This window comes from Paucibacter sp. XJ19-41 (assembly GCF_028462495.1).
Classification (GTDB): Bacteria; Pseudomonadota; Gammaproteobacteria; order Burkholderiales; family Burkholderiaceae_C; genus Roseateles_E.
The window spans coordinates 20,621-74,872 of the sequence record NZ_JAQOWX010000001.1 but is presented as its reverse complement, the minus strand read 5'-3'; the positions used below and the strand labels follow the sequence as shown (position 1 = coordinate 74,872).

General features: G+C 68.7%; 57 protein-coding genes and 1 riboswitch (1 of these 58 running past the window's edge). Of the genes, 22 read left to right on the top strand and 35 right to left on the bottom strand.

Going from position 1 to position 54,252, the window contains the following annotated elements; translation table 11 throughout:
* The 5 genes from PO768_RS00380 to PO768_RS00360 form a co-directional block, all read right to left on the bottom strand.
* On the bottom strand, positions 1-125 hold the start of the coding sequence (locus PO768_RS00380) for a sigma-54-dependent Fis family transcriptional regulator (protein ID WP_272644425.1). The gene continues 1,030 nt to the left of window position 1, outside the view; the window shows 125 of its 1,155 coding nt (coding positions 1-125); it begins with the start codon at positions 123-125; its stop codon lies beyond the left edge, outside the window.
* Positions 126-214: 89 nt separating this feature from the next.
* The gene (locus tag PO768_RS00375) at positions 215-2,746 is read right to left on the bottom strand and encodes an ATPase, T2SS/T4P/T4SS family (RefSeq protein WP_442953157.1); all 2,532 of its coding nucleotides are present in this window, start codon (positions 2,744-2,746) and stop codon (positions 215-217) included.
* Positions 2,747-2,847: 101 nt separating this feature from the next.
* Complete coding sequence (locus tag PO768_RS00370; protein ID WP_272644424.1) at positions 2,848-4,155, bottom strand: TRAP transporter large permease; 1,308 nt, start codon at positions 4,153-4,155, stop codon at positions 2,848-2,850.
* Positions 4,152-4,664, bottom strand: a complete 513-nt coding sequence (locus tag PO768_RS00365) for a TRAP transporter small permease (protein WP_272644423.1) — start codon at positions 4,662-4,664, stop codon at positions 4,152-4,154. Before PO768_RS00365 ends, PO768_RS00370 begins: the two co-directional genes overlap by 4 nt.
* 19 nt (positions 4,665-4,683) lie before the next feature.
* Positions 4,684-5,652, bottom strand: coding sequence for a TRAP transporter substrate-binding protein (locus PO768_RS00360; RefSeq protein WP_269841801.1), 969 nt, complete (start codon positions 5,650-5,652; stop codon positions 4,684-4,686).
* Between the two features lie 125 nt (positions 5,653-5,777).
* On the opposite strand from PO768_RS00360, the gene pcp reads away from it, so the two are divergent.
* Positions 5,778-6,416: a pyroglutamyl-peptidase I gene (pcp, locus tag PO768_RS00355; protein ID WP_272644422.1), complete on the top strand. Its 639-nt coding sequence runs from the start codon at positions 5,778-5,780 to the stop codon at positions 6,414-6,416.
* 13 nt (positions 6,417-6,429) lie between these two features.
* On the opposite strand, the gene PO768_RS00350 is transcribed toward pcp, so the two are convergent.
* Both PO768_RS00350 and PO768_RS00345 read right to left on the bottom strand, forming a co-directional pair.
* Positions 6,430-6,630 carry a zf-HC2 domain-containing protein gene (locus PO768_RS00350; RefSeq protein ID WP_269841440.1) on the bottom strand — a complete coding sequence of 67 codons (201 nt, stop codon included), beginning with the start codon at positions 6,628-6,630 and terminating at the stop codon, positions 6,430-6,432.
* The gene (locus PO768_RS00345; RefSeq protein ID WP_272644421.1) at positions 6,627-7,190 is read right to left on the bottom strand and encodes a sigma-70 family RNA polymerase sigma factor; all 564 of its coding nucleotides are present in this window, start codon (positions 7,188-7,190) and stop codon (positions 6,627-6,629) included. Before PO768_RS00345 ends, PO768_RS00350 begins: the two co-directional genes overlap by 4 nt.
* Before the next feature lie 133 nt (positions 7,191-7,323).
* Here PO768_RS00345 and PO768_RS00340 point away from each other — a divergent pair, with 133 nt between their 5' ends.
* The 4 genes from PO768_RS00340 to PO768_RS00325 are packed head-to-tail and all read left to right on the top strand — an operon-like array spanning position 7,324 to position 9,728.
* Positions 7,324-7,602, top strand: coding sequence for a BufA1 family periplasmic bufferin-type metallophore (locus tag PO768_RS00340; protein ID WP_272644420.1), 279 nt, complete (start codon positions 7,324-7,326; stop codon positions 7,600-7,602).
* A gap of 19 nt (positions 7,603-7,621) precedes the next feature.
* On the top strand, positions 7,622-8,491 hold the full coding sequence (locus PO768_RS00335; protein WP_272644419.1) for a DUF692 domain-containing protein: 870 nt from the start codon (positions 7,622-7,624) through the stop codon (positions 8,489-8,491).
* Positions 8,488-9,252, top strand: a complete 765-nt coding sequence (locus tag PO768_RS00330) for an HvfC/BufC family peptide modification chaperone (RefSeq protein ID WP_272644418.1) — start codon at positions 8,488-8,490, stop codon at positions 9,250-9,252. Before PO768_RS00335 ends, PO768_RS00330 begins: the two co-directional genes overlap by 4 nt.
* Positions 9,252-9,728, top strand: a complete 477-nt coding sequence (locus PO768_RS00325) for a DoxX family protein (protein ID WP_336297735.1) — start codon at positions 9,252-9,254, stop codon at positions 9,726-9,728. The genes PO768_RS00330 and PO768_RS00325 overlap by 1 nt, the downstream gene beginning before the upstream one ends.
* 9 nt (positions 9,729-9,737) lie before the next feature.
* Here PO768_RS00325 and tolA read toward each other — a convergent pair whose 3' ends face one another.
* The 18 genes from tolA to PO768_RS00235 form a co-directional block, all read right to left on the bottom strand.
* Positions 9,738-10,640 carry a cell envelope integrity protein TolA gene (tolA, locus tag PO768_RS00320; RefSeq protein WP_272644417.1) on the bottom strand — a complete coding sequence of 301 codons (903 nt, stop codon included), beginning with the start codon at positions 10,638-10,640 and terminating at the stop codon, positions 9,738-9,740.
* 13 nt (positions 10,641-10,653) lie between these two features.
* Positions 10,654-11,088 (bottom strand): protein TolR, encoded by a 435-nt coding sequence (tolR, locus tag PO768_RS00315; protein WP_137943494.1) that lies wholly within the window; start codon positions 11,086-11,088, stop codon positions 10,654-10,656.
* Between the two features lie 83 nt (positions 11,089-11,171).
* Entirely contained in the window at positions 11,172-11,867 is a 696-nt protein-coding gene (gene tolQ, locus PO768_RS00310; RefSeq protein ID WP_272644416.1) for a protein TolQ, read from the bottom strand.
* On the bottom strand, positions 11,864-12,274 hold the full coding sequence (gene ybgC / locus PO768_RS00305) for a tol-pal system-associated acyl-CoA thioesterase (protein ID WP_272644415.1): 411 nt from the start codon (positions 12,272-12,274) through the stop codon (positions 11,864-11,866). Before ybgC ends, tolQ begins: the two co-directional genes overlap by 4 nt.
* Complete coding sequence (locus tag PO768_RS00300; RefSeq protein WP_272644414.1) at positions 12,274-13,470, bottom strand: pyridoxal phosphate-dependent aminotransferase; 1,197 nt, start codon at positions 13,468-13,470, stop codon at positions 12,274-12,276. Before PO768_RS00300 ends, ybgC begins: the two co-directional genes overlap by 1 nt.
* Positions 13,471-13,488: 18 nt before the next feature.
* The gene (nusB, locus tag PO768_RS00295; RefSeq protein WP_137943491.1) at positions 13,489-13,986 is read right to left on the bottom strand and encodes a transcription antitermination factor NusB; all 498 of its coding nucleotides are present in this window, start codon (positions 13,984-13,986) and stop codon (positions 13,489-13,491) included.
* Positions 13,986-14,450 (bottom strand): 6,7-dimethyl-8-ribityllumazine synthase, encoded by a 465-nt coding sequence (gene ribH / locus PO768_RS00290; RefSeq protein ID WP_272644413.1) that lies wholly within the window; start codon positions 14,448-14,450, stop codon positions 13,986-13,988. The genes nusB and ribH overlap by 1 nt, the downstream gene beginning before the upstream one ends.
* A 22-nt stretch (positions 14,451-14,472) precedes the next feature.
* Positions 14,473-15,564 (bottom strand): bifunctional 3,4-dihydroxy-2-butanone-4-phosphate synthase/GTP cyclohydrolase II, encoded by a 1,092-nt coding sequence (ribBA, locus tag PO768_RS00285; protein ID WP_272644412.1) that lies wholly within the window; start codon positions 15,562-15,564, stop codon positions 14,473-14,475.
* Positions 15,565-15,612: 48 nt separating this feature from the next.
* Positions 15,613-16,728: a bifunctional diaminohydroxyphosphoribosylaminopyrimidine deaminase/5-amino-6-(5-phosphoribosylamino)uracil reductase RibD gene (gene ribD / locus PO768_RS00280; RefSeq protein WP_272644411.1), complete on the bottom strand. Its 1,116-nt coding sequence runs from the start codon at positions 16,726-16,728 to the stop codon at positions 15,613-15,615.
* 44 nt (positions 16,729-16,772) lie between these two features.
* Complete coding sequence (locus tag PO768_RS00275) at positions 16,773-17,987, bottom strand: type IV pilus modification PilV family protein (RefSeq protein WP_272644410.1); 1,215 nt, start codon at positions 17,985-17,987, stop codon at positions 16,773-16,775.
* The gene (locus PO768_RS00270) at positions 17,984-19,303 is read right to left on the bottom strand and encodes a pilus assembly PilX family protein (RefSeq protein ID WP_272644409.1); all 1,320 of its coding nucleotides are present in this window, start codon (positions 19,301-19,303) and stop codon (positions 17,984-17,986) included. The genes PO768_RS00275 and PO768_RS00270 overlap by 4 nt, the downstream gene beginning before the upstream one ends.
* 2 nt (positions 19,304-19,305) lie before the next feature.
* A complete protein-coding gene (locus tag PO768_RS00265) occupies positions 19,306-19,983 on the bottom strand; it encodes a prepilin-type N-terminal cleavage/methylation domain-containing protein (RefSeq protein ID WP_272644408.1) in 678 nt (225 codons plus the stop codon).
* On the bottom strand, positions 19,977-20,528 hold the full coding sequence (locus tag PO768_RS00260) for a pilus assembly FimT family protein (RefSeq protein WP_272644407.1): 552 nt from the start codon (positions 20,526-20,528) through the stop codon (positions 19,977-19,979). The genes PO768_RS00265 and PO768_RS00260 overlap by 7 nt, the downstream gene beginning before the upstream one ends.
* Entirely contained in the window at positions 20,525-20,977 is a 453-nt protein-coding gene (locus PO768_RS00255) for a type IV pilin protein (RefSeq protein ID WP_272644406.1), read from the bottom strand. Before PO768_RS00255 ends, PO768_RS00260 begins: the two co-directional genes overlap by 4 nt.
* A gap of 109 nt (positions 20,978-21,086) precedes the next feature.
* Positions 21,087-21,638: a GspH/FimT family pseudopilin gene (locus PO768_RS00250; RefSeq protein WP_171018298.1), complete on the bottom strand. Its 552-nt coding sequence runs from the start codon at positions 21,636-21,638 to the stop codon at positions 21,087-21,089.
* Between the two features lie 108 nt (positions 21,639-21,746).
* Entirely contained in the window at positions 21,747-22,190 is a 444-nt protein-coding gene (gene nrdR / locus PO768_RS00245; RefSeq protein ID WP_272644405.1) for a transcriptional regulator NrdR, read from the bottom strand.
* Between the two features lie 14 nt (positions 22,191-22,204).
* A complete protein-coding gene (gene glyA, locus PO768_RS00240; protein ID WP_272644404.1) occupies positions 22,205-23,455 on the bottom strand; it encodes a serine hydroxymethyltransferase in 1,251 nt (416 codons plus the stop codon).
* A gap of 63 nt (positions 23,456-23,518) precedes the next feature.
* A riboswitch (ZMP/ZTP riboswitch) is annotated at positions 23,519-23,641 on the bottom strand.
* A 44-nt stretch (positions 23,642-23,685) separates the two neighbouring features.
* The gene (locus PO768_RS00235) at positions 23,686-24,534 is read right to left on the bottom strand and encodes a lytic transglycosylase domain-containing protein (RefSeq protein WP_272644403.1); all 849 of its coding nucleotides are present in this window, start codon (positions 24,532-24,534) and stop codon (positions 23,686-23,688) included.
* Positions 24,535-24,802: 268 nt separating this feature from the next.
* Here PO768_RS00235 and PO768_RS00230 point away from each other — a divergent pair, with 268 nt between their 5' ends.
* On the top strand, positions 24,803-26,356 hold the full coding sequence (locus PO768_RS00230; protein WP_272644402.1) for a UbiD family decarboxylase: 1,554 nt from the start codon (positions 24,803-24,805) through the stop codon (positions 26,354-26,356).
* Positions 26,357-26,585: 229 nt separating this feature from the next.
* On the opposite strand, the gene PO768_RS00225 is transcribed toward PO768_RS00230, so the two are convergent.
* On the bottom strand, positions 26,586-27,386 hold the full coding sequence (locus PO768_RS00225) for a YdcF family protein (RefSeq protein WP_272644401.1): 801 nt from the start codon (positions 27,384-27,386) through the stop codon (positions 26,586-26,588).
* Positions 27,387-27,449: 63 nt separating this feature from the next.
* Here PO768_RS00225 and PO768_RS00220 point away from each other — a divergent pair, with 63 nt between their 5' ends.
* Genes PO768_RS00220 through PO768_RS00195 form a run of 6 tightly spaced genes read left to right on the top strand, consistent with a single transcriptional unit; the run spans position 27,450 to position 34,365 of the window.
* On the top strand, positions 27,450-31,085 hold the full coding sequence (locus PO768_RS00220; protein WP_272644400.1) for a DUF748 domain-containing protein: 3,636 nt from the start codon (positions 27,450-27,452) through the stop codon (positions 31,083-31,085).
* A 53-nt stretch (positions 31,086-31,138) separates the two neighbouring features.
* A complete protein-coding gene (gene msrA, locus PO768_RS00215; protein WP_272644399.1) occupies positions 31,139-31,672 on the top strand; it encodes a peptide-methionine (S)-S-oxide reductase MsrA in 534 nt (177 codons plus the stop codon).
* Between the two features lie 10 nt (positions 31,673-31,682).
* Positions 31,683-32,351 (top strand): ABC transporter ATP-binding protein, encoded by a 669-nt coding sequence (locus tag PO768_RS00210; RefSeq protein WP_272644398.1) that lies wholly within the window; start codon positions 31,683-31,685, stop codon positions 32,349-32,351.
* Complete coding sequence (locus tag PO768_RS00205; RefSeq protein WP_272644397.1) at positions 32,348-33,556, top strand: ABC transporter permease; 1,209 nt, start codon at positions 32,348-32,350, stop codon at positions 33,554-33,556. The genes PO768_RS00210 and PO768_RS00205 overlap by 4 nt, the downstream gene beginning before the upstream one ends.
* Positions 33,557-33,578: 22 nt before the next feature.
* Positions 33,579-33,854, top strand: coding sequence for a hypothetical protein (locus PO768_RS00200; protein ID WP_272644396.1), 276 nt, complete (start codon positions 33,579-33,581; stop codon positions 33,852-33,854).
* Positions 33,844-34,365: a DUF3299 domain-containing protein gene (locus PO768_RS00195; RefSeq protein ID WP_272644395.1), complete on the top strand. Its 522-nt coding sequence runs from the start codon at positions 33,844-33,846 to the stop codon at positions 34,363-34,365. Before PO768_RS00200 ends, PO768_RS00195 begins: the two co-directional genes overlap by 11 nt.
* Before the next feature lie 27 nt (positions 34,366-34,392).
* Here the strand turns inward: PO768_RS00195 and pdxH are convergent, their stop codons facing one another.
* Complete coding sequence (pdxH, locus tag PO768_RS00190) at positions 34,393-35,031, bottom strand: pyridoxamine 5'-phosphate oxidase (protein ID WP_137943471.1); 639 nt, start codon at positions 35,029-35,031, stop codon at positions 34,393-34,395.
* Positions 35,032-35,176: 145 nt separating this feature from the next.
* Between pdxH and PO768_RS00185 the strand changes: the two genes are divergently transcribed.
* Positions 35,177-35,797, top strand: coding sequence for a nucleotidyltransferase family protein (locus tag PO768_RS00185; protein ID WP_272644394.1), 621 nt, complete (start codon positions 35,177-35,179; stop codon positions 35,795-35,797).
* Here PO768_RS00185 and PO768_RS00180 read toward each other — a convergent pair.
* Positions 35,774-36,424: a gamma-glutamylcyclotransferase gene (locus PO768_RS00180; protein WP_272644393.1), complete on the bottom strand. Its 651-nt coding sequence runs from the start codon at positions 36,422-36,424 to the stop codon at positions 35,774-35,776. The genes PO768_RS00185 and PO768_RS00180 overlap by 24 nt on opposite strands.
* Positions 36,425-36,476: 52 nt before the next feature.
* Here PO768_RS00180 and PO768_RS00175 point away from each other — a divergent pair, with 52 nt between their 5' ends.
* The gene (locus PO768_RS00175) at positions 36,477-37,397 is read left to right on the top strand and encodes an acyltransferase (protein WP_137943469.1); all 921 of its coding nucleotides are present in this window, start codon (positions 36,477-36,479) and stop codon (positions 37,395-37,397) included.
* A gap of 6 nt (positions 37,398-37,403) precedes the next feature.
* On the opposite strand, the gene PO768_RS00170 is transcribed toward PO768_RS00175, so the two are convergent.
* Entirely contained in the window at positions 37,404-38,966 is a 1,563-nt protein-coding gene (locus PO768_RS00170) for a methyl-accepting chemotaxis protein (protein WP_272644392.1), read from the bottom strand.
* 211 nt (positions 38,967-39,177) lie between these two features.
* On the opposite strand from PO768_RS00170, the gene edd reads away from it, so the two are divergent.
* The gene (gene edd / locus PO768_RS00165) at positions 39,178-40,998 is read left to right on the top strand and encodes a phosphogluconate dehydratase (protein ID WP_269841462.1); all 1,821 of its coding nucleotides are present in this window, start codon (positions 39,178-39,180) and stop codon (positions 40,996-40,998) included.
* 11 nt (positions 40,999-41,009) lie between these two features.
* Positions 41,010-41,636 (top strand): bifunctional 4-hydroxy-2-oxoglutarate aldolase/2-dehydro-3-deoxy-phosphogluconate aldolase, encoded by a 627-nt coding sequence (gene eda / locus PO768_RS00160; RefSeq protein ID WP_442953156.1) that lies wholly within the window; start codon positions 41,010-41,012, stop codon positions 41,634-41,636.
* On the opposite strand, the gene PO768_RS00155 is transcribed toward eda, so the two are convergent.
* Positions 41,625-42,167: a PaaI family thioesterase gene (locus PO768_RS00155; RefSeq protein ID WP_262972852.1), complete on the bottom strand. Its 543-nt coding sequence runs from the start codon at positions 42,165-42,167 to the stop codon at positions 41,625-41,627. The genes eda and PO768_RS00155 overlap by 12 nt on opposite strands.
* Positions 42,168-42,239: 72 nt before the next feature.
* The gene (locus PO768_RS00150) at positions 42,240-43,850 is read right to left on the bottom strand and encodes a methyl-accepting chemotaxis protein (protein ID WP_272644391.1); all 1,611 of its coding nucleotides are present in this window, start codon (positions 43,848-43,850) and stop codon (positions 42,240-42,242) included.
* Between the two features lie 137 nt (positions 43,851-43,987).
* On the opposite strand from PO768_RS00150, the gene PO768_RS00145 reads away from it, so the two are divergent.
* Positions 43,988-44,614 carry a chloramphenicol acetyltransferase gene (locus PO768_RS00145; RefSeq protein WP_272644390.1) on the top strand — a complete coding sequence of 209 codons (627 nt, stop codon included), beginning with the start codon at positions 43,988-43,990 and terminating at the stop codon, positions 44,612-44,614.
* On the opposite strand, the gene xth is transcribed toward PO768_RS00145, so the two are convergent.
* A complete protein-coding gene (gene xth, locus PO768_RS00140; RefSeq protein ID WP_272644389.1) occupies positions 44,615-45,391 on the bottom strand; it encodes an exodeoxyribonuclease III in 777 nt (258 codons plus the stop codon).
* Between the two features lie 134 nt (positions 45,392-45,525).
* Here xth and PO768_RS00135 point away from each other — a divergent pair, with 134 nt between their 5' ends.
* From PO768_RS00135 to PO768_RS00115, 5 genes are all read left to right on the top strand, one after another.
* Complete coding sequence (locus PO768_RS00135) at positions 45,526-46,575, top strand: ligase-associated DNA damage response exonuclease (protein ID WP_272644388.1); 1,050 nt, start codon at positions 45,526-45,528, stop codon at positions 46,573-46,575.
* A 1-nt stretch (position 46,576) separates the two neighbouring features.
* The gene (locus PO768_RS00130) at positions 46,577-48,238 is read left to right on the top strand and encodes an ATP-dependent DNA ligase (RefSeq protein WP_272644387.1); all 1,662 of its coding nucleotides are present in this window, start codon (positions 46,577-46,579) and stop codon (positions 48,236-48,238) included.
* Positions 48,239-48,240: 2 nt separating this feature from the next.
* Positions 48,241-50,838 (top strand): ligase-associated DNA damage response DEXH box helicase, encoded by a 2,598-nt coding sequence (locus tag PO768_RS00125; protein WP_272644386.1) that lies wholly within the window; start codon positions 48,241-48,243, stop codon positions 50,836-50,838.
* Complete coding sequence (pdeM, locus tag PO768_RS00120) at positions 50,835-51,527, top strand: ligase-associated DNA damage response endonuclease PdeM (protein WP_272644385.1); 693 nt, start codon at positions 50,835-50,837, stop codon at positions 51,525-51,527. Before PO768_RS00125 ends, pdeM begins: the two co-directional genes overlap by 4 nt.
* Positions 51,528-51,604: 77 nt before the next feature.
* On the top strand, positions 51,605-52,093 hold the full coding sequence (locus tag PO768_RS00115; RefSeq protein ID WP_272644384.1) for a LapA family protein: 489 nt from the start codon (positions 51,605-51,607) through the stop codon (positions 52,091-52,093).
* A 4-nt stretch (positions 52,094-52,097) separates the two neighbouring features.
* Here the strand turns inward: PO768_RS00115 and PO768_RS00110 are convergent, their stop codons facing one another.
* The 3 genes from PO768_RS00110 to PO768_RS00100 form a co-directional block, all read right to left on the bottom strand.
* Positions 52,098-52,631: an OmpA family protein gene (locus PO768_RS00110; protein ID WP_272644383.1), complete on the bottom strand. Its 534-nt coding sequence runs from the start codon at positions 52,629-52,631 to the stop codon at positions 52,098-52,100.
* Between the two features lie 5 nt (positions 52,632-52,636).
* Positions 52,637-53,875: a sensor domain-containing diguanylate cyclase gene (locus tag PO768_RS00105; RefSeq protein WP_262972859.1), complete on the bottom strand. Its 1,239-nt coding sequence runs from the start codon at positions 53,873-53,875 to the stop codon at positions 52,637-52,639.
* Positions 53,872-54,252 (bottom strand): YfiR family protein (locus PO768_RS00100; RefSeq protein ID WP_272644382.1); only part of this gene is annotated, 381 nt, incomplete at its 5' end. The genes PO768_RS00105 and PO768_RS00100, both read right to left, overlap by 4 nt.

The window sequence follows — 54,252 nt, the reverse complement described above, 5'->3', positions numbered from 1 at the left end:
CCGAACGCCAGGCAGCGCTCGTGCGAGCTGGCGATGGCCTGTGAATGGCGGGCATCGACCAGCATGCGCGGATGGCTGGCGAACGCGGGGCTCGCGAGGCTGGGGCTGAGCGGCGGCTGGGCCATGACGGGACTCCGGACCTGGGGTGGCCCAATATGAATCACTTTGCCCGCCGCTGACAAGCGGGCTTGTCTGGAGTCGACGCCGGTGGGGGTCAGGTATTGCTGGTAGCCCGCACCTCGGCCAGGGTCGTGACGCCGGCCAGCACCTTGACGATGCCGTCTTGGCGCAGGGTGCGCATGCCCTCGGCCAGCGCGCAATGCTGGATCTCCTCGGCCCGGGCCCCGGTCTGTATCAGGCGGCGCACCGTCTTGCTCACCGTCAGCAGCTCATGCAGGCCGGCGCGGCCCTTGAAGCCGGTGTTCTCGCACTTGGCGCAGCCGGGGCTGCTGTAGCGCAGCAGCCGGCCGTTCTCGCCATAGCTGGTCTGCCATTCGCCCAACAGGGCCTGGCGCTCGGGGCGCTGGTCTACGGGGAAGCTGTGCAGATAGTCGTCCAGCCATTCCTGCAGCTCGGCCTCGGGCAGGGGCTCGCTCTTGCGGCAATGCGGGCACAGGCGCTTGACCAGGCGCTGTGCCAGCACGGCCAAGAGCGAATCGGCAAAGTTGAAGGGGTCCATGCCCATGTCCAGCAGCCGGGTCACGGTCTCGGGTGCGCTGTTGGTGTGCAGGGTGGAGAGCACCAGGTGACCGGTCAGCGAAGCCTCGACCGCGATCTGGGCGGTCTCCTCGTCGCGGATCTCGCCCACCATGATGACGTCCGGATCGGCGCGCAAAAAGGCGCGCAAGGCCTTGGCAAAGGTCCAGTCGATCTTGGGGTTGACCTGGACCTGGCGCAGACCGTTCTGGGTGATTTCGATCGGGTCCTCGGCGGTCCAGATCTTGCGCTCGGGCTGGTTGATATGGCTGAGCGCCGAGTGCAAGGTGGTGGTCTTGCCCGAGCCAGTCGGGCCCACGCACAGCACCATGCCGTAGGGCCGGCTGACCGCCGCCTTCAGCTCGCTCAGATTGTGGGCCGACAGGCCCAGCTTCTCCAGCGGGATGGGCTTGGCCGAGGACAGGATGCGCATCACCACATCTTCCAGGCCGTTATTGGTCGGGATTGTCGCGACGCGCAGCTCCAGCTTGTGCTGCGGCGAGAAGCGCGAGAAGTTGATCTTGCCGTCCTGCGGCTTGCGGCGCTCGGAGATGTCCAGATCGCACATGATCTTGATGCGCGCGATCATCGCGTTGCGATAGGTGTAGGGCAGTTCCAGATAGGGATGCAGCGAGCCATCGCGGCGAAAGCGTATCTTCAGCTTCTCGCGCCCCGGGTAGGTCTCGATATGGATGTCGGAGACGCCCTGGCTGTGGGCCTCGATGATCATGCTGTTGATCAGGCGCACCAGCGAGTTGTCCGACTGCTCGATCGGCGTGTCGTCCTCGCGGATGGATTTTTCCTGACTGTCGCGCTCCAGGGTTTCGATCAGCTTGCCGGCGGTATCGGGCTCGAAATCGAGGTTCAGCGCCGGCATGCGCAGTTCGCTGGCCGAGGCCCCGCTGTCCTTGCCGAAGCGCTCGTACACGGTGGGCAGCGCAAACACCAGCGTGCCGCCCTTGGTCAGGGTCGGCACGACCTTGAGCTGCGAGATGAACTCGACCTCGTCGATCGCGTCACGCCGGGTCGGGTCTTCCATCGCGACGATCAGCTTGCCGTCACGCAGCACCAGCGGCAGCACCTCCAGACGCTTGGCCACCGAGTGCGGCAGCTTGCGCACCGCGTCCGCCTCGATCGGGAAGTTCTCCACATCGACCAGCGGATAGCCCATCTTGCGCGCCAGCGCCGACTGCAGCTGCTGGCGCGTCACCACGCCCTTGCGCACCAGCAACTGGCCCAGCGGCACCGAGCGGTCGGAGCGCTGCTGCTCCAGCGCCTGATCGAGCTGCTCCTGCGTGATCAGCTCGAGCGCGAGCAAGGCCTCGCCGATGCGCACCATGGGCATCTTGGCCTGCTGCTCGATGGCCTGCATCAGCTGCTCGGCCGAGACCACCTGCTTGGCGACCAGGATGTCGCCGACGCGGCGCGAACGCAGATCGTTCTGCTCCTGGACCACCGCCTCGACCTGCTCCGGGCTGACGCTCTGGTCGCGCAGCAGCAAGGCGCCGATGCGCTCGCCGATCTCGAAGCCGGCCAGCACCTCGCGCGGCACGAAGACGCGCAGCACCGAGTCGTCGCTGGCCGAGACCGGCGGAAACAGATACAGGCCCAGATCGTCCTGGTAGTGGCCGATGGTCGTGCCCTTGAGTTCGCCACCGCCATGAAAAGCCAGCTTGAACTCGCTGCGCGGGCGCTGATCCATCGCCAGCGGGTCGTCGATGGCGATGGCCTCGCGCGGCGCGGCCGGGATCGGGCGCAAGAGCTTGAGCGCGCGGAACTGGGCGAACTTCAGCGGCATCGCGCTGCGCGCCGGCGGCACCGTGACCTGGGCCACCCGCTCCTGCGAGGCGATCAGGATCACATGGCCGGTGGTGCGGCTGTTGTTCAGGCCCAGGATCTCGCAGGGCTCGGGGGCACTTTGCGGCTGCGGCTGGGGGTAGGCCGCATAGGGCGGCGTCGGCCACTGGAAGTGGTGCTCATCGGCGGACTCACGCGCGGTGTCCTGGGCCTTGGCATAAGGCCAGTCGAGCGGCGCGGAAGGATCGGGCATCGGGGTCTCCGGGTTGGGTGTCTGGGGCTGGTGCCCGAGGAGCATATGCGATTGTGCCCGGCCTTGCGGGCGGAACAGGGCGCACAGCGCCGGCCAGTTCCTCAGCCGCCACGCATGCGCTGGGGCAGGTAGGTGACGATGCTGGGCATCAGGTAGATCAGGGCCAGCGCGGCGGCCATCAGCAGGAAGAAGGGCAGCGTGACCCGCGCGATATAGCCGATCTCCCGCCTTGTCATGCCCTGCAGCACGAAGAGGTTGAAGCCCACCGGCGGCGTGATCTGGGCCATCTCGACCACCAGCACGATGAAGATGCCGAACCACAGCGGGTCGATGCCGGCCTTCAGCACCGTTGGCAGTATCACGCCCATGGTCAGCACCACCATCGAGATGCCGTCCAGGAAACAGCCCAGCACGATGTAGAACAGGGTCAGCGCCATCAGCAGCCCCCAGGCCGGCAGGCCCAGGCCGGCGATCCATTCGGCCAGATGGCGCGGCAGGCCGATGTAGCCCATCGCCAGAGTCAGAAAGGAGGCGCCGGCGAGTATCAAGGCGATCATGCAGTACAGCCGCGTGCCGCCCAGCAGCGCGTCCCGGAAGCTGGCCCAGCTCAGCGAACCCTGGGCCGCCGACAGCAGCAGCGCGCCCAGCACGCCCACGGCAGCCGCCTCGGTGGCGGTGGCGATGCCGGCATAAATAGAGCCCAGCACCGCGCCGATCAGCAGCAGCACCGGGATCAGGCTGCCCGAGGCCTTCAGCTTCGCAGCCAGGCTCATCGGCACATCGGCCGGCGGCACCAGATCCGGGTGGCGCCAGGCCCAGAACACCAGATAACCGGAGAACAGCAGCGCCAGCATCACACCCGGCAGCACACCGGCGATGAAGAGCTCGGCGATCGAGACATCGGCGCTGACGCCGTAGACGATCATGATGATGGACGGCGGGATCAAGAGGCCCAGGGTGCCGGCCCCGGCCAGCGAACCGATCGCGATATCGTCCGGGTAGCCGCGGCGCTGCAGCTCGGGCAGTGTCATCTTGCCGATGGTGGCGCAGGTGGCGGCGCTGGAGCCGGAGACGGCGGCGAAGATCGCGCAACCGACCACATGGGTGTGCAGCAGCCGGCCCGGCAGGGCCTGCACCCAGGGCGACAGGCCCTTGAACATATCGCTGGACAGCCGGGTGCGGAACAGGATCTCGCCCATCCAGATGAACAGCGGCAGCGCGGTCAGGGTCCAGCTGGAGGCCGAGCCCCAGATCGTCACGGCCATCGCGTCGCCGGCCGGCCGGCTGCTGAAGAGCTGCATCGCCAGCCAGGCCGCGCCCGACAGCGCCAGGCCGATCCAGACCCCGCTGGCCAGGATGGCGAACAGGGCCAGTATCAGCAGTGCGGTGATGGTGAGGTCGTGGTTCATTCGTTGTGCAGCGCTTCGCCGGCGTCGGCCGGGCCGGTGCGCCGGCCGCGCCATTCGAGCAGCAGCTCGTCGAGCAGGGCGATGGCCAGCACCGCGTTGCCGATCGCCATCGACAGCTGCGGCAGCCACAGCGGGGTGGCATCGTTGAGCGTGGAGATGTCCTGGAAGCTCCAGGACTGCCAGACCAGGCGGGCGCTGTAGAAGGCCGCGATCAGCGCGAGCAGGCTGGCCACCATCAGCGCGAACCGCTCCAGCGCACGGCGCGGGCCGCCTTGCAGCGCGTTGATCAGCAGGGTCACGCGGATGTGCTCGCCGCGCTTGAGCGTGTGGGCCAGGGCCAGGAAGCCGCAGGCCGCCATCAGATAGCCGGCATAGGCATCGCTGCCGGGCAGATAAAAACCCAGCTGCCGCCCGGCGACGCCGCCCAGCACGATCAGCAGCAGGCCCACCATGCACAGCGCGGCCAGCGCGGCCGCAGCGTCATAGAGGGCGTCGAGCAGGCGTCGCAAGAGGCTGCTGCCGGTGGACTCAGGGCTTGCGGAAGGCTGCCAGCAAGGCCTGACCCTCGGCGCCAGCCTTCTTCTCCCAGTCGGCCAGCATGCTGGCGCCGACCTGGCTCATGTCCTGCATCAGCTTGGGCGAGGGCGGCATGATCTTCATGCCTTTCTCGGTCAGCGCCTTCTTGTACCAGTCGTTCTTCTCCTGGCTGATCTTCCAGCCGCGCACCTCGGCCTCGGCAGCGGCCTTGAGTACCGCCTCCTGGCTGGGCTTGTCCAGCGCATCGAAGGCCTTTTTATTGACGATCAGCGCATTCTTCGGCAACCAGGCCTGGGTGTCGTAGAAGTACTTGATGCTCTCGTAGGTCTTGCTGTCGTAGCCGGTGGCACCGGAGGACATATAGGACTCGACCACGCCGGTGGCCAGGGCCTGGCTCAGCTCGGCGGCCTGTATCGTGACCGGCTGGGCGCCGATCAGCTCGGCGATCTTGGCGGTGGCCGGGCTGTAGGCGCGCCACTTGATGCCGCGCATATCGGCCACCGAGCCGATCTCCTTCTTGACGTAGATGCCTTGCGGCGGCCAGGCCACCGTGTAGAGCAGCTGCATGCCCTGGGCACCGAGCACCTTGTTCAGATGCGGTTTCTGGGCCTCGGCCAGCTTGCGCGACTGGGCATAGCCGGTGGCCAGCATCGGCACGCCATCGGCGCCGAAGATCGGGTTCTCGTTCTCGAAGATGCCCAAGAGGATCTCGCCCATCTGGGCCTGGCCGCCCTGCACCGCGCGCTTGATCTCATTGGCCTTGAACAGCGAGGCATTGGCGTGCACGGTGATCTTGAGCTTGCCGGCCGTGGCCTTGTCGACATCGGCGGCGAACTGCATCAGGTTCTCGGTGTGGAAGTTGCTCGCCGGGTAGGCCGAGGGCAGGTCCCACTTGGTCTGGGCCGAGGCCGCAGTCGCCAGGGTCAGCAGGCCGGCGGCCAGCATCGATCGAGTCGTCATCATGCGAACACTCCTTCAGCGGGGCAATGGTGCGAGCATGGGGCGTGCCGGCGCGCTTGCCGATTGGTAGTCACCCCGAGTCGGCGGGTTAGCATCGGGCCGATTCGACAGCCAGCCATGACGCCATGAACATTCTGCTGACCGGTTTCGAGCCCTTCGGGGGCGAGGCCATCAACCCCGCCTGGGAAATCGCCCGTGCGCTGGACGGCGAGGCGCTGGGCCCGGCACGCATCGTGGCGCGCCAGCTGCCCTGCGTGTTCGGGCAGTCGCTGCGCGTGCTGGACCAGGCGCTGGCCGAGCTGCGGCCGGGCCTGGTGCTGGCCCTGGGCCAGGCGGGCGGGCGCAGCGATCTGTCGTTGGAGCGGGTCGCGATCAATGTCGACGACGCCCGCATCGCCGACAACACCGGGGCCCAGCCCATCGATATGCCGGTGCTGGAGAACGGGCCGGCGGCCTATTTCTCGACCCTGCCGATCAAGGCCATCGTCCACGGCCTGCGCGCGGCCGGCCTGCCGGCCTCGGTGTCGCAGAGCGCAGGCACCTTTGTCTGCAACCACCTGTTCTACGGCCTGCAGCATCGGCTGGCCGGCAGCGGCGTGCGCAGCGGCTTTCTGCACATTCCCTATCTGCCCGAGCAGGCCGCCCGCAGCAGCGGCCAGCCCAGCATGGCGCTGGCCAGCATGATCGAGGGCGTGCGCATGACATTGGCGCTGGCCTTGCAGAACGAGCGTGACCTGCGCGAGACGGGCGGGGCGATTGCCTAGGCGCCGGGGCCGCTCACTCCGACTCCGAATAGGCCCGCCAGCGCTTGCTGGCGCTGCGCATCAGGGCTACTTGGTCGGCAAATCGCGGGCAGGCCTTGCAGACCAGCATATGCAGGCGCACGGCCAGACGTTCGCGCAGCGGCAGCGCGCGGTCCTCGGCCTGCAGCACGAGATGGGTGACCTGTTTGCAGGAGCGGCGCAGCAGCATGATCATCGGGCGGGCGCCGACGGGCCCGCGAACCAGTTGAGTTGAAGGCAATCACGCAGCCGCAGCCGGGCGCGGTGCAGCATGACCCAGAGATTGGTCGGCGTGATGGCCAAAGCCTTACAGATCTCGTCGCTGTCCAGCTCCAGCCACTCCCTCATCATGAACAGGCGGCCCTGCTGGCCGGGCAGCAGCTCGACGCAGGCCTCCAGCACCTTCATGAATTCGAGCTGGCGCAGCGCCTGCTCGGGGTCGCCCCAGTCCTGCGGGGCTTCGCGCCAGTGGCCGTCGGGGTGGAAGAGCTCGTCGTCGAGATCGGTGCCGTCCTCGGCGGTGGTCGACATCTCGCGGCAGTTGCGGCGGATCTGATCGATCAGCTTGTGCTTGAGGATGCCGACCAGCCAGGTCTTGAGCTGCGACTGGCCGGCGAAAGCCTGCGGTTTCTCCAGTGCCGCGAGCACGGTCTCGGACACCGCGTCCTCGGCCCAGGCCGCATTACGCAGCTGCAGCCGCGCGTACTTCAGCAGCTGTGGACGCAGCGCTTCGATGGCCTTGGCGTAGTCGCTCATCAACAGGGCTCGGAAATTTCGATGGGCGCAGTGTAAGGACTTGGCCGGCACTTGCGACACACAGGTGTCCAACGCATGATGCGTCGGCCTCGATCTCAACAGGCACTTTTTCTCTCAATCCAGGAGCAACACCATGAAGACATCCCAGCTCGTTTCGTCCGCGCTCGCCGCCGCCCTCGCTATGGGCGCGGTCGGCCAGGCCGTGGCCCAGGACAAGGCCGCCAAGGAAAAATGCTATGGCGTGGCCAAGGCCGGCCAGAACGACTGCGCCAATCTCAGCGGCACCCACTCCTGTGCTGGCCAGTCCAAGGCCGACAACGCGCCCGATGAATGGAAGTATGTGGCCAAGGGCGAGTGCAAGGCGATGAAGGGCATGACGGCCGAGGAAGCCAAGGCCAAGGCGAAGAAGTAAGCGACAAAACCCGACCCCCATGCGTGAAGCTCCTGCCTCTTCAAACGTCGGTATCGGCTGGCGCCAGCCGCACTACCAGGCGCTGATGCAGCAGCGGCCCGATCTGGGCTTTCTGCAGCTGCACTCGGAGAACTTCTTCGCGCCCGGGGGGGCGGCGCGCCAGGTCTTGCTGCGGGCACGCGAGCATTACGAGATCAGCCTGCACGGCGTCGGGCTTTCGCTGGGCTCGGCGGCCGGGCTCGACCCCTGGCATCTGGATCAGCTGGCCCGCCTGGTCGAGGCAGTGCAGCCGCTGCGCGTCTCCGACCATGCGAGCTTTGCCCGTGTGCCCGGCATGGACGCCGGGCCGGTGCTGCATGCCAATGACCTGCTGCCGATCGCCTTCAGCGAAAGCAGCCTGGACATCATGGTGGCCAATGTGCAGACGGTGCAGGAGCGGCTGCGCCGTCCGTTGCTGGTCGAGAACCTCAGCGCCTACTTGGCCTGGGAGGATGACCGGATCGCCGAGCCCGAGTTCTTCAATGCGCTGGTGCGGCGCAGCGGCTGCGGCCTGCTGCTGGATGTCAACAATCTGGTGGTCAATGCGCTGAACCGGGGCGCCGATGACGAGGCGGCGGTGCGCGCGGCCTGCGCCTGGATCGATGCCCTGGACCCGGGCGTGGTCGGCGAGATCCATCTGGCCGGCTATGCGCGGCTGGACGGTATCGTCATCGACGACCATGGCAGCCGGGTTCATGCACCGGTGTGGCAGGTCTACCGCCATGCGCTGCGGCGCCTGGGCGCCGTGCCCAGCCTGATCGAGTGGGACACCGACCTGCCCGAGCTTGCCGTGCTGCTGGACGAAGCCGCTCTGATGCAGGACTGCCTGCGCGCAGCGGCAGTGCGATGAGCCGCGCGGCCGAGTTGCGCCGCCAGCAGGCCCTGCTGCGGGCGCTGCTGCAAACACCTCCTCCCGCAGCGCCGCCGCCCGGGGCCCGGGCCCTGGGCACCGTATCACTGCCCCGGGGCCTGCAAGCCTATCGCGGCCATGCCAAGGCGCTGGCCGCCCAGACCCTGGCCGCGGTGTTCGGCCGCCTGCAGCAGGCGCTCGGCGAGACCGAATTCGCCGCGATGGCCTGGGCCTTCTGGCGCGCCTGCCCGCCGCAGCGGGGCGATCTGGGCTGCTGGGGTCAGGCCTTGCCCGAGTTCCTGCGTGATCAGCCCGGCATGCCGGCCTGGCTGCCCGATCTGGCGCGGCTGGAATGGGCCGCTCATCAGGCCGAGCGGGCCTTGGACGCTGAACTCGATGCCGGCTCGCTGCAACTGCTCGCCGAGCAGGAAACGGACCGGCTTTGCCTGCGGCTGCGGCCCGGCTTGCAGCTGCTGTCGCTGCTCGGTTCGGCGGCGGCGCGGTGGCCGCTGGACCTGGCCGGCAGCGCTGACGAACACCTCATCGTGCTGGTGTGGCGGCAGGGCTGGCGGGCCGAGGCCCGTGTGCTCGATGCCGATCAAGCGATGTTCATGCAGGGGCTGCTGCAGGGCCAATGCCTGCAACAGACCCTCGATCAAACCCTGTCCGCCCATGCCGGCTTCGACTTCGCCGCCTGGCTGCAGGCCGCCCTGTCCGAGGCCTGGTTGCAGGCGGTCATCCCTTTCTCGGAGCCCTCATGATGAGCATTCCTGCTTTGCTGCTGCGCGCGGCCAGTGATCCCGGCCTGGAGCGCCCGCAGGCCATGGCCGCGCCGCTGGCCGCGCTGACCCACCATCTGCGTTCGCTGGCGCTGCTGGCCGCACGGCTCTATGTGGCCCAGGTCTTCTTCCTGTCCGGCCTGACCAAGATCCGCGACTGGTCGACGACGCTCTTGCTGTTCGAGGACGAGTACCGCGTGCCCCTGCTGTCGCCCGAGCTGGCGGCCTGGCTCGGCACCGGGGGCGAGTTGCTGCTGCCGGTGCTGCTGGTGCTGGGCCTGGGCGGGCGCTTTGCCGCGCTGGGGCTGAGCGTGGTCAATATCGTTGCTGTGCTGAGCCTCAGCGAGATTGCGCCAGCGGCACTGCTGGGCCACCAGTTGTGGGGTGCGCTGCTCCTGATAGTGCTCTTGTGGGGAGCGGGGCGCTGGTCGCTGGACGCGCTGATGAATCGCCCTTGATCCGGCGATTCAGTCCTTAGGCTGGAAGCTGATCACCAGCACCGAGGGCACGCGGCCGTCGACATCGCGCGGCAGCATCTCGGTCTTGTCGATCGCGCGCAGCACGGCCTTGTCCCATTCGGCATCGCCGCTGGACTTCAGCAGCTTGCGGCCGATGATGTGGCCATCGGCGGCGGCGCGCACCTCGACCTCGGCGACCGGATTGCCGGCGCCGGATTCGCTGTAGATGATGTTGGGCCGGATGCGCGCCTTGATGCGGCCGCCATAGCTCGGCGACGGGCCGGCGCTCTGCAGCGCCGTGCCGGTGGCCTGCGGGCCACCGCTGGCGCCGGCCATGCCCTGGATGCGGCGCAGGTTTTCCTGGCGCTGCGCCTCGGCACGTTTTTCCGCCAGGGCCTCTGCCTTCTTGCTGTCCTGGCGTGCCTTGTCGTCCTTGAGCTTTTGCTCCTTGGCCTGCTGCTCCTTCAGGGTCTTGGCATCCTTGGCCGCCTTGTCCTTCTGTTCCTGCAGCTCGCGCAGCTTTTGCTTGCGCTGTTCTTCCAGCTCGGCCAGGCGCTTGGCTTCCAGCTCTTCGCGCTTCTTCTCCCGCGCCTTGGCAATCGCGATCTCGGCATCGCGCTGGGCCTGCAGATCGGGAGGCGGGGGCTCGGGTTTGGCTGGCGCGGGCTTGACGACCGGCTCGGGCTCGGGCGGCGGGGCCTCCTCGCGCGGCGCTGCTGCCACCGGCACAGCGGCCCACAGCTCGGCCTCGAAGGCCGGCTCGGTCTTGGAGCGCCATTGCACGCCGGCGGTCAGCGCGATGATCAGCAGGCCATGGGCCAGCAGGGCCAGCGCGAAGCCGCGGCCCAGGCCGGCCGAGGGCGGCGGGCGGCTCGCGTCGAAGCCGGTGGGCGCGAAGGTGCTGCTGCTCATGCGGGACGCTGTCTCAGTTGCTGGCTGCGCCGCTCTTGACGGCCAGGCCGACCTTCTGGATGCCGGCGCTTTGCAGCACATCCATCACCTTGACGACGGCCTCGTACTTGACGGCCTTGTCGGCCGAGATCACGACCGGGCTGTTCTCCTTGCCGGCCTGGGCCTGCTTGACGCGCTCGGCCAGACGGTTGAGAACGAGGTCCTGCGGCTCGTCCTTGTCGATCTTGAGCTTGAGCTTCTCGTCGGCGCCGACGATCACATGGATCACCTGATCGGGTTGCTGACGGCTCTTGCCGACGCTGGGCAGATCCACGAGACCGGTCGTGATCAGCGGCGCGCTGACCATGAAGATGATCAGCAGCACCAGCATCACGTCGATGAAGGGCACCATATTGATCTCGTTGATGGTGCGGCGGCGCGAGCCGCTGCGGGAGCTGATGGCGGCCATCTCAGTGTCCGCCCGGCCGTCCGAAGGACACTGAGTGCCCCCTCGGGGGGCAGTGAGCGAAGCGAGCGTGGGGGTGTTTCATCTCAATCGGCCCCGTGATGGCCGGCGGGCGCACCGGCATTGCGCTGCAGGATGTTGGAGAACTCTTCGATGAAGGTCTCCAAGGTGATCGCGCTGCGGTCGATCTGGCGGGCGAATCGGTTGTAGGCCAGCACCGCCGGGATGGCGGCGAACAGGCCGATCGCGGTGGCGACCAGGGCCTCGGCAATGCCCGGCGCCACGGTGGCCAGCGTCACCTGCTGCAGGTTCGACAGGCCCACGAAGGCATGCATGATGCCCCAGATGGTGCCGAACAGGCCGATATAGGGCGAGACCGAGCCGACCGAGGCGAGGAAGGACAGATGGCTTTCCATCGCGTCGAGTTCGCGCTGGTAGCTCGCGCGCATTGCGCGGCGCGCGCCGTCGAGCAGGGCGGTCGGTTCGGCGACACGGCGTTCGCGCAGCTTCAGGAACTCGCGCATGCCGGCCGCGAAGATGCGCTCCAGCGGCGCGCCGCCCTGACGGCCATTGACGCTGTTGTAGAGCTCGTTGAGGTTCTTGCCGGACCAGAACTCGGCCTCGAAGCCCTCGTTGCCGGCCTTGATGCGCGAGAGCGCGAAGAACTTGTTGAAGATCACGCTCCAGCTGGCCAGCGACATCGCCAGCAGGCCGACGATCACCAGCTGCACGGGCAGGCTGGCGTGCATGATCAGGGCAACAATGGACAGGTCTTGATTCATGGTGGGTTCAGGGAATCCAGCGCTTGTTGGATGGAGGCCGGGATGCGGCTCGGTTTGAAATCTCGGGCGCCGACGCAGCCGATGCGGATCTCGCCCTCGGCCAGCAGCTCATCACCGCGCCGGGCCTGCTGATAAAGCGTCATGCTGACACGGCCACGCTCGCGCAAGGCCACCGAGACATGTAAAAAATCGTCCAGCCGCGCCGGGCTCAGATAGCGCAGCGAGGTGGCGCTGACGATGAACATCACGCCTTCTTCGTGGCGCATGCGCTCCTGCTCGAAGCCCAGCGCACGCAGCCACTCGGTGCGGGCGCGTTCGAAGAACTTCAGATAGTTGGCATAGAACACCACGCCGCCGGCATCGGTGTCCTCCCAGTAGACCCGCAGCCCGTGCTCGAAATCGCTCATCATGCTTTCAAGACTTGGGCCAGCCGGGCGACGGCCTGCTGCAGATCGTCGAGGCTGCTGGCAAAGGACAGCCGCACCCAGCGCTCGGCGCCGAGCTTGCCGAAGTCGCGGCCCGGGGTCAGGGCCACATGGGCTTGGGCCATCATCTCGAAGCAGAAGTCCCAGCTGCTGTCGGAGAAGGCCGAGCAGTCCATCCAGACATAGAAGGCGCCATCGGGCAGCACCGGCACCTTGAAGCCGAGTTGCTGCAGGGCCGGCACGATGAAATCGCGACGGGCGCGGAACTCGGCGCGGCGGCGCTCGAACTCGGCGATCACGGCCGGCTCGAAGCAGGCCAGCGCCGCATGCTGGGCCACACTGGAGGCGCAGATGAAGAGGTTTTGCGCCAGCTTCTCGATCGGCGCCACCAGGGCCGGTGGCAGCACCAGCCAGCCCAGGCGCCAGCCGGTCATGCCGAAGTACTTCGAGAAGCTGTTGACCGAGATCACATCATCGCCCTGATCCCCACACCAAGCCAGCACGCTGTGGCCAAAGCGCTCCTCATAGCTGAGGCCCAGATAGATCTCGTCGACGATGCTGATGCCGCCGCGTGCGCGCACCGCCTGCACGATGGCCTGCATTTCCTCGGGTTCTATCGAGGTGCCGGTCGGGTTGCTGGGCGAGGCCAGCAGCACGCCGCGGGTGTGCGCGGTCCAGGCCTTCTCGATCTGCGCGGCACTGAGCTGGAAGCGCTGCTCGGGACCGGCGGCCAGCAGCACGGCTTCGGCATCTGCGGCCGCGACGAAATGGCGGTTGCAGGGGTAGCAGGGGTCGGGCATCAGCACCTGGTCGCCGCGCTCGAACAGGGCCAGGCAGGCCAGCTGCAGCGCGGCCGAGGCGCCGGCGGTGATGACGATGCGCTCGGGCGCGATGTCCAGCGCGAAGCGCTCGCGGTACCAGCGGCTCAGTGCCTCACGCAGCGCCGGCAGGCCGGTGGCCGGCGTGTACTGGGTGCGGCCGCCCTCGACACAGGCGCTCGCTGCGGCCTGCACGGCCGGCGGCGCGGTGAAGTCGGGCTCGCCGATGTTCAGATAGATCATCGGCCGGCCGCCCCGGGCCGGGTCGCAGGCCGGGCTGCGCGCGATCTCGGCAGCGGCCTTGGCGCATTCCATCACGTAGAAAGGCTCGATATGGTCGAGCCGACCGGCCAGCTTCATGGGCGCGTCAAGCCGGGTTCAGCGGCCGCCGCGACCGGCCTGCACCTCGGTGGGCCGCAGATCGCCGGCGGCGCGGTCCAGCACGCCGTTCACATACTTGTGGCCGTCGGTGCCGCCAAAGGACTTGGCCAGTTCGACCGCCTCATTGATCGCCACCTTGTAGGGGATGTCGACGCAGTGCTTGAGCTCGTAGGCACCGATCATCAGCACGCCATGCTCGATCGGCGACAGCTCGGTGGTCTTGCGGTCCACATGCCTGGCCAGCACGCCGTCCAGATCGGCGGCCTCCTGGATGCAGCCGTGCAGCAGGGCCTCGAAATGCGGCTTGTCGAGCTTGCCGAAACCGTCCTGCTCGCGCAGATGGGCCTCGATCACCGCGCCGTCCTCACCGGACACCAGCCATTGGTAGAGGCCTTGCAGCGCAGCCTCGCGCGAGCGGCGGCGGGCCGACTTGGCGGGCGCCTTCTTCTTCACCGCAGCAGTGGTGACCGTCGGGGTCTTTTTGTCGTCGGACATCAGCGCAGTGCTTCCATCAAATTGGCCATCTCGACCGCAACGCGGGCGGCATCGCTGCCTTTTTCTTCGGCGCGGACCCAGGCCTGGGCCTCGTTCTCGACCGTCAATATGGCATTGGCCACCGGCACCTGGTAGTCCAGCGAGACCCGGGTCACGCCGGCGCCGCTCTCGTTGGCGACCAGCTCGAAGTGGTAGGTTTCACCGCGGATGATGCAGCCGATGGCGATCAGCGCGTCATAGTCCTCGCTCTCGGCCATCGCATGCAGGGCCACCGGCACCTCCAGCGCACCCGGCACCGTGACGTGGCGGATATGGTCCTCGGCCACGCCCAGGGCCAGCAACTCGGCCACACAGGTCTGCGCGAGCTTGGTGGTGATGGCGTCGTTGAAGCGGGCCTGCACCAGGCCGATGCGCAGATCGTGGCCGTCAAGCGAGGCCGCCTGGCCTTTGTCGGATGCTTGCATCTGGTTCTTCTTTCTCTTGTTGTTATGTGTTGGGGCCGACGAAGCTGGTCACTTCCAGCCCGTAGCCGGTCATGCTGGGCATGCGGCGCGGGCTGCCGAGCAGCTTCATCTTGTGGATGCCGAGCTCGCGCAGGATTTGCGCGCCGACGCCATAGGTGCGCAGGTCCATCATGCGGCGCGGCGGCGTGCTGGGGGCGTCCTGCAGGCGCTGCAGCAGGGCCTCGCTGTCCTCGCCGCAGTTCAGCAGCACGGCCACGCCCTGGCCACTGCGCTGGATCTCGGCCAGCGCGGCGGGCAGGGGCCAGGAGTGGCTGCAGGGGCCGGCCTCCAGCAGGTCCAGCACCGACAAGGGCTCGTGCACGCGCACCAGCACCTCGTCGTCGGGCGTCCAGCCACCATGGGCCAGGGCCATGTGCACGGCGCCGGTACGGTCGCTGAACACATGGCAGGCGAACTCGCCCTGCGCGGTCTGCAACCGGCGCTCGGTGACGCGCTGCACCAGCGACTCATTGCGGATGCGGTACTCGATCAGGTCGGCGATGGTGCCGATCTTCAGGCCATGCTCCTGGGCGAACAGCTCCAGGTCGGGCAGGCGCGCCATCGTGCCGTCGTCCTTCATGATCTCGCAGATCACCGCGCTGGGGCTCAGGCCGGCCATCTGCGACAGATCGCAGCCAGCCTCGGTATGGCCGGCGCGCATCAGCACGCCGCCGTCCTGGGCCTGCAGCGGGAAGATATGGCCGGGCTGGACCAGGTCTTCGGCCACGGCATGGCGGGCCACGGCGGCCTGCACGGTGCGAGCCCGATCGGCGGCCGAGATGCCGGTGGTGACACCGGTGGCGGCCTCGATCGAGACGGTGAAGGCCGTGCCGTGCTTGGTGCCGTTGCGGGTGGCCATAGGCGGCAGCTGCAGACGTTCGCAGCGCTCCTTGGTCAGGGTCAGGCAGATCAGGCCACGGCCAAACTTGGCCATAAAGTTGATCGCCTCGGGGCTCACATGGTCGGCCGCCAACACGAGGTCGCCCTCGTTTTCGCGGTCTTCTTCATCGACCAGAATGACCATACGGCCGGCCGCCAGCTCGGCGACCAGCTCGGGAACAGGAGATATCGGCATGGCCGGCATTGTAGGCGGGCGGGGCAGGGTTTTGCCCGAGTCGGGGCTCTACAGGATTTTGGGGCGGGCCAGCAGGCGCAGGTCGGGGCCGATCTGGGAGATCCCGCGCCATTCCAGCTGTAGCGCCTGCTCCAGGCTGGCCAGCGGGCCGAAGGCGGCGATCTCACGACCCTGGCCCAGCAGCTTGGGCGCCAGATAGATCAGGAACTCATCGACCAGGCCGGCCCGGACCAGCGAGCCATTGAGCTTGTGGCCGGCCTCGATATGCAGTTCGTTGATGCCGCGCTTGCCCAGATCATCGAGCAGCGCCGTCAGATCGACCTTGCCCTGGGAATCAGGCATGAAGACGATCTCGGCCCCGGCCGCCCGCAAGGCCGCTTCACGCTTGTCATGGGCCTGGGCCGCGTAGATCAGCACCGGGCCGGGTGGCGGCAGCAGACGCGCCGCCGGCGAGATTTCCAGCCTTGAGTCGACCACCACGCGCAGCGGCTGCAGCGCGGTCTCGACCAGGCGCACATCGAGCCGCGGGTCGTCATCGCGCACCGTGCCGATGCCGGTCAGCAGCGCATTGGCACGGCGCCGCCAGGCGTGGCCGTCGCGGCGCGCCGCCTCGCCGGTGATCCATTGGCTCTGGCCATCGGGCAAGGCGGTGCGACCGTCCAGCGAAGCCGCGGCCTTCAGTCGCACGAAGGGCCGGCCTCGCTGCATGCGCGAGAAGAAGCCGATATTGAGCTCGCGCGAGGCCTCGGCCAGCAGGCCGGACTCGGTCGCGATGCCGGCGGCCTGTAGCCGGGCCATGCCCTGACCCGCCACCAGCGGATTCGGGTCGCCGATGGCCGCCACCACCCGCTTCAGCCCGGCGGCGATCAAGGCATCGCAGCAGGGTGGCGTGCGGCCGTGGTGGGAGCAGGGCTCCAGCGTCACATAGGCGGTGGCGCCGCGCAGATCGGCGCCGCGCGCCTGCGCGTCGCGCAGCGCCATCACCTCGGCATGGGCCTGGCCGGCGGCCTGGGTATGGCCGCTGCCCAGCACCCGGCCCTCGGCATCGGTGATGACGCAGCCGACACGCGGATTGGGGTCGCTCAGGCCGATGGCCTGCTCGGCCAGGACCAGGGCATGGCGCATGGCCGATTCGTCGCTGCGGTGAGGGGCGGTGCTGTGCATGGCGGCAGTCTAGCCGGCCAGGGTCCCGGTGTTCATCCCGGAGCTCAGAGCTTCTCCTGGTGCACGACGGTCTTGCTGTCGTAGAACAGGCCATCGGCCGGGCTGGGCAAGCGCCCCGCCGGGCAGGACTGACTGCCGGCGACGACCAGGAAATTCTGCCGGGTCAGCGAGCCATTGACGTCGACATAGTCCAGCGGGTGTTCGACATTGCTGATCGTCTCGTCGCCGTTGTAGTCGGCGCTGTAGCGGCAGATGCGGTAGCCGGCATGGCCGAGTGCGATGCCGTTCAGGATCAGCCGGCCGGTCCATGCGCCACCGTCGAGATTGGGGTAGACCGCGCAGTAGTAGCCGACGCCCTCGGGCATCTCGACGGGCCCGCTCAGCGGGGCATTGCTGAAGCAGTCGTGCGGCGGCGGGGCGGGCGGCTTGCTGGTGCCGGCCGTGATGATGGCCAGGCTCAGCGGCAGGGCGGGGCTGAGCGCCAGTTCGGAGTTGGCGGTGGCGCCGGTCGAAAAGCGCACCGCACCGCTGAGCAGATAGCTGTTCGAGACCGTGCTGCAGTAGGCCGCAACGTCTTCCAGCGTGATCTGGTCCGTGCCGACCCCGTGGTCCGGCAATTGGCACCGCTTGACGATGCGGCCGGTCAGGTTGTCGAACACCCAGGCCACGCCGCTGCTGGTGGCCGGCGGCTTGAAGACGCTGTGGCCATCGCCCAGGTCCTTGGCCGTTGGCGGTATCGTCAGGTGACGGCCCAAAGGGCGGCGGCTTGGGTCGCCCTCGGGGGCGATGGCCAGCGAGCCGCTGAGCCGTGGATCGGCCGGCGTGATGAAGCTGCCCATGATCACTTGCTGCATCGCGCCCGCGCGATCCTCCCAGCTCACCGTGACCTGCACCGACAGCGGCTCGCCGGGACGCTGGGCCAGCACCCGGTTCAGGGTGAAGCTCGCATTGCTTTCGGGGTCGCCCGCGCCGACGCGCTTGAGATCCGCGATCTGCGCGAACGCGCGCACATGTTCCGCCGCATCCGCTGGAAGCACCAGCTCGGAGAAGGACCGGATGGTTTCGAGGTCTTGCTGAGCCAGGCGCACCGCCTCGCTGCGCTGCTTGGCCAGATCGGCGCTGCGCCGCATATTGCCCTGCAGCCCGACCAGGGCCAGCATGCCGAATGACATGATCAGCAAGGCCACCAGGGCTTCGATCAGGGTCACGCCCGCCTGAGCATCAGCGAGTCGACCGATGGGGCGTGGGCTGCGCTTCATTCCGTGCCATCCGACCAACTGCCCGGCACGCGGACAAAGCTGCCGCGCCGGTTGCTCAGCGTGTTGATCAGGTCCGCGTGATAGACGATATCGGCCGTGCCGCTGGCGACCAGGTCGCCGTCGCTGAGCAAGGCGCCGGTCAGCACGGCCGGCTGGGCCCCGACGGTGTTGTTCCAGGAGGTGTTGCCGCGGGCATAGATCAGTCCGTTCAGCAGCATCGGACCATCCAGGGTCAGGGCACCGTTGACTACCAGCAAGAAGGGGTCCGTCGCGGTGCCCAGCGTGATATTGCTGCGGATCTCGGCCGGACCCTCGACCCAGAGCATGCGCCGACCGCTGGCATAAGCCTCCTGCAACTGGGCGCTGCAATCGTCCGCACAGATCAGCTCCCGCATCGCCGGTTGCTGGCGGTAAGTCATCGGTGACATGCCAAAAAACAGCTGGAACATATCGACCGGCTTGCCATCGCGGCTTCGCAGCGTCTCGTCACCACTGACCAGCGCATCGCGCGCCGGCGTGCCCGGCACGCTGCTGAGCCGGCTGGTGCTGCCCAGGTAGCTCAGCCCGGCCTGCATCAGCAAGCCGCTGAGCGCCGGATCGGTGTTGTGCAGGCCCAGCCCGATGGCGCCCAGGTCGACCGCGCCGCGCACCGTCAGCGGGCTGGCGGGCGGCACTTTCAAGGCGCTGACCAGGGCCGCATCAAAAATGAGCACGGTCTTGGCCAGATCGGCCCGGGCGGCAAAGGCCTGGCGGTTGCAGTTCTTGATGATGTCGGTGCAGCTGATCACCTCCACGTTCACGACACCGGCGCGGTCGCGGGGCCGAAAGCGCACCGCGAACATCGGCTGCAAGCGATTGGCGGCGGCCAGCGCCGGCGACACCAGCACGCCGTCGACCGGGCATTGGTAGGACCAGCCCGCGGCCTCGGTGCTGATGCCGGCGGCCACATAGGGGTCGCCGGATGCAGGATTGAGCGGGTTGAAGTTGGCGTCCTTGTCTTCGTCGGTGCTGATGGCGCGATCGGCGCCGATGTTCAGATAGCGCTCGCGGAAACTCGTGCCGATCGCACCGCTGTTCTTGCAACTGGCATCGATGAAAACGCCGTTCAGCGCGTTCAGCACCCATTCTCCGCCGGCTTCGGCGGTTTCCAGCGCGAGGCCGGCCCGGTAGTAGTTGCTGGCGATGCGCTGCTCGAACACCAGATTGCGGTTGGCGAAGGCCGCCATCATCGCCATGATGAAGAACAGCACCATCACGACCACCAGAGTGGCGGCGCCTTGTTGACCAAACGCGCGCTGAGCGGCGGTGCCGCGCATGATCAGCAGCCTCCCTCGATCGCGTCATTGCGCAGCCGGGTGCTGACCGTGACGCTGCGCACCACCCGCGCGTCATGCGCGGCCTTGCCGCTCAGGGTCAGCCGCAGTTCCCGGACCTCCATGCTGGGCGGGCAGTCGGTGGCACCCGCCGGGCAGGGGCGCTGGCAGAACTCGTCCAGCTTGACGCGCTGCACCAGCAGCTGCGGTTCGAAGCTGGTGATCTCCAGGGTCTTGGGATCCGTCAGCGGCTGCCAGTTGCCGCCATGGCGGAATTGCAACTCCTTGGACCGAACGCGGTAACCGAATTCCTCGTTGTTTGCGACCTCACCGTCTTCGTCGGCCTCGCCCTTGGCCCGGCTGTAGCTGTAGAGCAGTTGCCCGTCCTTGTCCAGGCTCGCCATCGCATAGAGATTGGCCTTGGCCGCCGCGCCGGGCGCCGAGACGCCGTCTTCGGCACGCCGGTTGAAGCCGGCGCGGCGCATATCGCGCAGCACCAGATCGGCCGCTGCCCGCAAGTCCTGCTGCACCTGGGTTTCCAGCATCAGGCGGCGATGGTCCTCCAACTGGCCCACCATCATCAACGAGGCGCCGGCAACAACAATCATGCCGACCGTCAGGCCGACCATCATTTCGATCAGGCTCAGACCGTGCTGGAGCCGGCTTGACGATGGGTTCAGCATGGCTGCACTCCACCGAACTTGCCATCGGGTGAGCAGATCAGCACCCGGCCCAGCACGCTGATGCGGACTTCCAGGATGTAGCCCCGGTTGCCGACGACGCGGATGGCCGAGGGGGCCGGTTCGACAATCCGCAGCGGTGCGGTGAAGTCGAGGTTCTTGAATTCGCCGACGAAGGCATCGCCGAGGACCAGAGAAACCCCGGTCAAGGACGGTATCTGGGTGGTGCGGAGCTCGATATTGCCATCGCAGGCGACGCCCGCGCCCTTGGTGCAGTCGCAGCCACGGGCGGCCAGGAAGACCTGGATGGTGTAGCAGGACATGGTGTTGCTGCTGCGGAAGGTCATGCCTGTGCGCTTGTTGCGCAGGCCTCCCTCGGAGCGGGCGTAGGCCAGGTCGGTGCTGAGTTCGTTGGCGATCAACTGGACCCGGCGCTTGTTCATCAGATCGGTCAGCGAGGGCGTGGCCACGGCCAGCACGATGCCCAGCACGGCGACCACCACCAGCAGTTCGATCAGGGACAGGCCCTTGATGCGCGAGGCATTCATCTGGACCAGCATCCACCGGTGGCGGGCAGGTACTGCATCTGGCCGCCGCTCATCGTGATGGACATCTTGGCACAGGCGCTGTCCTTGGCCTGCGGGCTGTTCTCCAGCGCGTTCGCCTCGATGGTGTAGCCGGTGGCGCCGTCGTTCGCCAGCACGATCTTGATCTCGTAATGCTTGTCGATCGACTGATCGCTGCTGAACTGCAGATCGCTGAGCTTTTCGGTGTAGGTCGCCCGGTTGGCGCGCCAGCGCTCCTGTGCCTGCTGCACCGCCGACAAGGTGGCCACGGCGTCGGCACGTCGGCCTTTTTGCATCATTTGCTGGAAGGAGGGCAGGGCGACCGCTGCCAGGATGCCGACGATCACCACCGCCAGCATCAGCTCGACCAGCGTGAAGCCATGCGCGCCCGTCGGACCGGCGGCAGCGTGAGGCGCGGAGGGCGTTCGCATGGCCATGGGAAATTATGTGAACGCGGTGCGCAGCGACTCTCGATCAGGGTCGGCCGCTCGTCGGCCATATCCGACCGTTGATCTACGCGCCCTTGGGTTAGGGGGCTGTTCAGCCGGCGCAGCGCGGCAGGCGCCCCGCGCTGCCGTCGGGTGAGCAAGAGCGCACACGCCCGGTGATCGCGACGATATGGCGAATCGAGGGGCCGCCAGGCGCGGCAATGTCGATGCTGCCGGTGCTGGTCACCGCGCCTTGCCTGGCCTGGAAGCTGAGTTTCTCGACATTGGCGCGTATCGTCGTGGCCTGCTTGGCGGGCAGCCATTCGACCTTGGCCAGGGCAGCCGCATCGGTGCAGCGGGTCTGGCCCGCGTTGTCGCAGTGGCAGCCGTCGCTCGGGCCGCTGTAGACGATGTAGCAACTGCCGCCATCACCCGCGTTGAAGCGCATATGCACGGCCTTGCCCTGAATCACGGCGACGCTGCGCGCCTGCTGCAGATCGGTCATCAGGGTCTGGGCGGTGCCCCGGACATGCTGGCCGAGTCTGAGTCTTTGCATCGACGGGATCGCCTGGCTCAGCAGCACCGCCAGGATCAGGCAGACGACGCAGACCTCGATCAGGCTGAGGCCGCGGAGGTGATGCGAGGGGTGAGGGGCTTGCGGCATGGTCGGCTCCGGACTGGATTCATCGGGCATGAATCCAATCTAGAGGGCCGCACCGGCGCTTTCTGTCCTGCCAAGGGGGGAGCCTGGCACCCCCCTTGGAGGGGCGGCTCAGATATCGCGGATCAGTTGCCGGAACTCGTCCACATCCTCGAAGCTGCGGTAGACCGAGGCAAAGCGCACATAGGCGACCTTGTCGATGCGCTTGAGTTCGCGCATCACCAATTCGCCCATCTTGGTCGACGGCAGTTCGCGGGCGCCGCTGGTCAGCAGCTTTTCCTCGATGCGGGCCAGCGCGGCATCGACTTGCTCGATGCTGACCGGTCGTTTGCGCAGCGCCCGCTGCATCGAGGCGCGCAGCTTGGCCGGGTCGAAGTCGGCCCGGGTGCCGTCTTTCTTGACCACCACGGGCATCGCGATCTCGGCCCGCTCGTAGGTGGTGAAGCGCTTGTCGCAGCCCAGGCAGCGCCGCCGGCGCCGCACCACATCGCCTTCATCCGATTCCCGGGTTTCGACCACCTGGGTTTCGGCATGGGAGCAAAAGGGGCAGCGCATCGGCGGGCGGCGGCTTAGCGGTAGACCGGGAAGTCGCGCGTCAGCGCCGCGACCTTCTCGCGCACGGCGGCCAGATTGGCCTCGTCATGCGGCTTGTCCAGCACATCGGCGATCAGATGGGCAGTGATGCGCACCTGTTCTTCCTTGAAGCCGCGCGTGGTCATCGCCGGCGTGCCCAGGCGGATGCCGCTGGTGACCATCGGTTTCTGCGGGTCGTTTGGGATGCCGTTCTTGTTGCAGGTCATGTGGGCGGCGCCCAGGATGGCCTCGGCCTCCTTGCCGGTCAGGCCCTTGGGGCGCAGATCCACCAGCATCACATGGCTTTCGGTGCCGCCCGAGACGATGCGCAGGCCGCGCTCGATCAGCGTGTCGGCCAGCACCTTGGCGTTCTTGACCACCTGTGCCTGATAGCTCTTGAACTCGGGCGTCAGCGCTTCCTTGAAAGCCACGGCCTTACCGGCAATCACATGCATCAGCGGGCCGCCCTGGATGCCGGGGAAGATCGCCGAGTTGATCTTCTTGGCGATCGCCTCATCGTTCATCAGGATGATGCCGCCGCGCGGGCCACGCAGGCTCTTGTGGGTGGTCGAGGTCACCACATCGGCATGCGGCACCGGGTTCGGGTAGACGCCGGCGGCGATCAGGCCCGCATAGTGGGCCATGTCCACCATGAAATAGGCACCGATTTCCTTGGCGATCTTGCCGAAGCGCTCGAAGTCGATGCGCAGGCTGTAGGCCGAGGCGCCGGCGATGATCAGCTTGGGCTTCTTCTCGCGGGCCAGCGCTTCCATCGCCTCGTAGTCGATTTCTTCCTTGGCGTTCAGGCCATAGGAGATCACGTTGAACCACTTGCCGCTCATGTTCAGCGGCATGCCGTGGGTCAGGTGGCCGCCCTCGGACAGGCTCATGCCCATGATGGTGTCACCGGGCTGCAGCAGCGCGAAGAACACGCCCTGGTTGGCCTGCGAACCCGAGTTGGGCTGGACGTTGGCAAAGTTGGCGCCGAACAGCTGCTTCAGGCGGTCGATGGCCAGTTGCTCGACCACGTCCACATACTCGCAGCCACCGTAGTAGCGCTTGCCGGGATAGCCCTCGGCGTACTTGTTGGTCAGCTGGCTGCCCTGTGCCTGCATCACGGCCGGTGAGGTGTAGTTCTCGGAAGCGATCAGCTCGATGTGATCGTCCTGGCGCTGGTTCTCTTGCTGGACGGCGGCCCACAGATCGGGGTCCACTTGGGCGAGGGTCGAGGTGTTGCGATCAAACATGATGGATGGTGGCGGTCTAGGGTTGGAGTCACGGCGCACGCCGACGCTTGAGCGACGGCGCGGTGTGGCTGCCCAGGCGAACGGCTGATGGCGGCCGGGTTGCTCACCCTTGACCGTTCGCGCTCCCCGGTGGTCCACCACCTCGGGTCACGGCTGTGACCTTGATCGCCAGTCGCGCGAAGCCTGCAGTGTAGCGGAGGCTGCAGGCCCGGCGTCGAGCAAAAGCTGTTTCAGTTCAGCAGGGCGATCTGGTCGGCCGCAGCGGGCGCCGGCGCAGGCGTGCCGTTGACCTCGCGGATCGGCTTGGGCGCGGGCACATAGGGACGGCCGGCGATCACCGACTTCATCTGCTCATGCTCGGCCAGCACCTTGTGGGCATAGCCGGAATCGTCGGGCAGATTGGCGGCGCCGACGTAGTAGCGCAGCCCTTCCTCGATGCCGCCGGCGCGCTGGATGCACTCCTTGAGCACCTGCACGCCGACGCGCAGATTGGTGATCGGGTCGAAGGCGGCCAGATTGCCGCCAAAGGCCTCGTACTTGTCGTCATGCACGCGGGTCAGCACCTGCATCAGGCCCTGGGCCCCGACCGAGCTCTGGGCAAAAGGGTTGAAGCCGGACTCGATGGCCATGATGGCCAGGATCAGGGTCGGCTCGACGCGGGCGCGTTGCCCCACGGTCCAGGCCTCCTGCACCAGGCGGCTGATCGGCTCGGGAGCGACGCGGTAGCGACGCGACAGCCACATGGCGACTGCCGCCTGCTGGCGCGACAGGTCCTTGGGATCGGCGGCCGTGGCGCGGCTCAGCGCATCGGGCTCGCTGAAGCCGGTCAGGGTGTCACCGGAGGCCTCGGCACGGGCTTCCTGGCGGGCATTGAGCCAGCCAAAGGCCTCGGTCTCGAGCTTATGGCGCAAATCCGCCTGGCTGCTGAACATCAGCAAAACAGCCACCACGGCCAGGCCGACCAGGGCCAGGGTGTTGTGGCTGACCACCAGCAGGCCGTGGCCAATGTCCTTGATGAACAAGGATGTGGCCGCAGTGGCGCTGCGGGCGAGGGATAACAAATCACGACGCGCTGTCATGCGACTCCTTTTCTTCTCCGCCACATCTGGCCGACCGGTCCGCTAGGGGCAGGTCAGCCTCGCATGGCAGTGATAATGGGCCGGCATCCCATGAAGCCCTGCCGCTCGAGGTGGCAGAACTCCGGGGCCGGGTCCATCGGCAGCGGGGTGTCTTCTCCGTCCCAAGGCGAAGACACGGGTTAACCCTGAAGTCATCAGGGTAGGCGGATTCTAAGGATCAAAAATAACCCGTCAAGCTTATGGGCCTCTTGCTAAATTACTATTGGTTATGAAGTACCGAGATCTGCGCGACTTTCTGCACGGTTTAGAGGGGATGGGCGAGCTGCGCCGCATCAGCGAGCCGGTATCCCCCCTACTTGAGGTGACGGCCCTCAGTGACAAAGTTTTACGTGCCGAGGGGCCGGCGCTGCTGTTCGAAAAGCCGGCCGGCTACCAGACCCCGGCGCTGACCAATCTGTTCGGCACGACCCGCCGGGTGGCGCTGGGCATGGGCGCGCAAAGCCTGCAGGAGCTGCGCGACGTCGGCCATGTCCTGGCCAGTCTGAAGGAACCGGAGCCGCCCAAGGGGCTGAAGGACGCCGGTCGCATGCTGCAGATGCTGAAGTCCCTGTGGGACATGAAGCCCAGCACCGTGCGCCGCGCGCCGTGCCAGGAGCAGGAGTTTTTAGGTGGGGACGTCAATCTGAAGTCGCTGCCTATCCAGACCTGCTGGCCCGGTGATATCGGGCCGCTGATCACCTGGGGGCTGGTCGTGACCCGCGGGCCGCAAAGCATCGCCAATCCGCGCCTGCGCCAGAACCTGGGCATCTACCGCCAGCAGTTGATCGGCCGACGCCAGCTGATCATGCGCTGGCTGGCCCATCGCGGCGGTGCGCTGGATTTCCGCGACTTTGCGCTGGCCAACCCGGGCCAGCCCTTCCCGATCGCGGTGGCCCTGGGGGCCGACCCGGCCACCATCCTGGGCGCGGTGACGCCGGTGCCCGACTCGCTGTCCGAGTACCAGTTTGCCGGCCTGCTGCGCGGCTCACGAACCGAGGTGGTGGACAGCGGTGTCGGCGAGGCGGGGCGCATGCTGCAGGTGCCGGCCAGCGCCGAGATCGTGCTGGAAGGCCATATCCCGGTGGCCGCCGCCGGCTACACCGGCTTCAGCGAGGACGGCATCCCGCTGAAGGAGAAGGGCGGCTATCTGCATGCGCTGGAGGGCCCGTTCGGCGACCACACCGGCTATTACAACGAGCAGGACTGGTTCCCGGTCTTCGAGGTCCAGCGCCTGACCCAGCGGCCCGAGCCGATCTACCACTCGACCTATACCGGCAAGCCGCCGGACGAACCGGCCATCCTCGGCGTGGCGCTCAACGAGGTCTTTGTGCCCATCCTGCAAAAGCAGTTCAGCGAGATCGTCGACTTTTATCTGCCGCCCGAGGGCTGCAGCTATCGCATGGCTGTGATCTCGATCAAGAAGGCCTATCCGGGCCATGCCAAGCGCCTGATGTTCGGCCTGTGGAGCTTTCTGCGCCAGTTCATGTACACGAAGTTCATCGTCGTGGTCGACGACGATGTCGATATCCGCGACTGGAAGGAAGTGATCTGGGCCATCACCACCCGCATGGACCCGGTGCGCGACACCACGCTGGTCGAGCAGACGCCGATCGACTATCTGGACTTCGCCTCGCCGGTCAGCGGCCTGGGCGGCAAGATGGGGCTGGACGCCACCAACAAGTGGCCCGGCGAGACCAATCGCGAATGGGGCCGCAGCATCACGATGACACCCGAGGTGGATCGCCGCATGAGCGAGCTCTATCAACGTTTGTTTACAGCCTAGGGTTCGTCCCAGGCTTGAAGCCCGACCGTTGCTCGCCTACTGTTGTGAGGCCTGTCTAACAGGTACACCCTCTGGCGCAGTCTCTGCGCGCCAGGAGCCCTGCGGCAGATAGCTGCAGAGCCCCAAAGAGGGCGTCAGCCATCCACCCCTCCCGGCCTCGTGCTTGGGAGGGGTCCGTCTTTTTGGGGTCGCATAGTTTGTAGGCCGCAAGATCTTGGGCGTCGTGCGCTCATTTGCCGGCCAGCAGGCCCAGCCATTCGTAGACCACATAGCGCAGCCGCCTGAAGCCTTCGCTGGACGGCACCCATTCGCTGGGCAGGTAGGCGGTGTCGGCGCGCACATCCACCGGCGCGAGCAGCAGCTCGATGCGCCCGGCCGCCGCCTCGCGGAAAGCCCGCTCGGCACGCGGCATGTGGTGGCCATGGGTGACCAGCACCACGCGGGTGATGCCGGCCTGCAGCAGCAGCGGCAAGCTGAAAGCGGCGTTCTCGCGGGTATCGCGCGCGCGCCCTTCGGCCCAGCGCAGCGCGATCCCGAACTCGTCCTTGGCGACGGCTTGCACCACCGGCGCCTCGCCGACATCGCCAGGCCGCCCGCCCCAGCCCACGCCGCCGCTGAAGGCCAGCGGCAGGCCGCTGCGCCGCGCCAGCCAGGCACCGTAGCGCAGGCGTTCCAGGGTCAGCGGCTTCAGGGTCGGCCCGTCGTACTCGGGTGCGATCTGCAGCACGCCGGCACCCAGCACCAGAATGGCGCTGTGCTGCGGCTCGCCGTGACGCAGGCCATCGACTTGGGCCGCCGTCAGCGCTGCCGGCACACCCAGCAGCCATTGCTGCAGCTGATCGGCCGCGACCTCGGTGAACGAGAACCACAGCCCCAGCAGACCCAGCACGAACACGCTGCGGCCCAGACGCCGGTGCCGGCGCAGCAGCGCCGCACCCAGCACCAGCACCAGCATCAGCGGCACCGGTGGCATCAGCAGGACCTGGACGAGGGGCTTGAGATCCTGCAGGGCTTGGAGCAAGGCATTCATGGTCGCGCATGATGCCGCAAACCGGCTGAAGTCCTGCCGCGCCTGCCCTGATAATCGGCGCGCATGTCATCCCTCATTGCTCGCCCGTGGCTGCGGCGTCTGGCCGGCTCGGTCCTCGTCGTCATTCTCCTGTTAGGCCTGGCCTGGTGGGCCGTGCCCTGGTGGGTCGAGGGCGCGGGCATGCGTCTGGCCAGCCAGGCGCTCGGCCGCGAAGTCAACGTGGAGAAGGCGCGATTCCAGCCCTGGCGCCTGGGCCTGGTGCTGGATGGGGTCAAGGTGGCCGGTGCTTCGCCCGGCGATGGGGCCTTGCTGGAGATCGCGAGCACCGAGGCGACGCTGTCGCTACGCTCGCTCTGGCATCGCAGCCCGGTGCTCGACTCGCTGCACATCGAGCGCCCGCTGCTGCGCCTGAGCCGCGTAGCCGAGGGTCGCTATGACATCGACGATCTGTTGAAACGTTGGAGCCAGCCTGCGGAGAAGGCGGAGTCGGAGAGGGGGGCGAACCTGGCGCTCTACAACCTCAGCCTCGCCGGGGGCCAGGTCTTGCTGGACGACAAGCCGATGGGGCGGCGCCACGAGCTGAGCGATCTGCGCATCGATCTGCCCTTTGTGTCCCTGCTCGATGCCCATGTCGAGGTCCGTGTCGAGCCGCGGCTGTCGGGCCGGCTCAATGGTGTGGCCTTCGGTTCCAAGGCCCAGGCCCTGCCGTTCGCGCAGACGCGGCAGGCGCGGCTGGACTTCAGCTTGAAGGACTTCGATCTGGGGCCTTATCTGGCGTACTGGCCCCAGCAGATGCCGCTGCGACCCGAGCGCGGCCGGCTCAGTGCCGAGCTGCAGCTGCTGTTTTCGCAGACTGCGGGCAAGGCGCCCGAACTCAAGCTCGGTGGCCGCATCGATGCCGATGAGGTGGGTCTGGCTCTGGGCGAACATAAGTCCTGGCTGGTCTGGGATAGGCTGCAGCTGGGGCTGGGTGATGTGCAGCCGCTGAAAAAGCAGCTGCTGCTCGACACGCTGGTCTGGACTGGGCCGAAGCTGGCCTTGCAGCGTGATGCCGCCGGCCGCCTGCTGCTGCCGCAGTTCGACGCAGCGCCGCCGGCCGAGCATGGGCCTGAAACAAGGCCCGACGCGCCGTCCGCATGGCGTTTCGCGCTGCGGCAGTTCGAGCTGCGCCAGGCCGGCCTGGCTTGGCGCGATGAATCCTTGCGACCGGCGGCCGAGCTGGGCCTCAGCGAGCTGGGGTTGAAACTCAGCGCGCTGAGCTGGCCGCTGCGGGACAAAACCGGCCTGAGCTTCGAGGCCAAGCTGGACAAGCTCAAGGGCGGCAAGCCCGCCATCCTGTCCGGCAGCGGCGAGCTGACGGCCGAGGCGCTGAGCCTGACGGGGCAATGGCAAAACCTGGCCCTTGAATGGTTGTCGCCCTATCTGCAGGCCGAACTGCCGCTGGCAATGCAGGGGCGCTTGGCGGGCCAACTGCGGCTCGATCTTGCCCAGCCCCTGGTGGCAGACGCCGGGCAGCGCGCCAAGCTGACGCTTAAGGGCCTGCAGCTCGACGACCTGAAAGCCCATCAACTGCTGGCCAGTGGTCGCCGGGAGGAGTTGCTCAGCGTGGCGGGGCTGAGCCTGGATGAGCTGCTGGCGGAGCCGGCGGCGCGCCGCCTGGCGCTCGGCCAACTGAGCCTTCGTGAACCGCGCCTGGCCCTGCAGCGTTCGGCCGATGGTGTCCTGAGCGTGCTGGCCTTGATGCCGGCCAAGGCCGCAGAGCCGGGTGCACCCTGGTCGACCCAGCTGGCGGCGCTGGCGATCGACGGCGGAGCGCTGCGTTTCAGCGACGCCGCCGTGCAGCCGCTGGCCGGCGTGCCCGGCCAGCCCCATCTGCTGGTGCTCGAGCAGTTGCGGCTGCGGGCGCAAAAGCTGGGCCAGGCGCGTTCGCCGCTGCAGCTGTCGGCGCAGCTGGGGCGGCCTGCTGGCGGCCAGCGCCGCAGCGGGGGCGCGGCGGCGGCCATGCTGGGCAAGCTGCAGTGGGAGGGTGAGCTGGCGCTGTCGCCGCAGCTCTCGGCGCGCGGCAGCCTGCGCGCCGAGCGATTGCCGCTGCAGCTGCTTGATCCCTATCTGGACCCGGCGCTGGGCCTGCATCTGCGCCGTGCCGAGGCGGGCTTTCGCGGCACGCTGGCGCTGGCGCAAGGCCCTCAGGGTCTGGCGGCGCAGGCGCAGGGCGATCTGCTGCTGGCCGATCTGCGGCTGCTGCATACCCGGGCCGAGGCCGACGGCGTGCGCCGCATCGACGAAGAGCTGCTGAGCTGGCAGGCCTTGAATCTGGCCGGCCTTAAGCTGGACCTGCGGCCCGCCACCCCGCTGAAGCTTGATATCGGCGAGGCCAGCCTCAGCGACTTCTACGCCCGGCTGATCATTGATGAGCAGGGGCGTTTCAATCTGGGCGAACGTGCGCCCAAGCCTGCGGCTGACGCCGCCGCCCCGTCCGCTGCCGGGCCGGGTCTGCAACTGCAGATCGGCCAGACCCGGCTGGCCGGCGGCAGCGTGGATTTCAGCGACCGCTTCGTCAAGCCCAATTACAGCGCCAAGCTCAGCGAGCTGCGCGGCAGCCTCGGTACTTTCGCCAGCGGCCAGACGCAGATGGCGCCGCTGAACCTGAGCGGCAAGGTGGCCGGCACCGGGCTGCTGGAGATCAAGGGCGAGCTGAACCCGGCCGGTGCACCGCTGCTGATGGACATCCAGGCCAGCGCCACCGATATCGAGCTGGCGCCGCTGTCGCCTTCTGCCGGCACCTACGCCGGCTATGCGATCGATCGCGGCAAGCTCTCGACCCGCGAGCACTACCGCATCGCGCCGGGCGGCGCCTTGCAGGCCGACAACCAGCTGGGGTTGAACCAGCTGACCTTTGGCGAGCGCATCGACAGTCCCGATGCCACCAAGCTGCCGGTGCTGCTGGCCGTGGCCTTGCTGAAGGACGGCAATGGCGTGATCGATCTGAACCTGCCGGTCAGCGGCTCGCTGGATGACCCCGAGTTCAGCATCGGCGGCCTGATCTTCCGGCTCATCGTCAATCTGCTGGGCAAGGCGCTGACCTCGCCGTTCTCGCTGCTGGCCGGTGGTGGCTCGACCGACCTGAGCCAGGCCGAGTTCCTCCCCGGCAGCACCGGCCTGGCCGACAGCGCGCCGGCCAATCTGGACAAGCTGGCCAAGGCGCTGGCCGACCGGCCCAGCCTCAATCTGACGCTGACCGGTTGGGCCGACCCGGCGGCCGAGCGTGCGGCGGTGCAGGCGGCCAAGGTCGAACAATCGCTGCTGGCCGAGCGCCGCCGCGAGCTGCGCCGCCAGCAGAACGCCAGCGGCCAGGCGGCCGCCGAGGCCGGCGCTCTGCAGCTCAGCGAAGCCGAGCGCCAGCGCCTGCTGCGCGTGGTCTACAAGGCCAGCAGCCTGCCGAACCGGCCGCGCAATCTGGTCGGCATGCTCAAGGAGGTGCCGATGGCCGAGATGCAGGCCATGCTGGCGGCCAGCCACGAGGTCAGCGAGGAGGCGCTGCGCCAGCTGGCGCTGGAGCGCGCCGTCGTCGTGCGCGACGCGCTGATCGCCAAGGGCGTGCCGAACGCCCGGCTGTTCCTGGCCTCGCCCAAGCTGCACGCGGCCGAGGCGGGCAAGACCTGGACCCCGCATGTGGAGCTGGCGCTGGCGACGCAGTGAGCGACTCTGGGCTATGCTGGCGGCCCCAGCCCAGCCCCACTCTCGATGACAGCATGAGCCACACAGACACCATCACCCTTGGCGGAGGCTGCTTCTGGTGCCTGGAGGCGGTGTATGAGCGTGTGCGCGGCGTGACTGCGGTGGAGTCGGGTTATTGCAATGGTCATGTCGACCGCCCCAGCTACGAGCAGGTCTGCTCGGGCCGGACCGGTCATGCCGAGGTGGTGCGGGTCAGCTTCGATGCGCAGCTGATCTCGCTGCGCGAGATTCTCGAGATCTTCTTCACCATCCACGACCCGACCACCTTGAATGCGCAGGGGGCCGATGTCGGCACCCAGTACCGCTCGGGCATCTACTACCGCAGCCCCGAGCAGCTGGCTGTGGCGCGCGAGGTGCTGGACGAGATCCAGGCCTTCCACCAGGGCCGGATCGTCACCGAGCTGCTGCCCGAGCGCAACTACAGCAGCGCCGAGGCCTATCACCAGCACTACTACGCCCGCAACCCCGAGCAGGGTTATTGCGCTTTCGTCGTCGCCGGCAAGGTGGACAAGTTTCTGGCGAGCTTTGCGCGCCATGTGCGTGAGTGACTGAGCGACCATGATAGTGCTGCAGGGCCTGCGCTACCGCTATGCGCAGGGACCGGAGATTGCCTTTGCCGACCTCAGTCTGCCGCCCGGCCAGGGTCTGCTGCTGCGCGGCGCCTCGGGCAGCGGCAAGTCCACCCTGCTGGCCCTGATGGCCGGCCTGCTCAGCGCCAGCGCCGGCCGGCTGGAGATGGCCGGCGCCGAGTTGGGACGATTGAGCCCGCGCCAGCGCGACGCCTGGCGCGGCGCCTGCCTTGGTTTTGTGCCGCAGCGCCTGCACCTGAGCGCGGCGCTGACGGTGCGCGACAACCTGGCCTTGCCTTATCTGAGTGCCGGCCTGCCCGTGGATCACGCTCGCATCGACGAGCTGCTGCAGCGCCTGGAACTGCAGGCCCTGGCGCCGCGCCGGCCACATCAGCTCAGCCTGGGCCAGGCCCAGCGGGTGGCACTGGCGCGCGCGCTGCTGCGCCGCCCCAAGCTGCTGCTGGCCGATGAACCGACCGCCAATCTCGATGACGAGAGTGCCGGCGCTGCTTTGAACCTGCTGAGCCAGGCCGCACGGGAGCAGGGCGCGACCCTGGTGCTGGCTACCCACGACAGCCGGGTGGCGCAAGCGCTGGGCGGCGAGCTGCACGACATGCGGCTGCCCAAACTGATGGCGATGAACGAGGCCGCGCGATGAACAGTCTGGCAAGCCTGGCCTGGCGCTATCTGTGGGCGCGGCCGCTGGTGTCGGCGCTGAATCTGCTGCTCTTGAGCCTGGGCTTGGCGGCGATCAGCTTTGTGCTGCTGGTCAGCGAGCAGATCGAGGGCGGGGTGCGGCGCGATCTGGCCGGCATCGATCTGGTGGTCGGTGCCAAGGGCAGCCCGATGCAGATCATGCTGGCCGGCGTGTTCCATCTCGATGTGCCGACCGGCAATATCCCGCTGGCCACGCTCGACGCGCTGCGTGCCCAGCCGCTGGTGGCGCGCGCGGTGCCGATCTCGCTGGGCGACAGCCTGCGCGGCTTTCGCATCGTCGGCACCACGCCCGACTATCTCGAGCTCTACCAGGCTCGACTGGCTGCGGGGCGGCTCTGGCAGCGGCCGCTGCAGGCGGTGCTGGGCGCCGAGGCGGCGCGCCGCACCGGGCTGAAGCTGGGCGACCGCTTTGCCGGCAGCCATGGCCTGGGCGAGCAGGGCCATGAGCACGGCGAGCATCGCTACACCGTCGTCGGCCTGCTGGCCGAGACCGGTGGCGTGCTCGATCGGCTGGTGCTGACCGATCTGGCCTCGGTCTGGCAGGTGCACGAGGATATGCACGCGGTTGATGCCGAGGACCGCGTGGCGCTGGAGGCCGAGCGCGAGATCACGATGGCCCTGGTCAGCTACCGCAGCCCGCTGGCCGCGATCGCGCTGCCGCGCTGGGTCAATGCCCAGGACGGCCTGCAGGCTGCCGCGCCGGCGCTGGAGACCGCCCGGCTGCTGCGTATGGTGGGCGCCGGCACCGAGGTGCTGCGCGGCTTTGGCGCGGTGCTACTGCTGGCGGCGGCGCTGTCGGTCTTCGTCGCCCTGCTGCATGCGGTGCGCGAGCGCCAGGGCGATCTGGCAATGCTGCGCATGCTGGGCGCGCCGGCCTGGCGGGTCGCGGCCCTGGTCAGCCTGGAGGGGCTGTGGCTGGCGCTGCTGGCCAGCCTGCTGGGCCTGGCCCTGGGCCATGGCTTGACGGCTTTGCTAGGCTGGGTGCTCGCGGCGCAGCAGTCGCTGCGCATCACTGGCAGTTGGTGGTCGGTCTGGGAGGCCCTGGTGCCGGTGCTGGCCTTGCTGCTGGCCCTGGCCAGCGCGGCCTGGCCGGCCTGGCGGGCCTACAAGCTGGATGTCACCGAGCTGCTGCAAGCTCCTCATTGAACCGAGCAATAAAAGGAATGCGATGAACAACAAGCACCTCGTGCTGGCGGCCTTCTGGCTGGCGGCCGGACTTTGCGGCGCTGCCCAGGCACAATCGAAGCCGGCGCCGGCCAAGCCCGCGCTCAGCGAGCACGCGAAGAAGGACATCGAACGCCACCGCGCGATGTCCAAGGCCCATGAGGACGCGGCGCGCTGCCTGGAATCGGGCGAGACCGAGGAACGCTGCCAGAAGACGCTGCTGGCCGCCTGCCGCGGTCTGGCCATCGGCAAGTACTGTGGGTTGAAACATGAACATTGAACGACTGTTGCGCCATGTCCCGTTGTTGCTGGCGGCCTGCCTGAGCCTGGGTGCGCAGGCTCAGCAACAGCCATCGAGCAATGCCGCCACTGCGCTGGGCCAGGGCCCCGGCTATCACGACCCGCGCAGCCCGATCAAGCCCTTGCAGGAACGCGAGGGCGTGGTGTCCTGGCCGCTGCTGTCCTCGGTGACGGTCAAGGCCGACAAGAAACGGCTGGTGCCCAGCTTCCCGGCCGGCGTGCAGGCGCTGGACAAGCAAAAGGTCAAGGTGCAGGGTTTCATGATGCCGCTGGAGCCGGGCGACAAGCAGCGCCATTTCCTGCTGTCCTCGGTGCCGACCAGCTGCTCCTTCTGCGTGCCGGCCGGCCCAGAAGGCCTGATCGAGGTGCGCAGCAAGACCCCGGTGCGCTACACGCTGGAGCCGGTCACGGTCGAAGGCCAGATGGCCGTGCTCAGCAACGATCCCTACGGCTTGTTCTATCGGGTGCTGGACGCGCAGCCGGCCGAGTAGGCCGGATAGGCCGGTTAGGAGCCGCGTTCAGGGCGCCAGCCGCTCGCGCAGCCACTGGCCGGTGTCGCCGAGCCGGTAGCTGATGCGGTCATGCAGGCGCGACTTGCGGCCCTGCCAGAACTCCCAGCGCTCCGGCAGCAGGCGATAGCCGCCCCAGTGCGGCGGGCGTTCCGGGTTCAGGCCATGCTGGACGGCGGCCTTGGCCGCATTGGCCACCAGCACCGCCCGCGAGCTGATCACCTGGCTTTGCGGCGAGGCCCAGGCGCCCAGGCGCGAGTCGAGCGGGCGCGAACGGTAGTAGGCATCGGACTGGGCCGCGTCGACCCGCTCGACCCGGCCTTCGATGCGCACCACCCGCTCCAGCTCCACCCAGTGGAACTGCAGCGCCGCGAAGGGATGGGCGGCCAGTTCGCGGCCCTTGCGGCTGTCGTAATTGGTGTACCAGACGATGCCGCGCTCGTCGCAGTCCTTGATCAGCACGATGCGGGTCGACGGCCGGCCATCGGCGCCGACCGTGGCCAGTGTCATCGCGTTCGGCTCGGGCAGCTCGGCCGCCAGCGCCTGCTCCAGCCACAGCTTGAACTGGGCCAGCGGCCGGTCCGCCACCTGGGTCTCGTCGAGCTCGCCGAGCTCATAGCTTTTGCGTAGATCAGAGAGTTTGCTCATGGGAGCAGTATGCCCCGAGCGCGTAGAAAGCCTTAGGTAAACGCCCCACTGGCAGGGCTACAGGGCGGTGGGCATGCTGTCATCAGTAGTCACGGGCGAACCGGCACAGACCGGCCTCGGGGGATTTTGTGAAGGATCAGGGCGAATGATGAAACGACGGCCGGTAGTCGTCGTGCTGGCGGCAGGACGGGGCATGCGCTTTCGTGGCCAAGGGCACAAGCTCGAGCAGGCGCTCGGGCCGGAGACCTTGTTGTCTCAAACCCTGAAGAATGCGGTTCAGACCGGCTTGCGGGTGGTGGTGGTGACCAGCGAAAACCTGGCCGGCGCGGTGCGCGACACGGTGGCCGTGCGCGACATCATCGTGATGCCCGAGCTCGACGAGAAGGGCCGCCCCAGCCCGGTCGGCATGGGGCATTCGATCGCGGCCGGCGTGGCCGCGACCGGCGACGCCGAGGGCTGGCTGATCGTGCCGGCCGATATGCCGATGCTGCGCGCCAGCAGCATCCTCAGGGTGGCCGAGGGGCTGGAGCAGTACCCGATCAGCTTTGCCCAGTACAAGGGCCGGCGCGGTCATCCGGTGGGCTTCAACGCCGAGCTGTTCTCCGAGCTGGTCGGGCTGCAGGGCGACGAGGGCGCACGCCGGCTGATCGCGCGCTACCCCTCGCAAGGCCTGGAGGTCGACGATCCCGGCGTGCTGCTGGACATCGACACGACCGAGGACCTGGCGCGGCTGCGCGCGTCCTCAGCCTCCGCCTTGCCCGACTGACTCGCGCAGCGGCTCGCACAGCCCATGGCTGGCGGCCAGATGGTATTGGCGCTCCAGTTCGCGGTCGCGGATGCCGTGGCCGCGCAAGCTCATTACGGTGCGTTGCAGATAGTCCAGCGTGCTGCCGTAGCGGCCCTGGGCATGGCGGAACACCTGCAGGAGCTGGCCCTCGTCGAGCGGGCCGGTCAGATGACTGCTGCGGCGCGACAGCGTGAAGGCCAGCGCGCGCTGCTCGCCGAGCGCGCCATGGCAGCGCAGCCAGCGCGGCTCATACACCCCGGTCACCATCTCGCGCGCCCACAGCTGGCGCAGCGCGGCTTCGGCCTGCGCGGCGGCCACCCGGTACAGCAGGCCCTGGCAGCTGCCGCCCGACAGCAGGGCCAGCACCAGGCCGGGTTGCTCGGGCGTGCCGCGATACAGCCGCGACTGCATGCGCAGCGCACGGTGGTAGCCGCGCACCCGCGCCAGCTGCTGCTCGGCCACCTCGATCTCGGGCCGCCAGATCAGCGAGCCGTAGGCAAACAGCCAGAGGTCCTGGGGCCGCCCCCCGGCGCGCAGCCGGGCCAGGTGCTGGGCCAGCAGCTGAGGACGTTGCAGGGTTTCATCATCCGGACATGAATCAGACATCGCGAGATGATGCCAAAGAAGATCATCCCGGGCTTGCGCTACATTGCGGGCCATGCTGAAGCTGATACCCGCTCCCTTGCTTGGCGCCTTGACCGGCCTGCTGCTCGCCCTGAACACCGTCACCGGCGTGGCGCTGATGATGCCGCCGGCCCTGCTCAAGCTCTTGCTGCCGCTGCCGGCCCTGCGCCGGCTGTGCAATGAGTTGCTCAACGGCATCGCGGCCGGCTGGGTGGCGGTCAACAACGGCTGGATCGCCCTGGTCAACCCGCAGCGCTGGGATGTGCAGGGGCTGGACGGCCTGAACCGGCGCGGCTGGTACCTGGTGTCGCCGAACCACCAGACCTGGGTCGATATCCTGGTGCTGCAGCGCATCTTCCACGGCCGCATCCCCTTTCTGAAGTTCTTCCTGAAGCGCGAGCTGATGTGGGTGCCGGTGATCGGCCTGGCCTGGTGGGCGCTGGACTTCCCCTTCATGAAGCGCGGCCGCAACGCCGCCTCGCAGGCGGCCGACCTGGCCACCACGCGCAAGGCCTGCGAGAAGTTCAAGACCATGCCGACGACGGTGATCAACTTCGTCGAGGGCACGCGCTTCACCGCGGCCAAGCATGCCGAGCAGAACGGCCCCTACCGCCATCTGCTCAAGCCCCGCGTCGGCGCGCTGGCGATGGCGCTGGCGACCATGGGCGAGCAGTTCGAGGCCATGCTGGACGTCACCCTGATCTACCCCGAAGGCGCGCCCAGCTTCTGGCAGCTGCTCAGCGGGCGCTGCGGCCCAGTGATCGTGCGGGTGCAGCAGCGGCCGATACCGGCCGAGCTGGTGGGCGGCAATCCGATGGAGGACAAGCGCCAGCTGGTGCGCATCTCCAACTGGATCAAGGGCCAGTGGAGCGACAAGGATGCGCTGATCGACAGCGTGCTGCCGGCCAAGGCCGGCGCAGCGGCCGCAACGCCCGCAGCGGCGCCAGCCGACTGAGCGCGCTCAGACGCTGAAGACCTGCACCGCCTGCGCGAGCCGGCCCGCCTGGTCCTTCAGCTGCTCGCTGGACGCCGCCATCTCCTCGACCAGGGCCGCGTTCTGCTGCGCCACCCGGTCGAGCTCCTGCACCTGCAGCTGCAGCTCGCTGATGTCCTGGCCGTCCTGACCCGAGCTCTGGTCCAGGCGCAGCATCAGGCCGCTCAGCTGCTGGATCTCGGCCACCATCTGCTGCAGGGTCTGGCCGGTCTCACGCACCTGGCGCGAGCCGGCCTCGGTGCGCTCGGTGGTGTCGCTGATCAGGGTCTTGATCTCGCGCGCGGCCTCGCCGGCGCGCTGGGCCAGCGCCCGCACCTCGGACGCCACCACCGCAAAGCCGCGCCCCGACTCGCCGGCACGCGCCGCCTCGACCGCGGCGTTCAGCGCCAGGATATTGGTCTGGAAGGCGATGCCGTCGATCACGCCGGTGATGTCGCCGATGCGCTGCGCGGCCGCATCGATGCCCTGCATCGAGGCGATCGCCTCGCCCATCTGGCTGCCGGCGCGCTGCGCCACGGCCCGCGTGCCGTCGGCCAGCGCGCGGGCCTCGCCGGCACTGGCGATGCGCAGGCGCAGGCGTTGCATCACCTCGTCGAGCCGGGCGCTGGCGCGCTGGGTGGTGGCGGCGGTCTCCTCGGTGCGGCTGGACAGGTCGAAGTTACCCTGGGCGATCTGGCCCGAGGCGGCATGCAGCTCGTCGACATTGGCGCGCACCTCGCGCACCATGCCGGCCAGGCCGCGCTGCATTGCCAGCATATGGGCCATCACGCTGCTGCGGTCGTCCTGCGCCACCCGCAGCCGCTGGTTCAGCGTGCCGTGGGCAATGCCCTGGGCCACCTGACGCACATCGCTGGGCTCGCCGCCCAGCGAGCGCATGATGCGGCCGCTGATCAGGCCGGCGATGACCGCGCCCATCAGGCAGGCCAGGCCCAGGCCCAGCCAAGCCGCCCAGCGCGCCTGGGCATAGCGCTCGCGCCCCTGCTCGTACTCGCGCCTGGCCACGTCCAACTGCACGGCCACCAGCGCGTTGAGCTGATCGCTGAGCGGGTCGATCAGCTGGTAGAGCTGCTGGCCGGCCAGGCGGGCGAGGGCGCTGTCGTCGCCGGCCGCCAGCGCGGCCAGCAGCGCGCTGCGCAGGCGCTCGGCCTCGGCCAGCAGCGGCGTGATGCGGGCCACCAGGGCCTTCTCCTCGGGCACCAGATAGGTCTGGCTGTAAGCGCTCCATTGCCGGCGTATCAGCTCGCCGGCCGCCTCGATCTGGCGCGCCGCCGCGGCTGCATCGAGCTGGCCCAGCCGCACCTTGTGCGTGCTGTCGACCACGGTGACGGCGTAGGCATCGGCCACCGCCTTGATCTGCTGCAGCGGCACGACCCGGTCGTCATAGACCGTGCGCAGCGACTCGTTGGAGCGGGCCAGCATCGTCATGCCCGCCAGCGCGAGCCCCGACATCAGCAGGCACAGCACGGCGGTCAGCAGGGTCAGGCGGGCGCGCACGCTGGGGATGCGCGCAAACAAGGCGTCGAGCAACATGGTCTTCACTCCCTGAGTGGGCGCCCGAAGCCCGGGCCTGCATCTGAGGCAGGCTTGGTTCCGGCGGGCGCCAGCCGACTATATCGACCGCCGGAGTCGGCGGCTAGCGCCCGCTGGCCGCGTCTTGTTCCCTTGATGTAACCTGCAGTCGGCCGGGATCTTGTAATATGGTTACCAATATTCAACCTGCCGAGTTACATCGGCCGACGGCATGAACAACACCCTCAAAGCAGTCACGGCACGCATCCGCGAACGCAGTGCCGCCACGCGCGGCCGCTATCTCGATGGCCTGGACAAACTGGCGGGCCGCAAGCGGGGCATCGAGCGCATGGGTTGCGCCAATGTCGCCCATGCGGTGGCCGCGATGCCGGCCAATGACAAGCTGCGCATCGTCGCCGAGAAAGCGCCGCACCTGGGCGTGGTGACCGCCTACAACGATATGTTGTCGGCCCACCAGCCCTACGAGGTCTATCCGGCGCTGATACGCGAAGCCGCCCATGCGCTGGGCGCCACGGTGCAGGTGGCCGGCGGCGTGCCGGCCATGTGCGACGGGGTCACGCAGGGCCTGCCCGGCATGGAGCTGAGCCTGTTCTCGCGCGACAGCATCGCGATGTCGACCGCGATAGCGCTGTCCCACGACGTCTTCGATGCCGCCCTGCTGCTGGGCATCTGCGACAAGATCGTGCCCGGCCTCTTGATCGGGGCCCTGCACTTCGGCCATCTGCCCTGTGTCTTCGTGCCGGCCGGGCCGATGAGCTCGGGCCTGTCGAACAATGACAAGGCCAAAGTGCGCGAGCAGTTCGCCCAGGGCAAGGTCGGCCGCGACGAGCTCCTGAAGGCCGAGTCGGCCGCCTATCACGGCGCCGGCACCTGCACCTTCTACGGCACGGCCAATAGCAACCAGATGCTGCTGGAGGCCATGGGCCTGCATGTGCCCGGCGCGGCCTTTGTCCATCCGCACGACGAACTGCGCGAGGCCCTGACCCGCGAGGCGGTGCGCAGCGCGCTGAGCATCACCGCCAAGCAGCGCTACACGCCGATCGGCAAGCTGGTCGACGAGCGCTGCATCGTCAACGCGATGGCGGCCCTGCTGGCCACCGGCGGCTCGACCAACCACCTGATCCACTGGGTGGCCGTGGCCCGCTCGGCCGGCATCCTGATCGACTGGAGCGACTTCTCCGAGCTCTCTGGCGTGGTGCCGCTGTTGTCACGCGTCTACCCGAACGGTGCGGCCGATGTGAACCAGTTTCAGGCGGCCGGCGGCCCCGGCTTTGTGATCCGCGAGCTGCTCGATGCCGGGCTGATGCACGAGGACGTGCTGAGCGTGGCCGGCGAGTCGCTGCGCCCCTATGCCAAGGTGCCGACGCTGGCCGCCGAGGGGGCCCAGGTGGTCTGGCATGCGCTGCCGCCGGACAGCGGCGACGAGTCGGTGGTGCGCCGCGCCGCCGCCCCCTTCAGCGCCACCGGCGGCCTGAAGCTGCTGCAGGGCAATCTGGGCCGCTCGGTGATCAAGGTGTCGGCGGTGCCCGAGGACCGCCACATCGTCGAGGCGCCGGCGCGCATCTTCAATGACCAGGACTCGATGCTGGCCGCCTTCAAGGCCGGTGAGCTGGAGCGCGATGTGGTCGTGGTCGTGCGCTTCCAGGGCCCGCAGGCCAATGGCATGCCCGAGCTGCACAAGCTGACCCCGCCGCTGGCCGTGCTGCAGGGCAAGGGCTTCAAGGTGGCCCTGGTCACCGACGGCCGCATGAGCGGCGCCTCCGGCAAGATTCCGGCGGCCATCCATGTCTCGCCCGAGGCCCTGGCCGGCGGGCCGCTGGGCAAGCTGCGCGACGGCGATCTGGTCCGGCTGGACGCCGTCAGCGGCGAGCTGCTGGCCCTGGTGCCCGAGGCGGAATGGGCGGCCCGCGAGCAGGCCGCGATCACGCCCGAGCAGCGCGACGACAACGGCCACGGCCTGGGCCGCGAGTTGTTTGCCGGCATGCGCCGCAATGTCTTGAGCGCCGAAGAGGGCGCTGTCACCTGGTTGTGAAGAATCCAATGATGAACACCGATACCCTCAGCCTGGCCAGCCACGGCCCCGTCATTCCCGTCATCGTGATCCAGCGTCTGCAGGACGCGGTGCCGCTGGCCGAGGCCCTGGTGGCCGGCGGCGTCAAGGTGCTGGAGGTGACGCTGCGCACCCCGGTGGCCTTGCAGGCGATGGAGGCGATGGCCCGCGCCGTGCCCCAGGCCATCGTCGGCGCCGGCACGCTGCGCACCGTGGCCGATGTCAAGGCCGCCCGCGACGCCGGCTGCCAGTTCGGCGTCAGCCCCGGCTACACCGACGCGATCGGCGCGGCCTGCCGCGAGCAGGGCCTGCCGCTGCTGCCGGGGGTATCGACGGCCAGCGAGGTGATGCAGGCCAATGCGGCCGGCTACGGCTTTCTGAAGCTGTTCCCGGCCGTGGCCGTGGGCGGTGTCAATCTGCTGAAGGCGCTGGCCGGGCCGTTCCCTGATGTGGCGTTCTGCCCCACCGGCGGCATCTCGCTGGCGACCGCGCCGCAGTTCCTGAGCCTGCCCAACGTCAAGGTCTGCGGCGGCTCCTGGCTGACCCCGCAGGACGCGGTCGACGCCGGCGACTGGGCCCGCATCACCCGGCTCGCCGCCGAGACCCACTCACTGCGGTAGATCGAAGACCAGGCAGGTTGTGCTCGCATGGGCATAGAGCTTGCCGTCGTGGCCGACCAGGCGCGCCTCCGAGGTCGCGACCTGGCGGCCGCTGTGGGTCACGGTGCCGATCGCGCGCACCAGCGGCACTTTCTCGCTCAGCGCGCGCACCAGGTTCACCTTGAACTCCAGCGTGGTGTAGCCGCGCCCGGGCTCCATCTTGGTGTGGACCGCACAGCCCAGCGCCGAGTCGAGCAGGGTGGCGAACCAGCCGCCGTGCACCGAGCCCAGCGGGTTGTAGTGGCGCAGCAGCGGCCGGCCCTGGAACACCGCCTCGCCGTCGGCCACCGAGATCAGCGTGAAGTCCAGGGTCTTGGCGATATGGGGCGGCGGCAGCTCGCCGTCCAGCATGGCCTGCATCACCTGCAGGCCGGTGCGGCCCTTGATCTGATCGGGCCGCGCCAGCCCCGGCTCGGCCAGGCGCGTACGCACGGCCGCCTCCTCATCGATCCATTGCTGCAAGAGCGCCTCGGGGCTGTTCTGATGATGCATTGCCGACTCCGTTGATGATGTCGGCGATTATTGCGAGTGTGTGCCTTCCTTGCTGGCGTGCGGGTCGTTCTCTCAGGCCGCACGGGCCTTGGCCTCGCGCCGCAGTGCCACCGCATCGGGCAGGGCGCCGGCGGATCGGCGGTCCAGCCTGAAGACCTGCAGCGCGGCCGCCACCTCGCCGGCCTGCTCCTGCAACTGGCTGCCGGCACGGGCCAGCTGCTCCACCAGGCTGGCGTTCTGCTGGGTGATGCCGTCCAGGTGCTGGACCGCCTCGTGGATCTGCGAGATGCCCATCAGCTGCTCGCGGGCGCCGTTGTCGATGCCGCCGATCAGCTGGGTGAAGTGCTCGACCGAGGCCAGGGTCTCGTCGATGCTCTCGCGCGCCTGGCGGGTCTGGCGCTCGCCGGCCTCGACCTTGGTCGAGGAGTCGTCGATCAGCTGCTTGATCTCGCGCGCCGCCGTGCTGCTGCGCTGGGCCAGCGCCCGCACCTCGGCGGCCACCACCGCGAAGCCGCGGCCATGCTCGCCGGCCCGGGCCGACTCGACGGCGGCATTGAGGGCCAGGATATTGGTCTGGAAGGCGATGCTGTCGATCACCTGGATGATCTCGCCGATGCGCTTGGACGAGCTCGAGATCCCGCCCATGGTGTCGGTGACCGAGTGCACCACGCCGGCGCTGCGGCGCGACACCTGGCTCAGCTGCTGGGCCACACCGCTGGCCTGCTGGGCCGCGTCGGAGCTGTGGCGCACGGTGGCGGTGATCTCCTCCATGCTGGCAGCCGTCTGCTCCAGGCTGGCCGCCTGCGACTCGGTGCGCTGCGCCAGATCCTGATTGCCCTGGGCGATCTCGGCGCTGACCACGCGCATCTGCTCCAGCTCGCGGCGGGTGTCCGACACCAGCGCCCGCATATTGACGGCCAGCTGGCGCAGCGCGCCCTCCAGGCCGGCTACCTGGGCGTGCCGGCCCGGTTCCAGGGTCTGGCTCAGGTCGCCGGCGGCCAGGCGGTTTGCATAGGCGGTCGCGTGGTCCAGCGCGGCGCGGCCCTGGGCGCTGGCCAACGCGGCGGCGGCGCTGGCCGCCAGGCCCAGCAGCGGGAGGGCTACCGCCAGTCCCAGGTTCTGGCCCAGCACCAGCCCCAGACCGCCGACCAGCGCGTAGCCGCCGGCCCAGCGCAGCGCGGGCGCGAAGCGGCCGAGGCCGCGCAGCCGGCCCGCCAGGTCTTGCCGCAAGACCTGGCCTCGCTGCAGCACATGCAGCAGGGCCCCGGCCTGCTTTTCCGCCCGCATCGTCGCGTACAGCGCCTCGGCGGCGGCGATCTGCTCGCGGCTGGCCTCGGAGCGCACCGACATATAGGCCACCGGCCGGTCGCCTTCCAGCAGCGGCGTGACATTGGCCTGCACCCAGTAGAAGTCGCCGTTCTTGCGGCGGTTCTTCACCAGGCCCGACCAGGGCAGGCCCGCGCCTATCGTGGCCCACATATCGCGGAAGGCCTCCTCGGGCATGTCGGGGTGGCGTCTCAGGTTGTGGGGCTGGCCCAGCAGTTCCGAGCGCTCGAAGCCGCTGACGGTGACGAAGGCCGCGTTGCAATGCAGGATGCGCCCCTTCAGGTCGGTGGTTGACACCAGGCTTTGCCCGCTCGGGAAGGGATATTCACGCGAGGTGACGGGAAGGTTGTTACGCATCAAAAACTCTCCAAGGCCGCGCCCGCACAATGGGCGACCCGACAAGAATGTCAGGGTTATTACGGCCTCGGCTTGATGCAGCTCAAGTCGCGGCGGGCTGGTAGCGCCGCCATTGCCACTGCCGGTACGATGTCACGATGCCCAGCCATCTTGATCTTGACAACTGGCCGCGCCGTGCGGCATTCGCGCACTTCGCCGGCCTGAGCCAGCCTTTTTTCAGCCTGTGCGGTCGCGTCGACGTCAGCGCCCTGCAGGCCCGGGTCGCTCAGCATAGTGGCGCGACCCTGTTTCTCGCCTATCACCATGCGGCCTTGCGCGCGGCCAATGAGGTCGAGGCCTTTCGCTACCGCCTCGACGAGGGCCGGGTGAAGGTGCATGAGCAGGTGGACGGCAGCACCACGGTGCTGCGCGAGGACGAGAGCATCGCGTTCGCGACCCTGCCTTACGAGCCTGACTTCGGGCGCTTTGTGGAGCGGGCGCTGCCGCTGCTGGCCATCGCCAAGGCGGGCGGCGCCGGCCCGCTGGAAGACGCCGATTCGCAGGCGATGATCCATATGACCACCATCCCCTGGCTGGCTTTCACGAGCTTCAGCCACGCGCGCGGGCCGGCGGCGCTGGACTCGGTGCCCAAGCTTGCTTTTGGCAAATTCAGCGAGGAGGGCGGTCGGCTCTGGATGCCGGTGGCCGTCGAGGTGCACCACGCGCTGATGGACGGCCTGCATGTGGGCCGTTTCTATGAGGCCATGCAGCGGGCGCTGCGCTGATCAGACCTCGATCTCGACGATCACCGGCGCATGGTCGCTGGGGCGCTCGTTCTTGCGCATCTGGCGGTCGATCACGCATGACTTGACCCCCGCCCGCAGTGCCTCGCTGACCAGGATGTGGTCGATGCGCAGGCCCTGATTCTTGCGGAAGGCGAGGTTGCGATAGTCCCACCAGCTGTAGCTCTTGGGTGCCTGCTCGAACAGCCGGTAGCTGTCGACCAGGCCCAGGTCCAGCAAGGCCTGGAAGTGGGCACGCTCCTGCGGCGAGCAGTGGGTCTGGCCGATAAAGGCGGCCGGGTCGTAGCAGTCGCGGTCCTCGGGGGCGATATTGAAGTCGCCCATCAGCACCAGCTTCGGGTGTGCCTTCAGCTCGCCGGCCAGCCAGCCCCGCAAGGCCTCCAGCCAGGCCATCTTGTAGACGAACTTGTCGCTGTCCAGCGCCTGGCCGTTCGGGAAATAGCCGCCGATCACGCGCACGCCGGCCACCGTGCCGGCGATCAGCCGGGCCTGCTCGTCGGCATAGCCGACGATGTTCTTGACCACGTCCTGGGCCGGCTCGCGGCTCAGCAGCGCGACGCCGTTATAGGTCTTCTGCCCGAACCACTGCACCTGGTAGCCGGCCGCGCCGATCTCCAAGGTCGGAAACTTGTCGTCGGTCAGCTTGGTTTCCTGCAGCACCAGCGCATCGACCGGGTTGGCGGCCAGCCAGTCCAGCAGCTGCGGCAGGCGCACGGCCAGGGAGTTGACATTCCAGGTGGCGAACTTCGAGACGGCCATGGCTTGGTTTTCTGCTGAGAGTTGTGGGGTTTGGGCTGCCAAGCCGGCTGTCGCCGACCGGCCAAGGTCAATGGTCGCCATCCTACAAGGTGGCGTCCTACAGCGCGCGCGCTGCCGCGCCCTTACCATCAGCCATGGGTTTCGACAACGATCTCATCGTCGCCCGCCCCGAAGGGCTGTACTGCCCGCCCGGCGATTTCTATATTGATCCATGGCGTCCGGTCGACCGGGCGGTGATCACCCCTGCTCACAGCGACCATGCCCGCGTCGGCCACGCCCACTACCTGGCCCACCATGGCAGCGCGCCCATCCTGCGCCGCCGGCTCGGCGAGGACATCACGCTGCAGACCCTGGGCTACGGCGAGCCGATCGAGCACCATGGGGTGAGGCTGTCACTGCATCCGGCCGGCCATGTGCGGGGCTCGGCCCAAGTGCGGCTGGAGCACGGCGGGCGGGTGTGGGTCGCCTCGGGCGACTACAAGCTGGAGGACGACGGCACCTGCGCGCCCTTCGAGCCGGTGCGCTGCGACACCTTCATCACCGAATCGACCTTCGGCCTGCCGATCTACCGCTGGCCCAGTCAGGCCGCGCTGTTCGCCGAGATCCGCGCCTGGTGGCAGGGTAATACCGAGGCGGGGCGGCCCTCGGTTCTCTATGCCTATGCGCTGGGCAAGGCGCAGCGCCTGCTGCATGGCTTGCGCGATGCGGGCATCGGCCCCATCGTCGCCCATGGTGCGGTCGAGCCGCTGAATGCGATCTATCGTGCGGCCGGGGTCACCTTGCCCGACACGGTCAGTGTCGGCGACGTGGGCTTGGACAAGGCCGCGCTCGGTCGCGCGCTGGTGATCGCGCCGCCCTCGGCCGGCCGCTCGCCCTGGATGCGGCGCTTCGGTGACTACTCGGATGCCTTCGCCAGCGGCTGGATGCAGCTGCGCGGCACGCGCCGGCGCCGCGGCGTGGACCGCGGCTTTGTCGTGTCCGACCATGCCGACTGGCCCGGCCTGCAGCGCGCGATCATGGCCAGTGGCGCGGAGCGTGTCTTCGTCACCCATGGCCAGGTGGCGGTGATGGTGCGATGGCTCAGCGAGCAGGGCTTGCAGGCCCAGAGCTTTGCGACCGAGTACGGCCACGAGGACGAGGACGCGCCGCCGGCGGCGGCCGCCGCTGCGGGCGAGGCCGGCTGAGATGGAGGCCTTCGCCGCGCTCTATCGCGCCCTCGACGCCTCGACCGCCAGCTCGGCGAAGCAGGCCGCGCTGCAAGCCTATCTGCGCAGCGCGCCGCCGGCCGATGCCGCCTGGGCCGTCTATTTCCTGGCCGGCGGCAAGCCGCGCCAGCTGGTGCCGAGCAAGCTGCTGCGCGAGTTGGCGCGGCGCGCGGCCGGCCTGCCGGAATGGCTGTTCGACGAGAGCTACGAGGCGGTCGGTGATCTGGCCGAGACGATCTCGCTGCTGTTGCCCGAATCCGCCGCCAGCACCGAGCTGCCCTTGGCCGACTGGATGGCGCAGCACCTGCTGCCGCTGCGGGGCCTGGCACCCGTGGCGCTGGAAGCCCGGCTGGCCGAGCAATGGCGGCTGCTGGCCGCCTCTCAACGCCTGGCCTACTTCAAACTGATCACCGGCAGCCTGCGCGTCGGCGTCTCGCGGCTGCAGGTCACGCAGGCGCTGGCCGCGGTCAGCGGCATCGATGCCAAGCGCATCGCGCAGCGACTGATGGGCTACACCCACATCGGCGCGCGGCCCGGTGCCGCGGACTATCTGGCGCTGATCGCGCCGGGTGAATCGGCCGACGGGGTCGACGCCGTCGTCGGTCAACCCTATCCCTTTTTCCTGGCCCATCCCTTCAACCTGCCCCTGGCTCAGTTCGAGGCGACGCTCGGGCCGCCGAGCGACTGGCTGGTCGAATGGAAATGGGACGGCATCCGCGCGCAGCTGGTCAAGCGCGAGGGTCAGGTCTCGCTCTGGTCGCGCGGCGAGGAACTGATCAGCGACCGCTTTCCCGAGCTGCAGCAGATGGGTACAGCGCTGCCCGACGGCACGGTGCTGGACGGCGAGGTGCTGATCTGGCGCGAGGCCCAGACCCAGCCGCGGCCCTTCGCCGAGCTGCAGCAGCGCATCGGCCGCAAGCGCTTGAGCGCCAAGCTGCTGCGTGAGCTGCCGGCCGTGCTGTGCGTCTATGACCTGCTCGAAGCACAGGGTCAGGACTTGCGCGGGCAGCCGCAGCACGCGCGCCGCGCACAGCTGGAAGCCCTGGTCGCCGCGCATCCGCAGCCGCAGCTCGGGCTGAGCCCGCCGCTGCACGGCGAAAGCTGGGTCGATCTGGCCCGGCAGCGCGAGCAGGCGCGCTCGCTCGGCGTCGAGGGCATGATGCTGAAGCGGCGCGACGCGCTGTACGGCGTCGGCCGCACCAAGGACGTCGGCGTCTGGTGGAAATGGAAGATCGATCCGCTCTCGGTCGACGCGGTGCTGATCTACGCGCAGCGCGGCCATGGCCGCCGTGCCAGCCTCTATACCGACTACACCTTCGCGGTCTGGAGCGGCCCGCCCGAGGATCCGGCGCGCCAGCTGGTGCCGTTCGCGAAGGCCTACTCGGGGCTCAGCGACGAGGAGATCCGGGTGGTGGACGCCATCATCCGCAAGACCACGGTCGAGAGCTTCGGCCCGGTGCGCAGCGTCACGCCCAGCCTGGTGTTCGAACTGGGCTTCGAGGGCATCGCGAAGAGCAGCCGGCACAAGAGCGGCATCGCGGTGCGCTTCCCGCGCATGCTGCGCCGGCGCGAGGACAAGCCGGTCGACGAGGCCGACACGCTGGCCACGCTGCAGGCCCAGCTGAATGGGGAGGCTGACTGACGATGGCCGCTACCCGCAAGGCCAAGCCGAGCCCGGCCGAAGCCTGGCTGCGCGAGCGCGGCTGGCAGGCCTTCGGCTTCCAGCGCGAGGTCTGGCGGGCGCTGGCCGAGGGCCGCAGCGGGCTGCTGCATTCGAGCACCGGCAGCGGCAAGACCCTGGCCGTCTGGCTCGGCGCGCTGCAGCAGTTCGGCGGCCTGCCCGGTACCGGCGGCAAGGCGCCGCCGCTGACCGTGCTGTGGATCACGCCGATGCGCGCGCTCGCGGCCGACACCTTGCGTGCGCTGCAGCAGCCGCTGCCGGCGCTGGCGCCCCACTGGAGCAGCGGGCTGCGCAGCGGCGACACCACATCGGCCGAGCGGGCCCGCCAGGACCGGCGGCTGCCGACCGTGCTGGTGACCACCCCCGAGAGCCTGTCGCTGCTGCTGGCGCGCGCCGATGCGGGGGAGGTGCTGAAGCAGGTCCGGCTCGCCGTCATCGACGAGTGGCACGAGCTGCTGGGCAACAAGCGCGGCGTGCAGACCCAGCTGGCGCTGGCGCGGCTGCGCCGGCTCAATCCGCAGCTGCAGAGCTGGGCGCTGTCGGCCACGCTGGGTAATCTGCCCGAGGCGCTGCGCGCGCTGACCGGCGTGCCGGCCGACGACCTCCATCCCGCGCCGCTGCTGGTGCAGGGCGAGACCGACAAGCGCCTGGTGATCGACACCTTGCTGCCCGCGTCGGCCGAACGCTTCGCCTGGGCGGGCCATATGGGGCTGCGCATGCTGCCGCAGGTGGTGCAGGCCATCGAGGAGAGCGAGAGCTGCCTGGTCTTCACCAATATGCGCTCGCAGGCCGAGCGCTGGTATCGCGCGCTGCTGGAGGCGCGCCCCGACTGGGCCGGCGTGCTGGCCCTGCACCATGGCTCGCTGGACCGCGAGCTGCGCGACTGGGTGGAGCTGGGGCTGAAGGAGGGCCGGGTCCGCGCGGCGGTCTGCACCTCCAGCCTGGATCTGGGTGTCGATTTCCTGCCGGTCGACCGCGTGCTGCAGATCGGCTCGGCCAAGGGTGTCGCGCGCCTGCTGCAGCGCGCCGGCCGCTCCGGCCATGCGCCGGGCCGGCCCTCGCGCATCACGCTGGTGCCGACGCACAGCCTGGAGCTGGTCGAGGCGGCCGCCGCGCGCGACGCGGTGCTGGCCGGCCAGATCGAGGCCAGACCCTCGCCGCAGCAGCCGCTGGATGTGCTGGTCCAGCATCTGGTGACGATCGCGCTGGGTGGGGGCTTCAAGCCCGACGCGCTGTATGCCGAGGTGCGCAGCAGCGTCGCCTATCAAGACCTGTCCCCCGAAAACTGGCAGTGGTGCCTGGACTTCGTGCGCCAGGGCGGGCCCTCGCTGGCGGCCTATCCCGACTACCGCCGCGCCGCGCCCGATGAAGGGGGCGTGTGGCGGGTGGCCGACGCACGCCTGGCGCGGCGCCATCGCAGCAATATCGGCACCATCGTCAGCGACGCGGCGATCAGCGTGCAGTACCTCGGCGGCGGCAAGCTCGGCACGGTGGAGGAGAGCTTCATCGCCCGGCTGCAGCCCGGCGACTGCTTCATGTTCGGCGGCCGGCTGCTCGAACTGATCCGTGTCCACCAGATGACGGCGCTGGTCAAGCGCGGCACGGCCGGCAGCGCGGCGCTGCCGCGCTGGAACGGCGGCCGCATGCCGCTGTCCAGCACGCTGGCCGATGCGGTGCTGCGCAGGCTGGAGGCGGCCGACGCCGGCCGCTTCGACACGCCCGAGATGCAGTGCGTGCGGCCGCTGCTGGACCTGCAGAAAGCCTGGTCGGCGCTGCCGACGCCGCAGACCTTGCTGGCCGAAACCTGGAAGAGCCGCGAGGGCTGGCATCTGTTTCTCTACCCCTTCGCCGGCCGGCAGGTGCATCTGGGCCTGGCCGGGCTGCTGGCCTGGCGCGCGGCGCAGCCCGAGACCGGCACCTTCTCGATCGCGATGAACGACTACGGTTTCGAGCTGCTGAGCGCCAAGCCGATCGACTGGGCGGCGCGGCTGCCGGCGCTGCTGGCGCCGCCGGACGATGCCGGCGCGCTGCTGCCCCAGGTGCTGGCCAGCCTGAACGCGACCGAGCTGCAGCGGCGGCGCTTCCGCGAGATCGCGCGGATTGCCGGGCTGATCTTCCAGAGCCATCCGGGCGAGCAGCGCAGCAACCGCCAATTGCAGGCCTCGGCCTCGCTGTTCTTCGAGGTCTTCCAGCAGTACGACCCGGCCAACCGCCTGCTGGCCCAGGCCGAACAGGAGCTGCTGAGCCATGAGCTCGACGTGCGCCAGCTGATGGCCGCGCTGACGCGGATGCAGGGCCAGGTCTTGCGCGTGCAGGTGCTGAAGAAGCCGACGCCACTGGCCTTCCCGCTGCTGGTCGAGCGCTTCCGCGAGAAGCTGAGCAATGAGGCGCTGAGCGATCGCATCGCGCGCCTGGTGGCCGATCTGGAGCACAGCGCCGGCGGCGCAGCGGCCGTCAGCGCAGAGCAGGCCAAGGCCGCGCTGGCGCTGGACTCGTCCAGCCCGCCGCCGGCGCCGCAGCAAGCCGCGCGCGAGCAGCGCCGGCCAAGGGTGCGACCATGAACGAAGCGACGCCGGCCGGCGCGCTGGGCCTCGATCTGGCCGGTGAGCGTGTCGACTTGCTGCCCGAACGCGCGCTCTGGTGGCCGCGCGAGCGCACGCTGGTCGTCGCCGATGTGCATCTGGGCAAGGCCGCGAGTTTTCGCGCCCTGGGCCTGCCGGTGCCCAGCGGCACCACCCGCGAGAATCTGCAGCGCCTGTCTGCCTTGGTGCAAGGCCTGCAGGCGGACAGGCTGCTGGTGTTGGGCGATCTGCTGCATGCGGCGGCGGCGCAGCAGCCTCAGGTGATGGCGCCGCTGCAGCGTTGGCGCGAGGCCCATGCGGCGCTGGACTGCCTGCTGGTGCGCGGCAATCACGACAGCCATGCCGGCGATCCGCCAGCCGCGCTGCGCTTCACGGTGGTCGACGAGCCCTACCGGCTCGGCCCCTTCGCCGCCTGCCACCACCCGCAACGGGTGGCGGGCAGTCTCGTGCTGGCCGGGCATCTGCACCCGGCCGTGCTGCTGCGGGGACGCGTACATGAGCGCCAGCGCTTGCCCTGCTTTGTCTGCAACGAGGGTCTGCTGATCCTGCCCGCCTTCGGCGCCTTCACCGGCAGCACGACGCGGCATCCGGGCGGCCACTGCTACGCGATCGGTGCGGGCCGGGTCTGGACGCTGCCGGTGAGCCCGCGCGAGGCCAGCCTTGGATGACCTGCACCAGGGCGGCCGATGGTGTTAGGGTCACGCGATGGCGGTGAATCGTCACCGTCTGTCGATCGGGAGAATGAATGATGAATTTGCGTGCCGTCGCGATTGCCGTGGTGCTGGCTTTGCTGGCGATTTTTGCGATGCTGAACTGGGTGCCGTTCACGACCCCGACACCGCTGACCCTCGGTTTCACCGATGTGAACGCGCCGCTGGGCCTGATCATGCTGGTCGTCACCGGCGGGGTCAGCGCCTTGTTCCTGATCTACATCCTGTTCCAGCAGGCCGGTGTGATCATGGAGTCGCGCCGCTTTGCCAAGGAGCTGAAGGCGCAGCGCGAGCTGGCCGATCAGGCCGAGGCCTCGCGCTTCACCGAGCTGCGTGGCTTTCTGGAGGCCGAGCTGCGCCGCATCGAGGCGCAAAGCGCCGCGGTCGGGCGTGAGACGGCGGCCCGGGTCGAGCAGCTGGAGCAGCGGCTGCTGCAGCAGCTGGGCGAGTCGACCCGCAGCCTGTCGGCCTATGTCGGCGAGGTCGACGACAAGCTGGACCGCGCCTTCCCGCGACCGAGCTGATCGCTCAGGACGAGGGCGCGATCAACGCGACGCGCCGGTTCTGCGCGCGGCCACTCTCGCTGGCGTTGTCGGCGATCGGCTTGTCCTTGCCGAAGCCGCGGACCACCAGGCGTTCGGACTTCATGCCGGCACCGGCCAGCACCTGGGCCACGACGGCGGCGCGGCGCTGCGACAGGCGCTGGTTGTAGTCGGCCTCGCCGACGTTGTCGCTATGGCCCTCGACCCGCAGGCCGTCGATGCCCACCTCGCTGAGCGCGCGCGCGATGCGCTGCAGATTGGCGCGCTGCTGCAGATTCAGTTGCTCCGAGTTGAACTCGAACAGCAGGCTGGCCGCCAGACTCAGCTCCCAGCTGTCACCCTGGGCGACAAAGCCCAGCTCGCGAAAGACCTGGGTCTGCTGAGCGTTCCAGATCGAGGGCACTGCCGCACCGGGTACGGAGGGGCCGGGATGCTGGCAGGCCTGCAGCGCAAGCCCGAACAGCAAGACCAGCAGGGACGACAGATAGCGCGGGGTGGGCAAGAGGGCGGTACTGCTCATGGCGATCAACTCTGGGCTGGAGAACTGCGGGAAGGGGAGCCTTGTTTGCTGCGATACATGGCCGCATCGGCGGCCCGGAACAGCGCCTCGGCACTGTCGCCGTCATCGGGGAACACGGCCACGCCGACGCTGACACCGGGCACCACGCTGCCGGCGCCATGCAGTGCCACCGGCACCGACACGGCCGAGCGGATCTGCTGCACCACGCTCTGGGCATCGCTGGCATGGCGCAGCGGCTCGATCAGCACGACGAACTCGTCGCCGCCGAGCCGGCCGACCAGGTCGTTCTCGCGCACCGCGCTGCGCAGGCGTTGCGCCACCGCGGTCAGCACCAGGTCGCCGGCTTCATGGCCATGGTGGTCATTGATCTGCTTGAACTTGTCGGCATCGACGAACAGCAGACCCAGGCTGGTGCCGGCGCGGCGGGCGCGCGCTATGGCCTGGGCCAGGCTGTGCTCGAAATGGGCGCGGCTGGCCGCGCCGGTCAGGCTGTCGTGGCGCGACTGGAAGGACAGCGCCTCATGGTCGGACTGCAGGGCCTGGTGCCGGCGCAGCAGCTCGGCCTCGCGGGCCTGCACCTCGGCCAGCAGCGCATTGAAGTCGGCGCTCAGCTCATCGATCTCCAGCACCGTGGCCGGCGGTGCGCGCCGCGCGAAGGCACGCTCGTTGCGGATCGCGCGGGTATGGGCGGCCAGTGCGCGCAGCGGGTCGACCAGCAGGTGCTCGAGCCGGCGCGATACCAGGGCCACGGCCACGCCGGTCAGCGCCATGCCCAGCAGCACGCCGGCCAGCGACCACAGCAAGGCGGCCAGCAGCAGACGGCTGTCGCCACGCAGATGCACGGTGGCCGCGGTGCCGCGGCGGCCGTCACTGATGGGTGCACTGGCCTCGACCGGCAGCAGCCAGCGCGCCAGCGTCCGGTCGAGCAGGCTCTCGTCGCCACGCTGGTAGCTGCTCAGCGCCTCGCCCGAAGCCAGCGTGATGCGCGCGCTGGCGACGCCCTCGCTTTCGGCCACGGCGGCCAGCAGCTCGCGCGAGGCGTCGGCATCGCGGAACACGACGGCGGCTTCGGCCGAGTAAGCGATCGAGCGCGCCACCAGCTCGAGGTTGTGCTGCTGCGACAGGCGCAGCGACAGCAGCAGGCCCAGGGTCAGCACCGAGCCGACCGCCAGCAGTGCCACCAGCGCCACGCGCAGATGGCCGCGCCGCAGGATGGCGCCGAGGCTGGCGCGCTTGTCGCTCATGAGGAGCTGGCCGCGCGCGGGCGGGCCAGGCGCAGCACCAGCGGGTTGACGCGCAGACCGCTGCGCGCCACCGCGTCCAGATTGACCTCGAAGCGCAGGCCCGCGGCGGCTGGCTCCAGGCAGAACAGGCCGCCGTCGCTGCAGAACTCCGGGCCGCGGCCCAGGGTCAGCACCGGCCTGGCGGCCAGGCTGCGCAGCGCAGCGCGCTGAACCTCAAGCTCCCAGCCGTCGAAATAGACCGCATCGCAATCGGTGGGCAGCGGCAGCAGCGCCTCGATGGCACGGGCGCGCAGCGGCCGGCCCGATTTGGCCTGCTCCAGGTGGGCGAGGATGGCGGCCGCCTCGGCGGCCTGGCGGCTGATGCAGACCTGAAGCGG

Coding starts and splice junctions, on each gene's coding strand:
- PO768_RS00375 (WP_442953157.1), bottom strand. CDS start 2,746: ATGCCCGATCCTTCCGCGCCGCTCGACTGGCCTTATGCCAAGGCCCAG.
- PO768_RS00370 (WP_272644424.1), bottom strand. CDS start 4,155: ATGAACCACGACCTCACCATCACCGCACTGCTGATACTGGCCCTGTTC.
- PO768_RS00360 (WP_269841801.1), bottom strand. CDS start 5,652: ATGACGACTCGATCGATGCTGGCCGCCGGCCTGCTGACCCTGGCGACT.
- pcp (WP_272644422.1), top strand. CDS start 5,778: ATGAACATTCTGCTGACCGGTTTCGAGCCCTTCGGGGGCGAGGCCATC.
- PO768_RS00350 (WP_269841440.1), bottom strand. CDS start 6,630: ATGATCATGCTGCTGCGCCGCTCCTGCAAACAGGTCACCCATCTCGTG.
- PO768_RS00345 (WP_272644421.1), bottom strand. CDS start 7,190: ATGAGCGACTACGCCAAGGCCATCGAAGCGCTGCGTCCACAGCTGCTG.
- PO768_RS00340 (WP_272644420.1), top strand. CDS start 7,324: ATGAAGACATCCCAGCTCGTTTCGTCCGCGCTCGCCGCCGCCCTCGCT.
- PO768_RS00335 (WP_272644419.1), top strand. CDS start 7,622: ATGCGTGAAGCTCCTGCCTCTTCAAACGTCGGTATCGGCTGGCGCCAG.
- PO768_RS00330 (WP_272644418.1), top strand. CDS start 8,488: ATGAGCCGCGCGGCCGAGTTGCGCCGCCAGCAGGCCCTGCTGCGGGCG.
- PO768_RS00325 (WP_336297735.1), top strand. CDS start 9,252: ATGAGCATTCCTGCTTTGCTGCTGCGCGCGGCCAGTGATCCCGGCCTG.
- tolA (WP_272644417.1), bottom strand. CDS start 10,640: ATGAGCAGCAGCACCTTCGCGCCCACCGGCTTCGACGCGAGCCGCCCG.
- tolR (WP_137943494.1), bottom strand. CDS start 11,088: ATGGCCGCCATCAGCTCCCGCAGCGGCTCGCGCCGCCGCACCATCAAC.
- tolQ (WP_272644416.1), bottom strand. CDS start 11,867: ATGAATCAAGACCTGTCCATTGTTGCCCTGATCATGCACGCCAGCCTG.
- ybgC (WP_272644415.1), bottom strand. CDS start 12,274: ATGAGCGATTTCGAGCACGGGCTGCGGGTCTACTGGGAGGACACCGAT.
- PO768_RS00300 (WP_272644414.1), bottom strand. CDS start 13,470: ATGAAGCTGGCCGGTCGGCTCGACCATATCGAGCCTTTCTACGTGATG.
- nusB (WP_137943491.1), bottom strand. CDS start 13,986: ATGTCCGACGACAAAAAGACCCCGACGGTCACCACTGCTGCGGTGAAG.
- ribH (WP_272644413.1), bottom strand. CDS start 14,450: ATGCAAGCATCCGACAAAGGCCAGGCGGCCTCGCTTGACGGCCACGAT.
- ribBA (WP_272644412.1), bottom strand. CDS start 15,564: ATGCCGATATCTCCTGTTCCCGAGCTGGTCGCCGAGCTGGCGGCCGGC.
- ribD (WP_272644411.1), bottom strand. CDS start 16,728: ATGCACAGCACCGCCCCTCACCGCAGCGACGAATCGGCCATGCGCCAT.
- PO768_RS00275 (WP_272644410.1), bottom strand. CDS start 17,987: ATGAAGCGCAGCCCACGCCCCATCGGTCGACTCGCTGATGCTCAGGCG.
- PO768_RS00270 (WP_272644409.1), bottom strand. CDS start 19,303: ATGCGCGGCACCGCCGCTCAGCGCGCGTTTGGTCAACAAGGCGCCGCC.
- PO768_RS00265 (WP_272644408.1), bottom strand. CDS start 19,983: ATGCTGAACCCATCGTCAAGCCGGCTCCAGCACGGTCTGAGCCTGATC.
- PO768_RS00260 (WP_272644407.1), bottom strand. CDS start 20,528: ATGAATGCCTCGCGCATCAAGGGCCTGTCCCTGATCGAACTGCTGGTG.
- PO768_RS00255 (WP_272644406.1), bottom strand. CDS start 20,977: ATGCGAACGCCCTCCGCGCCTCACGCTGCCGCCGGTCCGACGGGCGCG.
- PO768_RS00250 (WP_171018298.1), bottom strand. CDS start 21,638: ATGCCGCAAGCCCCTCACCCCTCGCATCACCTCCGCGGCCTCAGCCTG.
- nrdR (WP_272644405.1), bottom strand. CDS start 22,190: ATGCGCTGCCCCTTTTGCTCCCATGCCGAAACCCAGGTGGTCGAAACC.
- glyA (WP_272644404.1), bottom strand. CDS start 23,455: ATGTTTGATCGCAACACCTCGACCCTCGCCCAAGTGGACCCCGATCTG.
- PO768_RS00235 (WP_272644403.1), bottom strand. CDS start 24,534: ATGACAGCGCGTCGTGATTTGTTATCCCTCGCCCGCAGCGCCACTGCG.
- PO768_RS00230 (WP_272644402.1), top strand. CDS start 24,803: ATGAAGTACCGAGATCTGCGCGACTTTCTGCACGGTTTAGAGGGGATG.
- PO768_RS00225 (WP_272644401.1), bottom strand. CDS start 27,386: ATGAATGCCTTGCTCCAAGCCCTGCAGGATCTCAAGCCCCTCGTCCAG.
- PO768_RS00220 (WP_272644400.1), top strand. CDS start 27,450: ATGTCATCCCTCATTGCTCGCCCGTGGCTGCGGCGTCTGGCCGGCTCG.
- msrA (WP_272644399.1), top strand. CDS start 31,139: ATGAGCCACACAGACACCATCACCCTTGGCGGAGGCTGCTTCTGGTGC.
- PO768_RS00210 (WP_272644398.1), top strand. CDS start 31,683: ATGATAGTGCTGCAGGGCCTGCGCTACCGCTATGCGCAGGGACCGGAG.
- PO768_RS00205 (WP_272644397.1), top strand. CDS start 32,348: ATGAACAGTCTGGCAAGCCTGGCCTGGCGCTATCTGTGGGCGCGGCCG.
- PO768_RS00200 (WP_272644396.1), top strand. CDS start 33,579: ATGAACAACAAGCACCTCGTGCTGGCGGCCTTCTGGCTGGCGGCCGGA.
- PO768_RS00195 (WP_272644395.1), top strand. CDS start 33,844: ATGAACATTGAACGACTGTTGCGCCATGTCCCGTTGTTGCTGGCGGCC.
- pdxH (WP_137943471.1), bottom strand. CDS start 35,031: ATGAGCAAACTCTCTGATCTACGCAAAAGCTATGAGCTCGGCGAGCTC.
- PO768_RS00185 (WP_272644394.1), top strand. CDS start 35,177: ATGATGAAACGACGGCCGGTAGTCGTCGTGCTGGCGGCAGGACGGGGC.
- PO768_RS00180 (WP_272644393.1), bottom strand. CDS start 36,424: ATGTCTGATTCATGTCCGGATGATGAAACCCTGCAACGTCCTCAGCTG.
- PO768_RS00175 (WP_137943469.1), top strand. CDS start 36,477: ATGCTGAAGCTGATACCCGCTCCCTTGCTTGGCGCCTTGACCGGCCTG.
- PO768_RS00170 (WP_272644392.1), bottom strand. CDS start 38,966: ATGTTGCTCGACGCCTTGTTTGCGCGCATCCCCAGCGTGCGCGCCCGC.
- edd (WP_269841462.1), top strand. CDS start 39,178: ATGAACAACACCCTCAAAGCAGTCACGGCACGCATCCGCGAACGCAGT.
- eda (WP_442953156.1), top strand. CDS start 41,010: ATGAACACCGATACCCTCAGCCTGGCCAGCCACGGCCCCGTCATTCCC.
- PO768_RS00155 (WP_262972852.1), bottom strand. CDS start 42,167: ATGCATCATCAGAACAGCCCCGAGGCGCTCTTGCAGCAATGGATCGAT.
- PO768_RS00150 (WP_272644391.1), bottom strand. CDS start 43,850: ATGCGTAACAACCTTCCCGTCACCTCGCGTGAATATCCCTTCCCGAGC.
- PO768_RS00145 (WP_272644390.1), top strand. CDS start 43,988: ATGCCCAGCCATCTTGATCTTGACAACTGGCCGCGCCGTGCGGCATTC.
- xth (WP_272644389.1), bottom strand. CDS start 45,391: ATGGCCGTCTCGAAGTTCGCCACCTGGAATGTCAACTCCCTGGCCGTG.
- PO768_RS00135 (WP_272644388.1), top strand. CDS start 45,526: ATGGGTTTCGACAACGATCTCATCGTCGCCCGCCCCGAAGGGCTGTAC.
- PO768_RS00130 (WP_272644387.1), top strand. CDS start 46,577: ATGGAGGCCTTCGCCGCGCTCTATCGCGCCCTCGACGCCTCGACCGCC.
- PO768_RS00125 (WP_272644386.1), top strand. CDS start 48,241: ATGGCCGCTACCCGCAAGGCCAAGCCGAGCCCGGCCGAAGCCTGGCTG.
- pdeM (WP_272644385.1), top strand. CDS start 50,835: ATGAACGAAGCGACGCCGGCCGGCGCGCTGGGCCTCGATCTGGCCGGT.
- PO768_RS00115 (WP_272644384.1), top strand. CDS start 51,605: ATGATGAATTTGCGTGCCGTCGCGATTGCCGTGGTGCTGGCTTTGCTG.
- PO768_RS00110 (WP_272644383.1), bottom strand. CDS start 52,631: ATGAGCAGTACCGCCCTCTTGCCCACCCCGCGCTATCTGTCGTCCCTG.
- PO768_RS00105 (WP_262972859.1), bottom strand. CDS start 53,875: ATGAGCGACAAGCGCGCCAGCCTCGGCGCCATCCTGCGGCGCGGCCAT.